The 53,033-nt window shown below is 66.9% G+C and carries 55 protein-coding genes; 32 read left to right on the top strand and 23 right to left on the bottom strand.

Annotated features, from left to right (window positions below):
• Positions 1-136 precede the first annotated feature (136 nt).
• The 3 genes from IT540_RS02440 to IT540_RS02430 form a co-directional block, all read right to left on the bottom strand.
• A complete protein-coding gene (locus tag IT540_RS02440) occupies positions 137-817 on the bottom strand; it encodes a hypothetical protein (protein ID WP_291172756.1) in 681 nt (226 codons plus the stop codon).
• Between the two features lie 278 nt (positions 818-1,095).
• On the bottom strand, positions 1,096-1,311 hold the full coding sequence (locus IT540_RS02435; RefSeq protein ID WP_291172755.1) for a hypothetical protein: 216 nt from the start codon (positions 1,309-1,311) through the stop codon (positions 1,096-1,098).
• 154 nt (positions 1,312-1,465) lie between these two features.
• Positions 1,466-2,149, bottom strand: coding sequence for a protein-L-isoaspartate(D-aspartate) O-methyltransferase (locus IT540_RS02430; protein WP_291172753.1), 684 nt, complete (start codon positions 2,147-2,149; stop codon positions 1,466-1,468).
• 173 nt (positions 2,150-2,322) lie between these two features.
• Between IT540_RS02430 and IT540_RS02425 the strand changes: the two genes are divergently transcribed.
• The 5 genes from IT540_RS02425 (at position 2,323) to IT540_RS02405 (ending at position 5,937) form a co-directional block, all read left to right on the top strand.
• Positions 2,323-2,871 (top strand): polymer-forming cytoskeletal protein, encoded by a 549-nt coding sequence (locus IT540_RS02425; RefSeq protein ID WP_291172751.1) that lies wholly within the window; start codon positions 2,323-2,325, stop codon positions 2,869-2,871.
• A gap of 101 nt (positions 2,872-2,972) precedes the next feature.
• Complete coding sequence (gene rlmJ / locus IT540_RS02420; RefSeq protein WP_291172748.1) at positions 2,973-3,839, top strand: 23S rRNA (adenine(2030)-N(6))-methyltransferase RlmJ; 867 nt, start codon at positions 2,973-2,975, stop codon at positions 3,837-3,839.
• Between the two features lie 285 nt (positions 3,840-4,124).
• Complete coding sequence (locus IT540_RS02415) at positions 4,125-4,340, top strand: cold-shock protein (protein WP_291172745.1); 216 nt, start codon at positions 4,125-4,127, stop codon at positions 4,338-4,340.
• Between the two features lie 147 nt (positions 4,341-4,487).
• Positions 4,488-4,814, top strand: a complete 327-nt coding sequence (locus IT540_RS02410) for a hypothetical protein (RefSeq protein WP_291172743.1) — start codon at positions 4,488-4,490, stop codon at positions 4,812-4,814.
• Positions 4,815-5,070: 256 nt separating this feature from the next.
• A complete protein-coding gene (locus tag IT540_RS02405; RefSeq protein ID WP_291172741.1) occupies positions 5,071-5,937 on the top strand; it encodes a hypothetical protein in 867 nt (288 codons plus the stop codon).
• 86 nt (positions 5,938-6,023) lie between these two features.
• On the opposite strand, the gene fetB is transcribed toward IT540_RS02405, so the two are convergent.
• From fetB to chpT, 4 genes are all read right to left on the bottom strand, one after another.
• On the bottom strand, positions 6,024-6,821 hold the full coding sequence (fetB, locus tag IT540_RS02400; RefSeq protein WP_291172739.1) for an iron export ABC transporter permease subunit FetB: 798 nt from the start codon (positions 6,819-6,821) through the stop codon (positions 6,024-6,026).
• Positions 6,818-7,444: an ABC transporter ATP-binding protein gene (locus tag IT540_RS02395; protein WP_291172736.1), complete on the bottom strand. Its 627-nt coding sequence runs from the start codon at positions 7,442-7,444 to the stop codon at positions 6,818-6,820. Before IT540_RS02395 ends, fetB begins: the two co-directional genes overlap by 4 nt.
• Before the next feature lie 122 nt (positions 7,445-7,566).
• Positions 7,567-7,938: a response regulator gene (locus IT540_RS02390; RefSeq protein ID WP_291172734.1), complete on the bottom strand. Its 372-nt coding sequence runs from the start codon at positions 7,936-7,938 to the stop codon at positions 7,567-7,569.
• A 263-nt stretch (positions 7,939-8,201) separates the two neighbouring features.
• Entirely contained in the window at positions 8,202-8,849 is a 648-nt protein-coding gene (gene chpT / locus IT540_RS02385; protein ID WP_291172731.1) for a histidine phosphotransferase ChpT, read from the bottom strand.
• Positions 8,850-9,372: 523 nt separating this feature from the next.
• Here chpT and IT540_RS02380 point away from each other — a divergent pair.
• The 5 genes from IT540_RS02380 (at position 9,373) to IT540_RS02360 (ending at position 15,397) form a co-directional block, all read left to right on the top strand.
• The gene (locus tag IT540_RS02380; RefSeq protein ID WP_291172728.1) at positions 9,373-10,377 is read left to right on the top strand and encodes a DUF1134 domain-containing protein; all 1,005 of its coding nucleotides are present in this window, start codon (positions 9,373-9,375) and stop codon (positions 10,375-10,377) included.
• Positions 10,378-10,534: 157 nt separating this feature from the next.
• A complete protein-coding gene (locus IT540_RS02375; RefSeq protein ID WP_291172726.1) occupies positions 10,535-12,067 on the top strand; it encodes a hypothetical protein in 1,533 nt (510 codons plus the stop codon).
• 209 nt (positions 12,068-12,276) lie between these two features.
• Positions 12,277-13,023 (top strand): TSUP family transporter, encoded by a 747-nt coding sequence (locus IT540_RS02370; protein WP_291172724.1) that lies wholly within the window; start codon positions 12,277-12,279, stop codon positions 13,021-13,023.
• A 24-nt stretch (positions 13,024-13,047) separates the two neighbouring features.
• Positions 13,048-13,482: a sodium/substrate symporter small subunit gene (locus IT540_RS02365; protein WP_291172722.1), complete on the top strand. Its 435-nt coding sequence runs from the start codon at positions 13,048-13,050 to the stop codon at positions 13,480-13,482.
• Positions 13,475-15,397: a hypothetical protein gene (locus IT540_RS02360; RefSeq protein ID WP_291172720.1), complete on the top strand. Its 1,923-nt coding sequence runs from the start codon at positions 13,475-13,477 to the stop codon at positions 15,395-15,397. Before IT540_RS02365 ends, IT540_RS02360 begins: the two co-directional genes overlap by 8 nt.
• 56 nt (positions 15,398-15,453) lie before the next feature.
• Here the strand turns inward: IT540_RS02360 and IT540_RS02355 are convergent, their stop codons facing one another.
• Positions 15,454-16,374, bottom strand: a complete 921-nt coding sequence (locus IT540_RS02355) for an alpha/beta hydrolase (RefSeq protein WP_291172718.1) — start codon at positions 16,372-16,374, stop codon at positions 15,454-15,456.
• Between the two features lie 71 nt (positions 16,375-16,445).
• Positions 16,446-18,656 (bottom strand): transglycosylase SLT domain-containing protein, encoded by a 2,211-nt coding sequence (locus IT540_RS02350; RefSeq protein WP_291172714.1) that lies wholly within the window; start codon positions 18,654-18,656, stop codon positions 16,446-16,448.
• A 292-nt stretch (positions 18,657-18,948) separates the two neighbouring features.
• Between IT540_RS02350 and dapA the strand changes: the two genes are divergently transcribed.
• Genes dapA through IT540_RS02330 form a run of 4 tightly spaced genes read left to right on the top strand, consistent with a single transcriptional unit; the run spans position 18,949 to position 21,449 of the window.
• Positions 18,949-19,839, top strand: a complete 891-nt coding sequence (gene dapA / locus IT540_RS02345; RefSeq protein WP_291172711.1) for a 4-hydroxy-tetrahydrodipicolinate synthase — start codon at positions 18,949-18,951, stop codon at positions 19,837-19,839.
• A gap of 14 nt (positions 19,840-19,853) precedes the next feature.
• The gene (gene smpB, locus IT540_RS02340) at positions 19,854-20,333 is read left to right on the top strand and encodes an SsrA-binding protein SmpB (protein WP_291172708.1); all 480 of its coding nucleotides are present in this window, start codon (positions 19,854-19,856) and stop codon (positions 20,331-20,333) included.
• A 1-nt stretch (position 20,334) separates the two neighbouring features.
• Positions 20,335-20,910, top strand: a complete 576-nt coding sequence (locus tag IT540_RS02335; RefSeq protein WP_291172705.1) for a peroxiredoxin — start codon at positions 20,335-20,337, stop codon at positions 20,908-20,910.
• Entirely contained in the window at positions 20,907-21,449 is a 543-nt protein-coding gene (locus IT540_RS02330; protein WP_291172703.1) for a peroxiredoxin, read from the top strand. Before IT540_RS02335 ends, IT540_RS02330 begins: the two co-directional genes overlap by 4 nt.
• 32 nt (positions 21,450-21,481) lie before the next feature.
• Here the strand turns inward: IT540_RS02330 and IT540_RS02325 are convergent, their stop codons facing one another.
• The 3 genes from IT540_RS02325 to IT540_RS02315 form a co-directional block, all read right to left on the bottom strand.
• On the bottom strand, positions 21,482-21,901 hold the full coding sequence (locus IT540_RS02325) for a DUF3775 domain-containing protein (RefSeq protein WP_291172701.1): 420 nt from the start codon (positions 21,899-21,901) through the stop codon (positions 21,482-21,484).
• A 228-nt stretch (positions 21,902-22,129) separates the two neighbouring features.
• Positions 22,130-22,810: a uracil-DNA glycosylase gene (locus tag IT540_RS02320; RefSeq protein ID WP_291172698.1), complete on the bottom strand. Its 681-nt coding sequence runs from the start codon at positions 22,808-22,810 to the stop codon at positions 22,130-22,132.
• A 188-nt stretch (positions 22,811-22,998) separates the two neighbouring features.
• Positions 22,999-23,610, bottom strand: coding sequence for an NYN domain-containing protein (locus IT540_RS02315; protein WP_291172695.1), 612 nt, complete (start codon positions 23,608-23,610; stop codon positions 22,999-23,001).
• A 432-nt stretch (positions 23,611-24,042) separates the two neighbouring features.
• Between IT540_RS02315 and rpoZ the strand changes: the two genes are divergently transcribed.
• The 9 genes from rpoZ (at position 24,043) to recO (ending at position 33,324) form a co-directional block, all read left to right on the top strand.
• On the top strand, positions 24,043-24,471 hold the full coding sequence (gene rpoZ, locus IT540_RS02310; protein WP_291172693.1) for a DNA-directed RNA polymerase subunit omega: 429 nt from the start codon (positions 24,043-24,045) through the stop codon (positions 24,469-24,471).
• Positions 24,472-24,607: 136 nt separating this feature from the next.
• On the top strand, positions 24,608-26,866 hold the full coding sequence (locus IT540_RS02305) for a bifunctional (p)ppGpp synthetase/guanosine-3',5'-bis(diphosphate) 3'-pyrophosphohydrolase (protein WP_291172688.1): 2,259 nt from the start codon (positions 24,608-24,610) through the stop codon (positions 26,864-26,866).
• A gap of 133 nt (positions 26,867-26,999) precedes the next feature.
• Positions 27,000-27,776 (top strand): pyridoxine 5'-phosphate synthase, encoded by a 777-nt coding sequence (locus IT540_RS02300; protein WP_291172685.1) that lies wholly within the window; start codon positions 27,000-27,002, stop codon positions 27,774-27,776.
• A complete protein-coding gene (gene acpS / locus IT540_RS02295) occupies positions 27,773-28,174 on the top strand; it encodes a holo-ACP synthase (RefSeq protein ID WP_291172682.1) in 402 nt (133 codons plus the stop codon). The genes IT540_RS02300 and acpS overlap by 4 nt, the downstream gene beginning before the upstream one ends.
• Positions 28,175-28,305: 131 nt before the next feature.
• The gene (gene lepB / locus IT540_RS02290) at positions 28,306-29,088 is read left to right on the top strand and encodes a signal peptidase I (protein WP_291172679.1); all 783 of its coding nucleotides are present in this window, start codon (positions 28,306-28,308) and stop codon (positions 29,086-29,088) included.
• A 144-nt stretch (positions 29,089-29,232) separates the two neighbouring features.
• Complete coding sequence (gene rnc / locus IT540_RS02285) at positions 29,233-29,940, top strand: ribonuclease III (RefSeq protein ID WP_291172676.1); 708 nt, start codon at positions 29,233-29,235, stop codon at positions 29,938-29,940.
• A 52-nt stretch (positions 29,941-29,992) separates the two neighbouring features.
• Positions 29,993-30,877, top strand: a complete 885-nt coding sequence (gene era, locus IT540_RS02280) for a GTPase Era (RefSeq protein WP_291172758.1) — start codon at positions 29,993-29,995, stop codon at positions 30,875-30,877.
• Between the two features lie 230 nt (positions 30,878-31,107).
• Entirely contained in the window at positions 31,108-32,454 is a 1,347-nt protein-coding gene (locus IT540_RS02275) for an amidohydrolase family protein (RefSeq protein WP_291172673.1), read from the top strand.
• Positions 32,455-32,580: 126 nt separating this feature from the next.
• Positions 32,581-33,324 carry a DNA repair protein RecO gene (gene recO, locus IT540_RS02270; protein ID WP_291172670.1) on the top strand — a complete coding sequence of 248 codons (744 nt, stop codon included), beginning with the start codon at positions 32,581-32,583 and terminating at the stop codon, positions 33,322-33,324.
• Positions 33,325-33,468: 144 nt separating this feature from the next.
• On the opposite strand, the gene IT540_RS02265 is transcribed toward recO, so the two are convergent.
• Positions 33,469-34,176 carry a CAP domain-containing protein gene (locus IT540_RS02265; RefSeq protein ID WP_291172666.1) on the bottom strand — a complete coding sequence of 236 codons (708 nt, stop codon included), beginning with the start codon at positions 34,174-34,176 and terminating at the stop codon, positions 33,469-33,471.
• Between the two features lie 178 nt (positions 34,177-34,354).
• On the opposite strand from IT540_RS02265, the gene parC reads away from it, so the two are divergent.
• On the top strand, positions 34,355-36,607 hold the full coding sequence (gene parC / locus IT540_RS02260) for a DNA topoisomerase IV subunit A (protein WP_291172663.1): 2,253 nt from the start codon (positions 34,355-34,357) through the stop codon (positions 36,605-36,607).
• A gap of 105 nt (positions 36,608-36,712) precedes the next feature.
• Positions 36,713-37,222, top strand: coding sequence for a hypothetical protein (locus tag IT540_RS02255; RefSeq protein WP_291172659.1), 510 nt, complete (start codon positions 36,713-36,715; stop codon positions 37,220-37,222).
• A 154-nt stretch (positions 37,223-37,376) separates the two neighbouring features.
• Here the strand turns inward: IT540_RS02255 and IT540_RS02250 are convergent, their stop codons facing one another.
• From IT540_RS02250 to IT540_RS02235, 4 genes are all read right to left on the bottom strand, one after another.
• Positions 37,377-38,129 carry an arginyltransferase gene (locus IT540_RS02250; RefSeq protein WP_291172658.1) on the bottom strand — a complete coding sequence of 251 codons (753 nt, stop codon included), beginning with the start codon at positions 38,127-38,129 and terminating at the stop codon, positions 37,377-37,379.
• Between the two features lie 209 nt (positions 38,130-38,338).
• Complete coding sequence (gene rimK, locus IT540_RS02245; RefSeq protein WP_291172655.1) at positions 38,339-39,247, bottom strand: 30S ribosomal protein S6--L-glutamate ligase; 909 nt, start codon at positions 39,245-39,247, stop codon at positions 38,339-38,341.
• A 70-nt stretch (positions 39,248-39,317) separates the two neighbouring features.
• Positions 39,318-39,668, bottom strand: coding sequence for a hypothetical protein (locus tag IT540_RS02240; RefSeq protein ID WP_291172652.1), 351 nt, complete (start codon positions 39,666-39,668; stop codon positions 39,318-39,320).
• Between the two features lie 130 nt (positions 39,669-39,798).
• On the bottom strand, positions 39,799-40,035 hold the full coding sequence (locus IT540_RS02235) for a hypothetical protein (protein ID WP_291172649.1): 237 nt from the start codon (positions 40,033-40,035) through the stop codon (positions 39,799-39,801).
• A 192-nt stretch (positions 40,036-40,227) separates the two neighbouring features.
• Here IT540_RS02235 and IT540_RS02230 point away from each other — a divergent pair, with 192 nt between their 5' ends.
• From IT540_RS02230 to IT540_RS02220, 3 genes are all read left to right on the top strand, one after another.
• Positions 40,228-41,400, top strand: a complete 1,173-nt coding sequence (locus IT540_RS02230) for a cytochrome c peroxidase (protein WP_291172646.1) — start codon at positions 40,228-40,230, stop codon at positions 41,398-41,400.
• Between the two features lie 263 nt (positions 41,401-41,663).
• Positions 41,664-41,870: a hypothetical protein gene (locus tag IT540_RS02225; protein WP_291172644.1), complete on the top strand. Its 207-nt coding sequence runs from the start codon at positions 41,664-41,666 to the stop codon at positions 41,868-41,870.
• A 350-nt stretch (positions 41,871-42,220) separates the two neighbouring features.
• Positions 42,221-42,715, top strand: coding sequence for a hypothetical protein (locus tag IT540_RS02220; RefSeq protein WP_291172641.1), 495 nt, complete (start codon positions 42,221-42,223; stop codon positions 42,713-42,715).
• A 194-nt stretch (positions 42,716-42,909) separates the two neighbouring features.
• On the opposite strand, the gene IT540_RS02215 is transcribed toward IT540_RS02220, so the two are convergent.
• The 3 genes from IT540_RS02215 to galU form a co-directional block, all read right to left on the bottom strand.
• Positions 42,910-43,938, bottom strand: coding sequence for a peptidoglycan -binding protein (locus IT540_RS02215; protein WP_291172638.1), 1,029 nt, complete (start codon positions 43,936-43,938; stop codon positions 42,910-42,912).
• A 1-nt stretch (position 43,939) separates the two neighbouring features.
• Entirely contained in the window at positions 43,940-44,986 is a 1,047-nt protein-coding gene (locus IT540_RS02210) for a flagellar motor protein MotA (RefSeq protein WP_291172635.1), read from the bottom strand.
• Between the two features lie 188 nt (positions 44,987-45,174).
• The gene (gene galU, locus IT540_RS02205; protein ID WP_291172632.1) at positions 45,175-46,059 is read right to left on the bottom strand and encodes a UTP--glucose-1-phosphate uridylyltransferase GalU; all 885 of its coding nucleotides are present in this window, start codon (positions 46,057-46,059) and stop codon (positions 45,175-45,177) included.
• Positions 46,060-46,328: 269 nt separating this feature from the next.
• Between galU and IT540_RS02200 the strand changes: the two genes are divergently transcribed.
• Both IT540_RS02200 and IT540_RS02195 read left to right on the top strand, forming a co-directional pair.
• Positions 46,329-47,621 carry a lytic murein transglycosylase gene (locus IT540_RS02200; RefSeq protein WP_291172630.1) on the top strand — a complete coding sequence of 431 codons (1,293 nt, stop codon included), beginning with the start codon at positions 46,329-46,331 and terminating at the stop codon, positions 47,619-47,621.
• Positions 47,622-47,666: 45 nt separating this feature from the next.
• The gene (locus IT540_RS02195; RefSeq protein ID WP_291172627.1) at positions 47,667-49,049 is read left to right on the top strand and encodes a DUF459 domain-containing protein; all 1,383 of its coding nucleotides are present in this window, start codon (positions 47,667-47,669) and stop codon (positions 49,047-49,049) included.
• A 42-nt stretch (positions 49,050-49,091) separates the two neighbouring features.
• On the opposite strand, the gene IT540_RS02190 is transcribed toward IT540_RS02195, so the two are convergent.
• Complete coding sequence (locus tag IT540_RS02190) at positions 49,092-49,481, bottom strand: HPF/RaiA family ribosome-associated protein (protein WP_291172624.1); 390 nt, start codon at positions 49,479-49,481, stop codon at positions 49,092-49,094.
• Between the two features lie 254 nt (positions 49,482-49,735).
• Between IT540_RS02190 and IT540_RS02185 the strand changes: the two genes are divergently transcribed.
• A complete protein-coding gene (locus tag IT540_RS02185; RefSeq protein ID WP_291172621.1) occupies positions 49,736-49,954 on the top strand; it encodes an addiction module protein in 219 nt (72 codons plus the stop codon).
• A complete protein-coding gene (locus tag IT540_RS02180) occupies positions 49,951-50,250 on the top strand; it encodes a type II toxin-antitoxin system RelE/ParE family toxin (protein ID WP_291172618.1) in 300 nt (99 codons plus the stop codon). Before IT540_RS02185 ends, IT540_RS02180 begins: the two co-directional genes overlap by 4 nt.
• A 3-nt stretch (positions 50,251-50,253) precedes the next feature.
• On the opposite strand, the gene IT540_RS02175 is transcribed toward IT540_RS02180, so the two are convergent.
• Together IT540_RS02175 and IT540_RS02170 are read right to left on the bottom strand one after the other, a co-directional pair.
• Entirely contained in the window at positions 50,254-51,693 is a 1,440-nt protein-coding gene (locus IT540_RS02175) for a glutamate synthase subunit beta (RefSeq protein ID WP_291172615.1), read from the bottom strand.
• A 20-nt stretch (positions 51,694-51,713) separates the two neighbouring features.
• A partial coding sequence (locus tag IT540_RS02170) for a glutamate synthase-related protein (protein ID WP_291172612.1) occupies positions 51,714-53,033 on the bottom strand: 1,320 nt, incomplete at its 5' end.

Here is a 53,033-nt window from a genome sequence, read left to right as displayed (position 1 = left end):
TTCCGCTTCGCTCCACTTCGGCCGGGATGACAGATGGTGCATTTTGCCACTTGTGTCATCCCGGAAAGGCGAAGGCTCTAGCCGGAGCCTTATCCGGGACCCAGGGGCGTAATGCGCCCGCTGAGCGTACGTCGCGCTACTCCGCCGCATCGAGATCGTACACGCCCGGCGCGAGCTCGGCGTTCTCGACGAACACCTGCATCGCGCCGAGCATCTGCCAATGCAACCGCTGCAGGTGCGCGGCCAACGCGGGCTCCGGCTCGAACACCGCCGGCCCATCTCCATCCGGCGCAGGCGGCAGGCAGCCGAGGATGCGCGCCATGTCGACCTCGATATACGTGTAGTCGCCATACGGCCGCTTGGGATCGGCAGCCGCCGCCGGATAGACGCCGGCGTCGACGCGCTCCTCGCATTCGGACGAGGACGGCCAGCGGATCTCGATGTTGCGCAGGAGCTTCAGATGCTCGTCGGTGACCGTGACGGCGCCGTCGGCATCGAGGCCCAGATCCGCATCGCTCACGCCGTCTGCGCCGCCATAACCGCGCATCGCGTCGCGCACATCGCCCGCGCTGATATTGCCAAGCCGGTAGCGTCCGGGCGCGAGCACGCCATGCTTCAACGCTCGCGCCAGAACGAAGAGCATCTCCACATGCCGACGCGCCAGCGCGTCCGCATCGTCGGTCACGAACACGTCCGCGAGCTGCGCCAGGACGTCCGCACGGGTCGAGCATCGGCGCGCCGCGCTCAGCGCCGTCCCACGAAAACCGCATCTGCCGCAATAGCGCGAGATGGGATGGTGTGATCTCGAAGCGGCCATGGCCGAACCATGCGCCGTCGGGCACCTCCAGCGCCGCCTCGGGATCGGTCCAAAGCTCCGCCACATGGGCCGCTAGCACCAGCGGACCTGGAGCGGGGCCTGAAGCATCCAGCCCCAGCCGCGCGTCGATCATGTGTCGGGCGGCGGCCAGCTTGGCGTCGTCTGCGCTCGCGCCTGCCTTGCGCGCCCGGCGGTAGGCGCCGACAAAGCCCAGCATGAACTTCAGACGGTCGAGCATGGCCGCGCCGTCGCCGCCGAATGCGATAGGGAGAAAACGCTCACTTGACCGTGACGCGCGTCACAAAATGACAAGGCCGGTACTTGCGCGTATCGATGGTGACGCGGGCTCCGGCCGGCACCGGCTGCTGCCCCCGCGTATCGAGAAAAACGACGAGACCGCTGTCGGTCACGACCTCGGCCGTGCTCGCGGCCCAGACGCGCACGGTTCCGCTGAACGTATGTTGTCCCGGCTCGAACCGGTCGAGATCGTCCATTCCCTCGTCTCCTGCTCCACCCCACGCGGCAGAGCCGCGAGCATATGAAACCCAGACCATGACCGACGCCGGTGGCTTGCGTCCGAGGCGTCGTCGTTGATCCCATCAAAAAGCCCGGAGCCCGATCGGGATTCAAACGAAAACCGATCAAACTTTAGTCTTTAGGGGTCCCCTGCCGTGTCATCGGAACAAAGCATACCGGGATGATCTCCCTCAAGACGGTCGATTGATCGCTCCGCTTTTCGACAAGAATGAGTTGCTGCGCCGTGCCGCCGACCGACATGAGCAGACGCCTGCCCGGTGCGAGCTGTTGGATCAGAGCCTCCGGAACCTCGGCTGCGGCAGCCGCGACCAGGATGGCGTCGAACGGTGCCGCCTCCGGCCAGCCCAGATGCCCGTCGCCGATGCGTGTGTGGATGTTGCCAAGCCCGAGCGCCTTGAACGTCCTTGCCGCACGTTCGGCGAGCGGCGCGCAGAGCTCGATCGTGTGCACGATGTCCACGAGCTGGGCCAGCACCGCCGCCTGATAGCCCGAGCCGGTGCCGACATCGAGCACCTTGTCGCCGGGCTTGAGGTCCAGGATGTCGGTCATCAGCGCGACGATCATGGGCTGCGAGATGGTCTGTCCGTAGCCGATCGGTACCGGCCGGTTGCGGTACGCATCCGAGATATGCTCCGGCGGAACGAACAGGTCCCGCGGCACGGCACGCAGCGCTGCGAGCACGCGCGGCGAGAGCGCGCCACGGCCAAGCTCGCTGGTGAGGCTTGCCGCGGACTGCTCGACCTCGCGCACCATCGCCTCGCGCTGGGCTCTCATTTCCTCGTCGATCGCGCTCATCGTCCATTCAATGCCCGAGCGTCGAGCCGAGTTCGGACCCGATGCATCCCGCCATGATCGCAAGCAGCAACGTCGTCGCGGGTGTCGCCGCTCCGGCCAATGACATCGTTTCGACCAACTCAGGCCTCACACATGGCGTGTGCGGATTGCCAGTAGCGTCAGGGAGAGTGAGCATGGTTTTCAGTCGCAAGCCCGAGCCGGTTCCGGCCGAGGCTCCCGCACCGCAATTGCGTCGGGGTAACGGGGTGGAGAAGCAGCATCTGCACGCAGTCGCGTCCGCCGGCGCAGCCGCCACCCAGTCCGTGATCGGCAACGATCTCTCCATCGAGGGAGAGACGATCACCATTCGCTGCAAGGGGTCGTTGAAGGTTCTCGGCAACATCCAGGCCGATCTGCACAGCCGTCAGCTCGAGGTCGGCAAGGAAGCCGTGATCCAGGGCGCGATCGCCGCCGAGACGGTGGACGTGTTCGGCCGCGTCAACGGCGCCATCATGGGCACCCATGTCGTCCTGCACGCGACCGCCGAGGTCGAGGGCGACATCCACAGCCACCTGCTCTCGATCGAGCAGGGCGCCGCCTTCGACGGCCGCTCGCGCCGCGTGAACGACCCCTCGCAGATCGCCCCGCAGCTCGAGCGCCCGGGTGGCCTTGCCGCGTCCGCGTCGACGGGCCCGGCCGTTCCGCCCGCCGTGCCGACCTACAGCTATTCGACGAACGGTTGACGGCGGCGGGCGCCCGACAAACAGGCCCTCGCGTGTGCTAGAAAGCTTCGGGAGACGGCACCGGCGCCCAGCCGGTCCGTCTCCTGCAGCATCGGGCACCCATGAACTATCGCCACATCTATCACGCCGGAAACTTCGCGGACGTCTTGAAGCACGCCGTGCTCGCCCTCGTCATCGAGCACATGAAGCTGAAGGAAGGTCCGTTCCGCGTCATCGACACTCACGCCGGCACCGGTCTCTACGACCTCACGAGCGGTGAGTCCGAGAAGACGGGGGAATGGCAGGACGGTATCGGCAGCCTTCTCCCGGCCGCGCCTCCGGCCGAAATCGCGGCCATGCTGGCGCCTTATCTGGACGTGGTCCGCGCGGAGAACGACGGCGGTGATCGCATCGTCCGCTATCCCGGTAGCCCGCAAATCGCGCGCCGCCTCATGCGCCCGGTCGATCGCCTGGTCGTCAATGAGGCGCATCCCGAGGATGCCGACCGCCTCGCGGCGCTGTTCGCGAAGGATCGTCAAACCAAGGTGCTGGCGCTCGACGGTTGGACGGCGCTCAAGGCGTTGCTGCCGCCGAAGGAGCGGCGCGGCGTCGTCCTCATCGATCCGCCGTTCGAGGAGCCCGGCGAGTTCAAGCGTCTGCTGGAGGGGCTTACGGCCGCCCACCGCCGCTTCGCGACGGGCACGGTGATCCTCTGGTATCCGATCAAGAACGAGCGTGCCGCTGCCGCGTTCTCGCGCGATGCCGCGGCGCTTGGCATTCCGAAGTTGCTCTCGGCCGAGCTTTTCATCGACACGCCGCGCGACGAGGGACCGCTCGTGGCCACGGGCCTCTTGATCCTCAACCCGCCCTTCACCTTGGGATCCAAGCTTGCCGTTTTATTGCCGTATCTGACGGCACTTTTCGCGCGCGGCAAGGGCGCCGAAAACCGCCTCGCATGGCTCGCCGGCGAGCGCGTAACATCCTCGTGAGGCCAGAAATTTCGGTGCTGTCATAAGCCACCAAGGGTTGCACGCGGAGCGGCTTTTCGGAATACTTCGGACGCTGCGCGTGCGGGAGGACGCACGCGTAGCGAATGCCGGTGTGACCGCCGAGCGGGACGGGTCCGAGGTTCGATTGGGATTGCCGTGCGCAGGATCGTGCTCTTGAAGACTCCGAAGTGTCTCACGCGTCGAAGGTGATGGCGGCCCGCCGGCTGGAGCATCGCCCGCGCTCCTGCCGGTTCCCTGAGTGACGCGGGCACGTGGAGAGTTGCGATGCGCCAGGTTGGAACGGTCAAGTTTTACAACGATCAGAAGGGATACGGCTTCATCACGCCGGACGACGGGGGCAAGGACGTCTTCGTCCACGTGACCGCCATCGAGCGCTCGGGCGTCGGGCCACTGGCGGAGGGCACGCGCATCTCCTTCGACACGGAGCCGGACAAGCGCGGAAAAGGCCCAAAAGCGGTCAACCTCCAGCAGGCCAACTGAGCAAGTTGTCCGGAGGCAACGAGCAACGGAAAATCGCAACGCAGCGTCCGTTTTCCTGTGAAACAGCGATGGGCAGGGCACCGTAAGTCGGGCAGAGTCCCCGCCGTTGTGCCATGCGCACGAAGTATTTCCAGGGAGATAAGAGCGATGCTCAAAGCTGTGCGTTTGACGACGGCGCTCGCGGCCATTGCGGGCCTTGCGGCCATGACCGCCTCGGCCGAAGCAAAATCCTGCGTCAAGAAAGGCGCGATCGGCGAGGCCGGAAGCCAGCAGGACGCCAAGCTGCAGGTGGACGAGGCCCTTCTCCAGGCCGTCGACTGGGGCGCCTGGGCCGCGTGGATGGGCTCGAGCAACAAGGTCGGCGCGGCAGCGAATGTGGGCGGCTACTCGTTCGGGCCGCGCAACTATAGCTGCAAGCAGGGCGGCTCCTGGGGCTGGACCTGCCGCGGTTCTGCCACGATCTGCAAGCTCTGATTGAGACCTCCACAAGGGGAGGACAACACCGCGCCCTCCTCGGAGAGCGCGGGGTTGTTTTGAGCGCCGGACGGCAGGCATTGCAGGGGGGCGGCCGGCTGACCTGCGTCTGCCCTGGGGTGTGACCCCGAGGGGACGGGACCTTTGCCGTTGGTAAACCTGCGCATAATGTTGCCAAGCGGTCTAGGCATGCTGCCCGGACACGGCTATAGCAGCAGGAAGATGAAATGATCTTCGGCCGTTACGGAGAGGCTTGATGGGGTTCGTGTCCAGGTTCGCTCTTGCCGCCGCGCTGACAGGTGCGCTCGCCTTCGCGCATCCGGCGCTCGCCGGTTGCAAGCGCATGGGCTTCACGGTCAACGACTATGGCAAGGAAGGTCCCACCCGCGACGCCAAGGATCTGCTCGACAAGCACATCGCGACCTGGGCCGCTGAGCAGGGCATCGAGAAGTATACCGTCGGCAAGAAGGACGTGAGCTGCGAGCTCTTTCTGAACCTCATCATCGTCGACGAGCACACGTGCACTGCCTCCGCCACTGTCTGCTGGGGCCCCGACATCAACAAGCCGAAGCTGCAGGACGCGAAGACGACGCCGGAGAAGAAGAAGGACGCGCCCGCCAAGAGCGAGAGCAAGTCCGCCGGATCCTCGGAGACTGCCAAGCCCAAGGAGAAGTCGGCGGAGAAGTCCGACGCCAAGCCAGAGCAGACAGCCGCGGACTCCAAGCCGGAGGAGCCCAAGCAGGACGAGACCAAGGCCGCCGACGCCACCACGCCGGAGGCAACGCCGTCCTCGGAGCCTGAGGTCGAGACGGGCGCAATTCCCGTTCCGCCGACTGCGGCAGGGGCCGCAGCAGCTGTGTCGCCGACCGCTGTCGAGCCGGCGGCGAGTGCCGATAGCGAGGCCAGCAAGGCAGCGGCCGCCGCTGCCGAATCGGCCGCCGCTGCAGCCGAGCGTGCCGCCGCCGCCGCTGAGCGGGCTGCGGAAGCCGCGGAGCGTGCCGCGAAGGCCATGGCCGAGCAGCAGCAATTGCAGCAGCAGTCGGCAACGCCGCCTGCCGAAAGCGCCCCGTCGACGTCCGCGTCGTCCTCGGTTCCCGTCGCGCCCGTCTCACCGACGCCTTAGACCGTCATCGCTTTCGGATCCTGTCAGTCCGAAGCGTGCACCCATAGGCGCCTTTTCCGAGCGCGAGCGAGCGTGCCTGCACACGCTCATGTTTGCCTGAGCCGGTCGAGGCGCAGGCGGTGGCGCTCGTCGGTCAGCAGCAGCACGGATCCAAGCCCCGCGGCAACGACTGCGATGCTCGTCGATCCGGCGATCAGGAACATGATCATCACCTGATACTTGGCTGCCGAGACGGGATCGATGCCGGCCAGGATCTGTCCCGTCATCATGCCGGGCAAGGCCACCACGCCGGTCGTGGCCATGGCGGTCACGATCGGCATCAGCCCCGTCGTCAGCGCGCGCCGCAAGATGCCGTCGAGGGCCTCGAAGCGACCCGCGCCGAGCGCGAGCCGCGCCTCGATCGCCGAGCGCTCGCGCACCGCGGCCGAGGTCATGGCGTCGAGCACGAGGCTGGTGCCCGACAGCGCGTTGCCGAGCATCATGCCGAAGATGGGCAGCACGTAGCGCGGCGCGTACCAGGGCTCTGGCCCGATCACCAGCGTGGTCGCGAACATCGTCGCGACCAGACCTGCGAAGAACGGCGCACCGGCCCCGAGCGCGGTCGCAGCCGCGCCCCCGATGCGCCGCTCCTGCCGCGAGACGACCTCGTAGGCGGCGGCGGTCGTCATGAAAAGCGCGAACAGTGCCGTCCACAGCGGTGAATCGAGCGCGAAGATGTATTTGAGCGCCAGCGCCACCACGGCGAGCTGCACCACCATGCGCAAGGCCGAGATGGCGAGCGAGCGCTCGAGCCCCAGCCGGAACGCGAACGAGACGGCGCCGTTGGCGATCAGGAGCAGCGCGGCGAGCGCAAGGTCGGAGATCTCGAGCGGAACGTAGGTCATGGCGGCGACATCCGGGCTGCTTTCGGCGCCCTGTCCTGCGGCGGCGCGAGCTGGAGGCGCGCATGGGCGAGGCGCGCGATCAGCCCCGCATCATGGCTGGCGATGAGCACGCTGCGCCCGGCGAGGAGCTGGAATCGGATCAGCTCCTCAACGAGCGCCGTTGCCCCGACATCGAGCGCGCCCGTCGGCTCGTCGAGCAGCAGCACTTTGGGCTCGTCGGCCAGCGCCCGCACCAGCGCGATCCGCTGCCGCTCGCCCGTGGAGAGCAGGGTCACCGGACGATCGAGCACATCCTCCACCAGTCCGAGGGCCGAGACGAGACGGTCGATGCGCGGGCGCGATGCCGGCGTGGCGGGAAGGGTGCCGCGCGGTGTGTCGGTCCACCACCCGGGCTCCGCCGCCGCATAGCGGACGGCACGCCGCCACGCCTGAGGCGGCATCTCGCGACGCTCCGCGCCGTCCAGGAAGAGCTGCCCCTCGACGGGGTCGAGATCGGCGATCGCGCGCAGAATCCGTGTCTTGCCGGACCCCGACGGGCCTTCGATGGCCAGGCATTCGCCGCTCGATACCGCGAAGGAGAGCGGCGGCAGCGATCCGATCCGGAGGTGTTCGACGCGCAGCACGTGAGGTCCCTATCATCGATATGAGGATAGCGACGCTTACCAAGTGCGGGAGGCGGAGACCAGACGGGGCGGGACCTTGTCCCAGACCTTGTCGGGGAGCCCGCGAGCGAACACCCTCCAGGTCAGGCCGCGAGCCCCGCGCTGCTGAGCGTGCCCATGAATGCGGCCTGATCGAACGGCTTCAGCATGTAGGTGTCCGCGCCGGCGGAAAACGCGCGCGAGATGTCGGCCGGATCGTTCTCCGACGTGGCGTAGATGACGAGCGGCCGGCGCGTGTTCTCGCCCGAGAAGCGCAGCGCGGTCATGAACTCCACCGGGGTCTTCCCCGGCAGGCGCCAGTCGAGAAGGATGACGTCGATGTTGTTGTTACGGCAGAACTCAAGCGCCTCGTCGGCGCAATCCGCTTCGACCACATCGTACGACAGTTGCTCGAGATAATGGCGCGCGACCTTGCGGATGATCTCGGACTGATCTGCGATCAGGCATCGCTTCATTGGCTACGAAACTCCAACCTGTCGATTGATGCGACCATGGGCAACAGCACGTCGCGACGCCAGCGGTCGATACACAACTGGTGTATCGGCCGGTAAGTCCTCAGTGATATGTCCTTTGTGATATAAAGGAATTAACGAGAGGTTGAGGGGTGGCTCAGAACGAGCGCCCCAGCGGCCTTAAACCCGGATGCGATCGGGATGAAACCGCCGCTCGCGAATTTCGCCGCGCAAGCGAAAGTATAAAGGACCGTCGGTGGAGCGCGTTATTCGAAGGCCGAGAGCAGCACGTCCTGGCCGTCCTTGACGATGGACAGCGTCATCCCCGCGGCCTGCGCCAGGCGCCACGTGTAGTAGGCCTGGATGGTGAGTGCGTCGAGCGGTGGTATGCCTTCCCCGGAGATGAACTCGCCGAGGTGCTGCGGCGCCCGAGCGCCGGTTCCCCGGCAGCGCAGGACAAAGCTCGGTGCCTCCGTCGTGCCCTGCATCACGACCTCGATGTCGCCCCCGCGCGGGAGTGCAGAGACGGCCATCGCGACCAGGTTGAGCAGGAGCTTGACCTTGTCCTTGGTCATATACCCGCTGAGGCCCTGCCAGATGAGCTTGTGCTTGCCCTGGCCGATGAAGCCGCGCGAGATCTGCTCGGCCGTGCCGAGGTCGATGAGTGCGCCTTGCGAGCCGGCGGCTCCGAACGCGAAGCGCGCGAACTGCAGCCGTGCCGACGCCTGCTCCGTGACGTTGCGGATCACGGACAGCGCATACGACTGGGCTTCCGCGTCGTCGTCCTCGTTGAGGATCTCGAGGCCGTTGTAGATGGCGCCCACCGGGCCGATGACGTCATGGCAGATCTTGCTTGAGATCAGCGCGGCGAGTTCGAGATCCGTGGGATGCACGCGCTGCGTCGTCTCAGTCATGGAATTGCCCCCTCGCGAACGATGCGCCGAACAGGGTGACCGTCTCCCGCGGCCCACGGGCTCGAGACCCGGGCTGCCGGATGAAGCCACGCGCCGATCCCCCTCGAACGGTCCGCGTGTGCCACGCATGTGTCACGAACACCCTGTCTGCTCTGATACACGCGCCCTCCCGATCTGCAAAGGCTGGGTGCGCGAGACACGGGATAAGCCGGGTTTTTTGGGAGCCAATGAGTCTCCGTGGTCACGCGCGTGCGGTGCGCAAGACCGAAAACGAATCATTGTGCGCAGGGCATGGGCGCGCGGAGTGCGCGGCGCGATCAATCGCTGAGCAAAAAACGAATCGGAGATTCGCGAATCGAATTGAGAGCTTGCGCAGTTTCGCCAACATCCGCCGCGCTTTGAGCCACGGCCCAGCCACACTTTGGTAATACTTTGAAGCAAGGATCATCGCGGGTTCGGTTCATTTCTGCGCGGCCATCGCGACGTCGCGCTTGTCCGCGGCACCCAAGGATTTCGCATACCCATGACCATGAGTCTTCGCCCGCGCCATCGCTTCGCGCTCGCCGGAGCGGCACTGCTTCTTTTCACCGGTTCGGTGATCGCCCAGAACAGCGAGCCATGGAGCCCTGACAGCTACCGCAGCGGCGGCTCGTCCTATGCCCCGCGCAATGAGGGCTACCCGCCGGCCAACGACGGCTATTCGTCCGGCAGCGGCTATCGCGGCGGCGGCGAGGCCTACGCGCCACGCAGCGCCTATTCCGGTAACGGCGGTGATGCCTACTCCCAGGGCGGCGGAGGAGGATACGGCGGCGGCAACGACGCCTATTCGCCGAGCCGTGGCGGCGGCTATGGCGCCGACGACGCCTACTCTCCGGGCCGCGACGGCTACGCTGCGGGCTCCGACGCCTATTCACCTCGGGGCGGGCGCAACGACAGCTACAGTGATCCGGGTCAGCCGGTCGACAACGGGGGAGGCTATGGCGAGCCCTATGCGCCCCCGGGCCAGGAAGCCTATCGTGAAGGCCCCCCGCCATCCGATGACCGCCGCACTTACAATCAGAACGAGATCGTCGCCGCGGGCCACGGCTTTTTCGGCGCCGTGAGCCAGGGCCTTGGCAAGGCGGTGGAATATGCTTTCCAGAGCCAGGGCCGTCCGAACGGCTACATCCTGGGCGAGGACGCTGGCGGCGCGTTCCTGCTCGGCCTGCGCTACGGCGAAGGCATGCTGTACACGAAGGATGCCGGCGATCACAAAGTCTTCTGGCAAGGCCCGTCGGTCGGCTACGACGCCGGCGCCGAAGGATCGAAGGCCATGGTGCTCGTCTACAACCTCCACGATCCTTCGGAGATCTATAACAGATTTGGCGGAGTGCAGGGCGCGGCCTATCTGGTCGGCGGCCTCAGCGTCCAGTTCCAGACCTACGGCCATGTCACGCTCGCGGTCATCCGCTCGGGGGTAGGTTTGCGCCTGGGCGCGAACATCGGCTACCTGAAGTATACCCGCGCACCGACTTGGAATCCGTTATAAACAGACGGCGAATCCGTCCCGAGCGACACACTTGCGCCTGACGCCAGGGGCAGATTAAGTCGCCTCGTCGGTGCGAGTAGGCTCCCGCTCACGTTCCGGAGCGAAGCCGAAGGCCCGCGGCGGCGGAAATGAGAGGAGTGACCCCGGGGATGCGCCGGTGATCACCATCCAGTCGGCCATGCTGGTCGCGCTCGGGTTTTTCACGGCAGGCCTGATCGGCTTCCTGCTGGCGCCGTTCTATGGCCGCCGCTCCGCGCGCATTGCCACCGACGAGCTGCGCGCAACCATGCCGCTCTCCTCCGCCGAGATTGCCGCCGACAAGGACCGGCTGCGCGCAACCTACGCGCTGACCATCCATAAGCTGGAACAGAAGGTCGAGAAGGCTGGCAACTCCGTCGCCCGCCAGCGTGTGGAGCTCAACCGCCGCGATGCCGCCATCAGCGAGCTGGAGGGCGAGGTGGAGCGCCAGAGGGCCTTGCTTGAGGAGCATGAGAACGCCCGCCGCGTGCTCGAGCAGACCATCGCCGAGCGCATGCCGAAGGTGGAGTTCCGCCTGGGCGAGACCAAGAAGCTGCTCGTGCACCGGGACCGCGAGATCACCGACCTCACACAGTCCTCGCAGCGGCAGATGCAGGCCCTGGAAGAGGCGACGCAGATCAACGCCCAGCAGCGCGACGAGATTCACCGGCTCAACGCCACGCTGGCGGCGCGGGCCGCCCGCAACCGCGAGACGCTGGCCGACCCCCGCTTCGACGGCGAGGTGGCGCTGCGGGCCGAGATCGAGGCGCTGCGCGCCAAGACGCGCGACCAGTCGGCCGTCATTACGCGCCTGCAAGGCGTTCTGTCCAACGCGGGCGCGCGCCCGGACCAGATCGCCGGCGCCGACACCGCGCCGTCGTCCGCGACACGTGCGGAGGAAAAGCCGTCGGCCACGGCCGCGCCCGGCATCGACCTCACGGCCGAGATCAACCGCCTGCGCAAGGACCTGCTCGACGCCGAGAACGCCCTGCGCTCCGTGCGCAGCATGGCGGAGGCGGGCCACGCAGGCCAGGCCGCCCTCGAGGCGGAGATCCGCGCCTTGAAGACGGTCAACGAGGATCGGGCCGCGGAGGTGGCGCGCCTCAAGGCGGCGCTCGCCACCTACGAGGCAGAGGATGCGGACGACCGCGCGCTGAAGGAGAGCAAGGTCGCCATGCGCGCGCGCCTGAGCGCGCTTCAGGCCCAGGCCGACGAGCAGACCAATACCATCCAGCGGCTGCGCGCCGAGATCGCCGCCGCCAACGAGAAGCTCGCCCGTCAGGCGGCTCACTTCATGGACGAGATGCGCCGCCTGGGCGCCGGAACCGTACCCACATCAGGCGCCCGCCGCGACGCGACGGCCAAGCCCAAGCAGCCGCTGGTCGAGCGCATCAGCGCTCCGCGTCCGTCACGCCCTCCGGCACCGTCCAAAGTCGGCACCGGTACGGCCGCGGCGCCCCCCCGGGAGGGTGGCGATTCAGCCCGCGTGAGCGGGTTCCTGCGTGCGCTTGACGGCGCCGCTGGCTCCACCGCCCGGGAAACGCCGAAGGCGGCGGAGCAGAACGGCGCCACCACCCCGACACCGGCCAATGGTGAAGCGCTGCCCAAGAAGGCCGACCGCCGCGCCAGCCTCATCGAAAGGATTACCCGGGCAGAAAAGCCCGTTGCTTGACCTCAGGTTCTTGACAGCCGGAGACGGTGCACTCATTGTCGCACCCGCCGGGTGAGGGGGCCGATCTACACCGGCGAACCATAGAAATCAGGGCCCAAGTCTAGGGAGAAGATGTTCGGGGTGGAACCGCTTGGTCCCGCCCCGAATTTTTTCGCGCGTGTCGTCGAGGCGCCGGCCCTGGGCGATGCCGTACGCCGCAGGGGGCACGTGTGGAGCTCGAGATCATTGGGCTGCTCGTCGCGGTGGCCGTTTGCGCCGGATTCGTCGATGCCATCGCCGGCGGAGGCGGTCTGCTGACCCTCCCGGCCCTGATGATGGCGGGCGTGCCGCCCGTTCAGGCCATCGCCACCAACAAGCTGCAAGGTACGTTCGGCGTCGCCGCGTCGAGCTTTGCCTTCTGGCGCGCCGGACACATCGACGTGCCGAGCCTGGTGCCGGCGGTGGTGGCTGCCGCGCTTGGCGCCGGTCTCGGAAGCTTGGCCGTTCAGGCGGTCGACCCGCAAGGGCTTCGGCAGGTGGTGCCGGCAGTGCTTCTTCTGGTGGCTGCCTATTTCGCGCTCGCCCCGTATATCCGCGACACGGCCCGCAGTGTTCGCCTCGGGCCGCGGTCGTTCGCGCTGGCCGTCGCGGCGCCGATCGGCGCCTACGACGGTTTTCTAGGTCCCGGCGCGGGCTCGATGTATTTGATCGGCTTCGTTGCCCTCTTCGGCTCCGATCTCGTCAAGGGGGTCGCCGGCACCAAGCTCTTGAATCTGACCTCGAATGTCGTGGCGCTTGCCGTCTTTGCAGCGGCCGGCCACGTCGATTATGCCATTGGGCTGGCGATGGCCGTCGGGCAGATCGTGGGTGCACGCGCGGGCGCACGGGCTGCGATAGCGCGGGGCGCGCCGCTGATCCGCCCGCTCGTCATCATCGTCTCGATAGCGATTGCGGCGAGCCTGCTTCTGCGCGGATAGTCGACGGACCCACGGGGGAAGGGAATGATCGAGGTCGGATTCGGGCTTCTGCTCATCGCCGCTGCGGTCGCGATCCTCTCCGGCGTCGGCGGCCTGCTGCCCGGTGCGTCGGGCGTTGACCTCCTGCCGCTGCTCGGCTATGGCGGCATCGGCTTCCTGCTCGCGACGGGCGTGCTCCTGGTCGCCGCGGGCCTCGCGCGGCGCGCCATCGGCCGCCAACCCGAGCGACGGCACGCGTTGCGCACGGCCCGGCTGACGACCGTCGCCCTCCTCGTCGCGGCGCTTCTTGCGATCGGTCTGCCGTTGGCCGTCGGCCCGTTCAATCTCGTCCGCATCGGTGGCCTGCCGTTCGGCTACTATCTTGCGGCCCAGGGCGCCCTGATCGGCCTCGTCGTGCTGGCGTTCGCCTGGGCAGCGCGGCAGGGCCGCATCGACGCCGAGGGGGCGCGCCATGAGTGAGGCGACTGCTTCCGCTGCGCGCCGGTCCTGGATCAGCGCCGAGCCGCTGGCCGGCCTTGCGGCGGCCGGACAGGCGGTTCCCGTCGCACTGCTTGCGTCTTTGCCGGGGCTCGTCTTCGTGGCGGGGTTCGACCACCTCGCCTACGGCCTTGGGCTGCTTGCGGGCGTTGTGCTGGCCGGCCTCCTGATCGCACCGCATGTGGCCCGCACCGGCGCGGCGACGATTACGGACGCGCTCCGCCACAGATTCGGACGGGCGACCGCGATCATCGGTGCGATCGTCATTGTGCTCGTGGTGCTGCCGCTGCTTGCGGCCGAGCTCACCTTTGTCGGCGTTCTGGCGGAGGCCGGCCTCGGAGTACCCTATCTCGTGGCGATCTTCGTCACGCTGGCAGCAAGCGTCGCGGCCACGCTGTGGCTCGGCGAGCGCGCATTCGCCTGGCTGGCCGTCGCAGCCTACGGACTTCTCGCCGCGAGCCTTTTCTTCCTGCTCGGCCTGCTGGCCTTCAAGGCCCACGGGATCGTCCTCCCGCACATCGCCTTCGGCCAGGCGCTCACAGCCATCTCGGGCCACGAGGGAACGCTTCTCGAGAACGGTCTCGTCGATTTCGACACCTTCACCGTGCACGTCGCGCCGTTCCTTCGGCTCTCCGGCCGCGACTTTCTTGCGCTCGTCATCTCGGTGGCGTTGGGCACGGCCGTGCTGCCGCCGCTCGTGTCGGCGCTGGCTGCCGGACGGCATCCGCACATCAGCCGGATGACCGGCGCCTGGGCCGCGCTCTTCGTCATGCTGGTGCTGGTCTCGGTGCCGGCGCTCGCCGCCTACGTCAAGCTCGCGATTTACGGCGCACTAGCCGGCGACACGCCACTTGCCGCCCTTCCATCATGGCTCGCGCCGCCGCTCAAGGCCGACCTCGCGCACGTCCATGGCATCTCGCTCGCAATGCTTTCTCGGGCGGCGGACGCCGTGGGCGCAGGAGCCGCGGATCCCGCCGCCATCGCTGACCATCTCGCCCGGCACGCCCTCGCGGCGGAGCAGCGCTGGCTTGCTCTCGACGAGCAGGTTCGCGCCGCCATCGTCGCGGCCGCGCGCACGATCTCGGCCGACGCCTCAGGAGACGCGTTGTGGCAGGCCTACGTCGGTCAGGTGCTGCCCGTTGCAGCTACGGCCGCCGGCAACGAGGCCGCGATGCTCACCCAGGCCGCCCTGGTGATCGAGCCGCTGGGCCTCCTGCTCGCGCTTCCCGCGCTCTCCGGCGCGCCGGGTTGGATCGCGCCCCTGATCGTCATTGCCATACTTGCGGCCGCGCTCGTCATGGCGACGGCTCTCATCCGCAGCCTGCGCGCGCTTGTCGTCGACGAGCCGGCAGCGAGCCGGTCATGGCGCGCGCCAGCGGTCACGCTCGCCACGGCTGCCGTCGCCGCGGGCTTCGCGACACTGAGGCCCGACGAGCTCGTCACCATCGTTGTCTCCGCGCTCTCCCTCGGCGCGGCTGGATTGTTCCCCGTGCTCGCTCTCGGCCTCGCCTGGAGGCACGCCACCGCCGCCGGCGCCATCGCGGCCATCCTCGCCGGCGGCGGCGTCACGCTCTACTACGACGTCGGCATTCAGGTTTTCCCCGCGGCGTTCTACAGGACATGGGCGCCGATCTCGAACGCGGCCGATTTCGCGATCGAGGAGTTCGCGACGCTGGAGACGGACGCACGCGAGGCCGAGAGCGAGGAGGAGAGGGCCGCCGCCGCGGCGGCGCTCGAGACGCTGGCGCGGGGCACGGCGACGCGCCACGGCCTCGCCAACTGGTTCGGCATCGACAGCGCCTCCGGCGCTATCTTCGGCGTGCCTGTGGGCTTGCTTGCGCTCGTGCTGGTCAGCCTTCTTTCGCGCTTCCGCCCGAGTCGCGACAAAGAACCATAGCGCCGTCGATTGGCCGGGACCCAGGTGCCTCCGCGCGATCCCACTCGCCGGCCACCTCACCCATATGCGAGCCGCGGATGCCGCTCGGCGGATTCGGTGGCGGCGAGGAAGCGCGCCACCACATCGATCGTCTCCGTATCCCGGAGCAGCGGCGCGTGACCCTGTCCGGGAACCACGAACGACGACAGCGCCGGATGCCGCCGCCGCATCTCCTCGACCGTCTCGTCGGAGAGGATGTCGGACAGGGCACCGCGCAGCACCAGCACCGGCACGCGCTTCAGCGCCTCGAACTGCGGCCAGAGCTCGGGAATGGGGCCATCGAGCACCGAGAGCGCATTGGAGAGCGCGGGATCGTAGCCGGGTGCCGGCCGGCCCTTGTACTCGTTGAACCACTGCCGGGCGACGTCCTCCCACTCCTCCGCGGAGATGCCTGGGAAAGCGCGCCGACCCATGTCATGCACGAGCGTGCCGGCCTCCTTCCACGACCTCGGCAGCGGGATGCGCCCGACGTAGGCCGAGATGCGCCCGAGTCCCTTCTGCTCGATGACGGGCCCGATGTCGTTGAGCACCACCGGCCCCAGGGAGCGCGGTTGCAGCGCCGCCATTACCATGGCGATGAGCCCGCCGCGCGAGGTGCCGATGACCGCCGCGCCCGTCGTTCCGGTGACGGTCATGAAGTCGAGCACGTCCGTCGTCTCGAAGGGCACGGTGTAATTACGCCAGTCGGGATCGTTCTCGGAAAGCCCGCGCCCGCGTGCATCGAGCGTGTAGACGTCGCGTGGCGCTTCGGCGTGCTGCGACAGCGCCTCCGCGATGACGTGGAAATCGCGTCCGTTGCGCGTGAGCCCGGCGAGGCAGAGCACGGGACGGCGCTCGGTGCCGTCGTGGAACGCTGCCGGATAATGCCGGCCGTACAGCCTCAGCCCGTCACGGGCCGTGAAATAAATATCTCGATACGCCTGATACATACGCGTCATGCCACCACCCCGCTGTTGGCTCCGGCCGAAACCGCCCCGTCTCGGCCGGAACGTGAACTCGATGCGACGCCCTAACCGTCGGACGCTCCCTTCCGTTGGCCCGCCGCCACGCGTGCTCTGTTGAGATCTTCCTCGAGACGCAGCGCCGCCTGCTCCTCGCCGAGCCGCGCCCGGTAGATCTGGATGTTGGCGAGCACCTTGCCCACGTACTCGCGCGTCTCCTGGATCGGGATACGCTCGATCCAGTCGATGGGGTCGACCTTCGGGTTGCGCGGATCGCCGAACTCCCGGATCCACTGCCTCGCTCGCCCCGGCCCCGCATTGTAGCCGGCGAGCGTCAGGATGTAGGAGCCGGAGAACTCGTCCATGCGGTCGCCAACATAGGCCGATGCCAGCATCGTATTGTAGGACGGGTCGGACACCAGTCTGTCGATGTCGCACTTGATCTTGTAGTCCCGGCAGACGTGCTTGGCGGTGACCGTCATCACCTGCAGCAGCCCCTTGGCGCCGGCCCCCGACACGATGAGCGTGTTGAACTCGGTCTCCTGCCGGGCGAGCCCCAGGAGAAACGCCGTCTCCGGCGGCTTGCGCAGCGGCTTGTAGGCCGGGAACGGATGCACCGGATATGCATAGTAGTAGAGGTTGTGGCCCCGTGCGATGGCTGCCTTCGCCACCCGCACCGCCGACTGCGTATCGCCGACCGCCTCCGCGAGATGCGCCACCATCGCCATCCCCGCCTCGCTCTTGAGGTGGTGCATCCTGAGCTGCACCAGGAAGCTGCGCATGACGCTGGCGTCGAGCCCGGCGCTCTTGGCGATCACCACCGCCTTGGCCGCGTCGAGCGAGATGAAGCTGCGGACCTCCTCAGCGGTCGGCGCCTTGGGCGGCGAGGTGGTGATCGCGAGCCGCCCCGGCTCGAGCTTCTGACGCGCCAGCAGCGCGTGGAACGTGTCGGGGTCCGATAGCGCCTGCCGGTAGTATTCGTCCGCGGCCGCCTTGTTGCCCTGGGTCTCTGCCGTGCGTCCGAGCCAGTAGCGGGCCTTGGCGCGGCTGAGGGGGCCATCGGCCGCCTTGTTCATGACCTGGAAGTGCCGCTCGGCGCTCTTCGCGTCCTTGAGGTAGCGCAGCGCCAGCCACCCGGCCATGAACGACTGGTCTTTGAGCGGGTTGGCGCTGAGCGGCCCCGCCTCGCGCACGAGCGCATAGGCGAGCTTCGGGTTGCCGTCCTTGAGCGCCGCATAGGCGTTGGCGCGCCGCTCGGTCCACCATTCGTCGGGGGCGACGATAAGGGCTTCCTCGGTGGGCGCGCCGAGCAGCACCTTCGCGGCTTCCTCGGTCTTGCCTGCGCGCCTGAGCGCCTGCACGCGATGGAACACGAGGCCCCAATCCGGCACCCGCTCGGCGGGCAGCGCCTCGATGCCCTTGAGCGCCGTCTTGGAGCCGAGGAACACCGTAAGCCGCGCCTGGGCCTTCTTCTGCTCGGCGGCCGGCAGCAGCGCGATCACGCGGCGCGCCACGGCCGCGCGCTGATTCTTCTCTCCCTGCCAGCGGATGTCCTCGATCAGCAGCCGGTCGAGCCGCCATTTGTGATCGGCGGCAGAGAGCAGCGAGCCGAACCGCGCCAGGAATCCGGGCTCGAGCCCGGCCGGCAGGATGGTCTCGCGCCACGCCTTCACGGCCAAGCGGCGCGCCCCGTCCGTATCTCCCTCGGCGAGATGGGCCGAGGCGAGTGCCGCGAGGCCTTGCCCCGTCTGGGGCTCGCGGCCGGAGAAGTAGGATTTGATCGCGCCCGAGCTGCCGCCTTGCGTGAACAGCGTCTCCTCGAACTTCTGCGTCAGCGTGGTGCGGTCGCCCCAGGCCGGATTGGCATCGAGGAAAGCGCGGTACTCGGCGGCCTCGCCGAAGCCCTTGCGCAGGCGGAACCAGTCCACCAGCTTGCGCGCGGTCTCGTCTTCGATCTGCTGCTTGATGGCGTTCGCCTGCTCGACGTCCACCTTGGCCCCCGAAAGCGCCTTGATCGCGTCGCGCAGCCGCTGGGCGTCGCCGGCGCTCAGCGTGAAGGTGCTGAGCGGCGCGATCGCCTTGTCGAGCCGTGCCGTGTGTTCGCGCTCGCTGGGCGAGGGCTTGGCGGGCTTCGGCATCTCGCTTTGCGCGCCGTCGGCCCCCCCTGCGGCCATGGCCGCAAGGGCGAACGCCAGGAGGCCGACGAGCCCCGATCCGTTCCTCCGGGCGGCACGCCTGAGCGCGCTGCCGGCCGTCAATGTCGAGGTCTGTCCCGTCACGCTTATCCTCGCCGCGGCGCCGCAAACGCCCGTTTCATCCAAGAGTGAGAGGCCGCCGCCCCGGAGGGCGGTCTTTACGTCATGAAAATCGTGGTACGCGACACTAGCCGCCACGTCGGCTTGCAGGCTTCCGCCCGAGCGCATAATGTCCACCATCCCAGCCGCATTTGAGGCCGTGGCCGAGACGGGCGAACGGGGCGAGGGTACAAACTCGCGTGCGCGCGTTCAAGCTGTCCCGCCCGCCCCTGGGGGAGGTGGCGGCATGGCGATGCCGGCAGCATAAGGACAACCAATGTTCAAAGGCTCCATCACGGCGCTCATCACGCCGTTCAAGAACGGCCTTCTAGACGAGGACGCGCTGCGCCGCCTTGTCGAGTGGCAGATCGCCGAGGGCACGCACGGGCTGGTTCCCACCGGCACCACCGGCGAGAGCCCGACTTTGAATTTCGACGAGCATAAGCGGGTGATTGACATCACGGTCGAGGTCGCGCGCGGACGCGTGCCGGTGATCGCCGGCACGGGGTCCAACGCCACCGACGAGGCCATCGAGCTCTCCACCCACGCCGAGCGGTCGGGCGCCGACGGCATCCTGATCGTGAACCCCTACTACAACCAGCCGACCCAGGAAGGGCTCTACCAGCACTTCAAGGCCATCAACGACAAGGTCGGCATTCCGATCGTCATCTACAACATCCCGAGCCGCACCAACGTTGACATGGCGGTCGACACCATGGCGCGCATCTTCGAGCTGAAGAACGTCGTCGGCGTCAAGGACGCGACGGCCAACCTGGCGCGCGTCTCCCAGCAGCGCGCCGCCCTGGGGCCGGAGTTCGTCCAGCTCTCGGGCGAGGACGCGACCGCCCTCGGCTTCGCGGCCCACGGTGGCCACGGCTGCATCTCGGTGGCCTCGAACGTCGCCCCGCGCCTCTGCTCCGAGTTCCAGAACGCGCTGATGAAGGGTGATTTCCCGGCGGCGCTCAAACTGCAGGACCGGCTGCTGCCACTGTTCGACGCGCTCTTCGTCGAGACCAATCCCGGCCCCGTGAAGTATGCCGCCTCGCGTCTCGGCCTCTGCTCTGCGGAGATGCGCCTGCCGCTGGTGCCGATAACCGACGCGGCCAGGAAGGTCGTGGACGCGGCGCTCGCCAAGGTCGGCGTGCTGCAGGCCGCCGCCGCCGAATAGAAAGCAAGAGAGTCATGTCGGCCAAGAAGGACGACGGCCGCCGGCTCGTTGCCGAGAACCGGAAGGCGCGCCACGAGTATTTCATCACGGATTCCTACGAGGCCGGCATCGAGCTCAAGGGCACCGAGGTGAAGAGCCTGCGCGCCGGCCAGGCCAACATCGGCGAGAGCTACGCCTCCTTCGAGGACGACGGCAGCTTCTGCCTGATCAACGCCTACATCCCCGAATACCAGCAGGCCGGCCGCTTCTTCCAGCACGAGCCGCGCCGCAAGCGCCGGCTGCTGCTGCACAAGAGCGAGCTGGCCAAGCTCTTCCAGGCCGTCGAGCGCAAGGGCATGACCATCGTGCCGCTGGAGCTTTATTTCAACGCCAAGGGCCGCGCCAAGCTGAAGCTCGCGCTCGCCGAGGGCAAGAAGCTGCACGACAAGCGCGAGACCGCCGCCAAGCGCGACTGGAACCGCCAGAAGGCACGCATCATGCGCGAGAAGGGCTGACATGGCCGACAACGCGAGCTTTCTCGATGTCGACTGGTCGAAGCTGCCGGTGCCCGAGGACGACGGCGCCGCCCGCCACTTGGCCGGCACCCGTTTGCCCGACGTTGCACTGCCCGCCAGCGACGGTACGTCGGTCGACCTCGGCAAGCTCGCCGGGCGCACGGTCGTGTTCGCCTACCCCATGACGGGAACGCCCGGCGTCGCGCTGCCGGACGGATGGGACCTGATCCCCGGTGCGCGCGGATGCACGCCGCACACCTGCGCCTTCCGCGATTTGCACGCTGAGCTGAAGGCGGCCGGAGCATCCGCCGTGTTCGGCCTCTCGACGCAGACGCTGGCGGAGCAGACGGCAACTGCGGCGCGGCTGCATCTGCCGTTTCTGCTGCTGTCGGATGCGGCGCTCGGTCTGGCACGGGCCATGGCGCTGCCGACCATGGAGGTCGCTGGCCGGACCATGATCAGGCGCCTTGCGCTGATCATCGACGATGGAGCCGTGACGCACGTGTTCTATCCGGTCTTTCCGCCCGACCGGAACGCCGGCGACGTGCTCGCCTGGCTGCAGGCGAACCCGCGATGACCGACCAGTGGCCCTATCCGCCGCCCCAGGACGACGGCAGCGCGCGCCACCTCGTGCCGGGCCTTGCGCTTCCCGCAACGCCGCTGCCCGCCACCGACGGCCACAGCCTCTCGCTCGCGCGCCTTGCCGGCCGCTGGATCGTCTTCGTCTACCCGTGGACCGGCCGCCCCGGTCTTCCCAATCCCCCGGGCTGGGACGACATACCGGGTGCCCACGGCTCGACGCCCGAGGCCGAGGGCTTCCGCGACGTCTATGATGCCTTCCGCGCCGCAGGCTTCGACGTGCTCGGCGTGAGCGGGCAGTCGACCCCGGACCAGCAGGAGTTCGCGGCGCGCGTGCGTCTGCCGTTTCCGCTGCTCTCTGATGCGGCCGGCGCGTTGCGTGCGGTGCTCGGCCTGCCCGCCTTCGAGACCAGCGGCGTACCCTATTTCAAGCGCCTGACGCTCGTGCTCCGCGACGGCACGATCGAGCGCGTGGTGTACCCCGTGCATCCCCCGCACACGCACGCCCGCGACCTTCTCGCCACGCTCGCGCGGTGATGACACGGTACGCCCGTGGGGGCCTCGCGCCGCTAAAGCACGTCGCTCTCGATGTCGTTGGCGGAATAGCCGAGCTTCTCGAGCCCTTCCTCGAGGTAGTCGGCGAGCAGCGGCAGGCCCAGAAGATAGCTCGCCGTCGAGCTGGTCTGCTCGTTGCGGGCCATCTCCACCGCCTCGTCGAACTCCTCGGGCTCGAACGTGCCGCGGCCGACCCACGCCAATGCCACCAGGTTCACCTGCTCGTCGTCGTTGAGCGCGTCGATGAAACCCGCGATCTCCGCCGCCGTCGGATCGTTGGCGAAATCCTCGAGGATGGCGTTCGGATCCTCCTCCGCGTCTCCCTCCTCGGCCGACGCGTTCCACGCGCCGACCTTGGCGTCGTACTCGCGCGCTTTGATGATCACGTGCGCCACCTTCTCGGGCGCGATTTCGAGTGCGGGCTTGGCGGCCATCAACATCCTCCGCTGGACCACGATCGCTTCGGACCCTATCCATCCGAAGCGTGAATCATAGGTCTCATCAAAACCTGGAGCGCGATACCGTTTCAATCAAATCGATCGCGCTCTGGGTCTGCAGAGACGGTCGGCCGGGACTGGCGCGAGTCTGCTGCAGACGGATGATAGGCGGCCGGCCGGCAACCTTGAAGGGGGACGCGCGGGATTTTGTCGGTACCACGACGACTATTTTTTAGCCGGAAGCTCGTCCAGGAATGCGCGCACGTCGCGGAAAACGTCGTGGAACATCTCGGTCGTGAGCCGGCCCGTGTTGGTGTTGAGCCGCGAGCAGTGCAGACTGTCGAACAGCGTGAGCGGGCCGGCCACGTGGCGCGCGCCGTGGCGGAAGGGGAACTGCGATTTCTTGAGGGCGAGCGTCGCCAGCGTCTGCTCGTGCGCGACCCGCCCGAGGACCACTAGCGCGCGGAGCCTCGGCAGCGCGGCGAGCCGTGCGGAGAAGAACCCGCGGCAGGTGGCGACCTCGGAGGGCAGCGGCTTGTTCTCGGGCGGCACGCACCGCACCGCGTTCGTGATCATGCAGTCGACGAGCATGAGCCCGTCGGCCGGATCCGCCCGGTAGGTGCCGCGCGCAAACCCGAAGGCGAGCAGCGTGGAATAGAGGAGCTCACCCGCATAGTCGCCCGTGAACGGGCGCCCCGTGCGATTGGCGCCGCGCAGTCCCGGCGCCAACCCGACGATCAGGAGCCGCGCGTCACTGGTTCCGAACGACGGTACGGCACCGTTGAACCACGTGGGCTCGGCCCGCGCCGCCTCCTCGCGAAACGCCACCAGGCGTGGGCACCGCGGACAGTCGCGAGGTGCTTCGGGCGGGAAGGACGATAGCGAAGGGGAGGGCGCGGGGACCATGCGCGAAGGAAGCACACAACGGCCGGCAAGCAAAGCTCCCTGCCGGACGAGAGCCTGATCGTTTGTGGTGGGCGCGGACACGCGCGCACCGAGAACGTGGATCGGACTCTAGATCAAAGAGATCGAGCGCATTCTCACCCGAGAATCCGATTCGACCTGGAGCGAACGCGCTCTGGTGCGCCTCGGACCTACACCTCTTCCCGCGAAACGTCGTCGGGGTAGGTGGTGTCGCGATGGCCGCGGCCGCCGGACGAGCGCCCGCCGCGTGCGGAAGCGTCGCGCCCGATCAACTGCTCGAGGTCGGCAAGGTCGATGAACTGATCTGCCTGCCGGCGCAGCTCGTCCGCCACCATGGCCGGCTGGGTCTGCAGCGTCGAGACCACGCTGACGCGCCGCCCCTTTTGCTGCAGCGCTGCGACCAGCCCGCGGAAGTCGCCGTCGCCCGAGAACAGCACGATGTGGTCGAGCGTATCGGCAAGGCGCATGGCATCGACGGCGAGCTCGATGTCCATGTTGCCCTTGACCTTGCGCCGGCCCGAGGCGTCGGTGAACTCCTTGGTCGGCTTGGTGACCATGGTAAAGCCGTTGTAGTCGAGCCAGTCGATCAGCGGCCGGATGGAGGAATACTCCTGGTCTTCCGAAAGAGCTGTGTAGTAGAGCGCCCGCACGAGATGGGCCTTCTGACGAAAAAGGGCCAGCAAACGCTTGTAATCAACGTCGAATCCTAAAGCCTTCGAGGTGGCATACAGATTGGCGCCGTCGATGAACAGGGCCACGCGTTCGCCTTGGTAGAAGTGCATTTTTTTGTTCCTTGAGTGAAACTGTGCGGCTCCACGCGCCGGAAAAATGGCTGCGCTCGCCGGCCGTATAACGATATGCGGTTCGCTTCAGATCAAGATTAAGCGCAATCCTGCACGAAAGAAATCGTTGGAGGGTGAAAAAACGTCTCACCCCCCACGGCTTAAAGTTGTACCAGGTATGAGCAAACCGCCAACCCTATGGCTGTAGTGTAGGTGAGAGATGGGATCTTCCCGGGAATTTGCAACTGATTAATACGATTTGCCCATCCTGGCCCCTGGGCAGGGGTTCGCTTCCGCCGCCCCCGACTTGCCGAAAAGCCCGTTTCATGCCACTTAGACGCACTTGAGCGGCATGTCGGGCTCGGTGAGGGGCCGCGGCAGCGATAGATTCTACTCCGCATCATCTGCGAGACGAGAGAGGGGTGCTAGCGAATGGCACGCGTCACAGTCGAGGATTGCGTCGACAAGGTCCCCAACCGCTTCGAGCTTGTGCTCCTGGCGGCGCATCGGGCCCGGTCGATTGCCAACGGCAGCGCAATCACCATCGACCCGGACAACGACAAGAACCCGGTGGTTGCGCTCCGCGAGATCGCCGAGCGCACGATTCCGCCGGAGGACATGCGCGAATCGTTGATTCACTCGATCCAGAAGAACGTCGAGGTCGACGAGCCTGAGGCGGCGGCCGCCCCCGTGCTCCCGCAGGAGCGGCGCGGTCCCATCCTTGGCCGCGACGACCAAGCGTCCGACACCCAGGTGGACGTGCTCACCGAGGAGCAGCTTCTGCGCGGCCTCGAGAGCATGACCCCGTCCGAGCCGTCCTCCAACGGCGGCAGCGGCGGCCCGCGCGAGCGCGGGCGCTGATTTCCCGCGGCTGACGCGCCGGGCATCTGTATGGTTTTGAGCGACGCTTGTCCCCGGTGGCGCGCGAACGGCGCCGTGTGCGGCGGGCAGGCGGAGACTGTGCGGTGCTGGGCGGCGCCGGGAGTGTGTGCGGGCCATGATGCGTCAGTACGAGCTCGTCGAGCGAGTACAGAAATACGATCCGACTGCGGACGAGGCGCTGCTTAACCGCGCGTACGTTTACGCGATGCGCGCCCACGGCAACCAGAAGCGCGCCTCCGGTGCGCCGTACTTCTCGCACCCGCTCGAGGTGGCGGCGATCCTGACCGACCTCAAGCTGGACGACGCGACCATTGTCACGGCGCTGCTGCATGACGTCATCGAGGACACCGACACCACCCGCGCCGAGATCGACCAGCTTTTTGGGCCCGAGATCGGCGCCCTCGTCGACGGCCTGACCAAGATCAAGCGCCTCGATCTGGTGACGAAGAGGGCCGAGCAGGCGGAGAACTTCCGTAAGCTTCTGATCGCCATCTCGAGCGACATCCGTGTGCTGCTCGTCAAGCTCGCGGACCGTCTGCACAACATGCGCACCCTCGAGCACATGAAGCCCGAGGCGAGGAAGCGCGTGTCCGAGGAAACGCTCGAGATCTACGCGCCGCTCGCCGGACGCATGGGCATGCAGGCGCTGCGCGACGAGCTCGAGGAGCACGCCTTCCGCTGGCTCAATCCCGAAGCCTACGAGACCGTCACGCAGAAGCTCGAGGAGCTGCGCGACCGCAATGAGGGGCTGGTCGAGGAGATCGAGACGGCGCTGCACAAGATGCTGGCCGACGTCGACATGAAGGCCGAGGTCTCCGGGCGCGAGAAGAAGCCGTACTCCGTCTGGAGCAAGATGGCCAACAAGCAGATCAGCATGGAGCAGCTCTCGGACATCTACGCCTTCCGCGTCATCGTCGATACCATCGACGACTGCTATCGCGTGCTCGGCGTCGCGCACCAGACCTGGCGCACCGTGCCCGGCCGCTTCAAGGACTACATCTCGACGCCGAAGCAGAACAACTACCAGTCGATCCACACCACGGTCGTCGGCCCGCGCCATCAGCGCGTGGAACTGCAGATCCGCACCCGCGACATGCACGAGGTTGCCGAGTACGGCGTCGCGGCCCACGCGTTCTACAAGGACATGCAGAAGATGAACGGCAATGGGGCGGCGCACGGCGTCACCTCGAAGAGCCTCGTCTTCACCGATAAGGAGAGCGGGCCCTACCAGTGGCTGCGCCGCCTGGTCGAGACGCTGCTCGAAGGCTCGAACCCCGAGGAGTTCCTGGAGCACACCAAGCTCGAGCTGTTCCAGGACCAGGTGTTCTGCTTCACCCCCAAGGGCCGGCTTATCGCGCTACCGCGCGGGGCCACCCCGCTCGATTTCGCCTATGCCGTCCACACCGACGTCGGCAATGCGGCGGTCTCGGCCTACGTCAACGGCCGCCACGTGCCGATCGACACCCGCCTCCGCAACGGCGACGAGGTCGAGATCAAGACCTCGAAGACACACACGCCGCCGGCCGCCTGGGAGAGCCTGGCCGTCACCGGCCGCGCCCGCTCCGCCATCCGCCGCGCCGCCCGCGACGCCATCCGCCGCCAGTATGCCGAGCTCGGCCGCCGCCTTCTCATCTCGGCCTTCGAGCGCATCGGCGAGAGCTACTCGGACGAGCGCGTCAAGAAGGTGCTGCCGCGTCTCTCGCACAAGAGCCTCGACGACCTCCTCGCAGCGGTCGCCCGCAACGAGGTGAAGACCGAGGATGTGCTGCGCGCCGTCGCACCGGAGCTCGCGGCCACCGCTCGCTCTGCTGCTGCGCGCCCCGAGGAGCCGGGGAAGGCCAAGGGCTGGCTGCGGCTCACGCGCAAGCTGCGCCTCGGGGCATCCTCGGATGCGGAGGGCCAGCCCGGCACGGCGCCGGCCGGCCGCGTCCGCGGCGTGCCCATCCGCGGCGTCAAGAACGACATGCCCGTACTGTTCGAGGCCGGCGGCGCCGTGCCGGGCGATCGCATCGTCGGCGTGCTGGCGCCCGGCGAAGGCATCCGCGTGTTCCAGATCCACTCGCCGCGCCTCAAGGAGTACGAGCACGAGCGCTGGATCGACGTCGCCTGGGACATCGACCCCGAGAACCCGGAGCGCTTTCCGGCGCTGATCAGCGTCACCGCCCCGAACCGGCCCGGCACGCTGGCGGAGATCGCCGACGTCATCGGCCAGTCCGGCGGCAACATCGACAACCTGAAGATGCTGCGCCGCGCTTCCGACTTTACCGAGCTGCGCATCGGCCTCGAGGTCTGGGATCTGGCCCACTTGAACCAGATCATTAACGGCCTCAAGGCGAAAGCCGTGGTCAGCAAGGTCGAGCGTGTGTTTGAATAACGGCGTGATATCTTCCATATCCGGAGTTTTCGACGGGGGCACCTCTGCGCCTTGCCCCCCTCCCCCTTGCGGGGAGGGTGAAAAGGTGGAGGACGAACCGGTTCAACTGCGATGAGCGACGGATGAAAGGACGATGACGAGCAGCCTCAACTCCCTCCGCCTCGGCGTGAACATCGATCACGTCGCCACCATTCGCAACGCGCGGGGCGGGCGCCATCCCGATCCGTTGCGTGCGGCTCACCTCGCTGTCGAGGCCGGCGCCGACGGCATCACGGCGCACCTGCGCGAGGACCGGCGCCACATCTCGGATTCGGATATCGCGCGCCTGAAGTCGGAGCTGACGCGCCCGTTGAACCTGGAGATGGCGGCGACGCCCGAGATGCTCGCCATCGCGCTCCGCCATGTGCCGAACGCCTGCTGCCTTGTGCCCGAGCGGCGCGAGGAGCGCACGACCGAGGGCGGCCTCGACGTCGTGGGCCAGCGCCGGTCGCTGGCGCCTGTGGTGGCGGACCTCAAGGCTGCCGGTATCCGCGTCTCGCTGTTCATCGAGCCGGACCTCGCCGCCATCGAGGCCGCGGCCGGGCTCAATGCCGATATCGTCGAGCTGCATACCGGTGCTTACTGCGAGTATGCCGCGGCCGACGACGCCACGGGCACCGCCGCCGAACTCGGGCGGCTGGCCAGGGCCGCGTCCGAAGCTGCCGCCCGCGGACTCGAGGTGCACGCCGGCCACGGCCTCACCTTCAACACCGTCGCCGCGCTCGCGCGCATGCCCGAGGTCGTCGAGCTCAACATCGGGCATTTCCTCATCGGCGAGGCCATCTTCGGCGGCCTGCACGCAGCGGTCCGGCGCATGCGGGCCTTGATGGACGAGGCGCGGTTCAAGGCCTCCGGCCGGGTCATCGCGTGATCATCGGCATCGGCAACGACATCGTCGACATCCGTCGCATCGAGGCCACTCTTGCCCGTTTCGGCGAGCGCTTCGTTGACCGTGTCTTCACCGATATCGAGCGCGCGAAATCCGAGCCCCGCGCCGCGCGCGCGGCGTCCTACGCCAAGCGCTTCGCGGCCAAGGAGGCGTGTGCCAAAGCCTTGGGCACGGGGCTGCGCCACGGGGTTCACTGGCGCGACATGGGTGTCATCAATCTGCCGTCAGGGCGTCCCACGCTCTCCCTCACGGGGGGCGCGGCGCTGCAGTTGGCCCGTATAACCCCGTCGGGGTGTACCGCGCGCATCGACCTTGCTTTGACGGATGATTTTCCGCTTGCTGAGGCATTCGTCATCATTTCCGCCGTGCCGGACGACTGACCGGCGGCCGCACCGCAACACGGCAGCGGCTCCACGCCGCACCCCGGTTTGCACGGCGCGCGCTGAGCCGCTATAGGCAGCAGGGTCTTAAGTACGCCCCCGGCCCACCCGGCGGGTCAAGGAGCAGGAGAATGAGCCTGGACACGAACTCCAAGGCCAAGGCGGGATCCGGTTGGGGTGAGACCGCGAAGATCATCGTGCAGGCGCTTGCCATCGCCATGGTCGTGCGCGTGTTCTTCTTTCAGCCTTTCAACATCCCCTCCGGCTCGATGAAGTCGACGCTTCTGATCGGCGACTACCTGTTCGTCTCGAAGCTCGCCTACGGCTACAGCCGCTTCTCGTTCCCCTTCAGCCCGAACCTGTTTTCGGGTCGCATCTTCGGAGGCGAGCCGAAGCGCGGCGACGTGGCCGTCTTCCGCCTGCCGCAGGACGAGTCGCTCGACTATATCAAGCGCGTGGTTGGGCTGCCGGGCGACCAGGTGCAGATGCGCGAGGGCGTGCTCTACATCAACGGCCAGGCGGTGCCGAAGGTGTACAAGGACGAGTTCGCCAACATCGAGTGCGACCCCTATTTCCGCCACTGCCGCCGCGTGGTCTACAAGCGCTACGAGGAGACGCTGCCGGACGGCGGGCCCACCTACACGGTGCTCGACCTCGAGCCCGAGGGCGAGTTCGACACCACCGAGGTGTTCACGGTTCCGGCTGGCCAGTACTTCATGATGGGCGACAACCGCGACAACTCGTCGGACAGCCGGGCTTCCGTGGGCTTCGTGCCCTTCGAGAACCTGATCGGGCGCGCCGAGATCATCTTCTTCTCGGCCGCCATCGACGAGCCGGACGCGATGCGGTGGTTCTCGCCCTGGACATGGCCCTTTGACATTCGCTGGAGCCGGTTCTTCAATCTCGTTCGCTAGACCATGATCGCTTCGGACCCTATCAGTCCGAAGCGTGAATCATCGGTCTCATCAAAAGGCTAGAGCGCGATCCCGATTCAATCGAAGCTAATCGCGCTCTAGGGGTGGGGAGAGGCGCGGCTCGCACGGAGCGCGGAACCGGCCATGTTCAAGGCCCGCAAGTACAAGGAGCTCGAGAAGAGGCTCGGCTACCGCTTCAAGAACGAGGCGCTGCTGACCCGCGCTTTGACGCATGCGAGCCTGCGCGGATCGAAGAAGGTGCGCGAGGACAACGAGCGCCTGGAGTTCGTTGGCGACCGCGTGCTCGGCCTCGCCGTCGTCGAGCTCCTGGAGGAGACCTATCCGGTCGCGACCGAGGGCGAGCTGGCACGTCATCTCAACCGCCTCGTGCGCGGCGAGACCTGCGCCAAGGTCGGCCGCACGCTCGGCCTCGGCGATTTCCTCATGCTGTCCGAGAGCGAGGCGGGCAGCGGCGGCCGCCTCAAGACCACCATCCTGGCCGACGCCGTCGAGGCCGTGCTCGGCGCGGTTTTTCTCGAGGCGGGCTACAACACGGCGCGCGACGTCGTGCGCCGGCTCTGGGGCAACGAGGAGGTCACGTTCGGCCATGCCGCCGCCGACCCCAAGTCGGCGCTGCAGGAATGGGCGCAGGGTCAGGGGCTCGCGCTGCCGAGCTACGTCGAGGTGGAGCGTACCGGACCGGATCATGCTCCGCGCTTCACCTCCGAGGTGCGCATTCGCGGCAAGGCGCCGGCGCGCGGGCAGGGGGCCTCGAAGCGCGCCGCCGAGCAGGCGGCGGCCACTGTGATGCTCGAGCGGGAAGGTGTGATGGAGAAGCGCCCGGTTGGCTGACGCACCCAAAGCCGCGGCAGAGGGCGATGCCGCCGGTCCGCGCCGCTGCGGCGTGATCGCCATCATCGGCGCGCCGAACGCCGGCAAGTCGACGCTGGTCAACGCAATGGTCGGCGCCAAGGTCACGATCATCTCGCGCAAGGTGCAGACCACGCGCATCCAGATCCGCGGCATCGCCATGGAGGGTGCAAGCCAGCTCGTGCTGATCGACACGCCGGGAATCTTCGCCCCCAAGCGTCGGCTCGACAAGGCGATGGTCGCCAGCGCCTGGGCGGGCGCCGCCGACGCCGACCAGGTTCTGGTGCTGGTCGACGCCGCCAAGGGCCTCGACGAGGACGTCGACCAGCTTCTGGTGAAGCTTGCCGAGCAGCGGGGAAAGAAGCCGATTCTGGTGCTGAACAAGGTCGATCGCGTTGAGGACAAGGCGCGCCTGCTCGCGCTCATCGAGGAGCTGTCGTCACGTCTCCCCGTCGAGGACGTGTTCATGATCGCGGCCCTGACCGGCGACGGCGTTGCGGAGCTGAAGCGCTACCTCGCGGCGCGCGTGCCGGAAGGCCCGTGGCTCTATCCCGAGGACGAGCTGTCCGACATTCCTTTGCGCCGGCTTGCGGCCGAGGTGACGCGCGAGAAGATCTACGACAACCTCCACGACGAGCTGCCCTATCAGATCACGGTCGAGACCGAGTCCTGGAAGACGCTGCGTGACAAGTCGGTGCGCGTCGAGCAGGTGATCTACGTCGCGCGCGACAGCCAGAAGAGCATCGTGCTCGGCAAGGGCGGCCAGACCATCAAGCGCATCTCGCAGGCCTCCCGCACGGAGCTGAGCGAGATCGTAGGCGCGCCCGTGCACCTGTTCCTGTTCGTCAAGGTGCGCGAGGATTGGGATCGCGACCCCGCGCGCTACCGCGAGATGGGCCTCGACTTCCCGGAGGAGTGACGACACTCCCGAAGTCCGCACTGAGGCGGTCGCAGGCGCCTCGGGGCCTTCCTCCTCGCCAGAGCCGGACTCGCGAGCTGCGCGAAAACCGTATTGGATTTGAGCACCTTTGATCCAAAGCGCTTCGGCTGGTTAACCCCATTCGACGTGAGGAAAGGCGTTCAACTGGTCACGACGGCGGCGAAGGTTTAGTTGTTTTTGAGGTCGCTGGGGGGCAAAGGAGGATTCCGATGCTTGGCCGGACATTCGTTGCTTCCCTACTGTGCCTCGTCCACACGGCGGTCTCGGCTGAAGAGCGAGCCGCCGATCAGTCCGCTCTCACACTGTTCGACAACGTACGCATCTTCGACGGCAAGAGCGACACGCTCAGCGCCGCAATGAACGTGCTCATCCGCGGCAACATCATTGAGAAGATCTCCGCAGACCCCGTTCCAGTCGATCGCCGCGCCTCGACCACGATCATTGCCGGAGACGGACGGACGCTGATGCCCGGCCTGATCGACGCGCACTGGCATGCGATGCTGATACGGCCTGACCCTGCGCAGGCGATTGGCGGCGATATCGGGTACAACAATCTTGTGGCGGCTGCCGAAGCCCACGCTACGCTCCTGCGTGGCTTCACGACGGTTCGCGATGTCGGCGGGGCGGTGTTCGGTCTCAAGCGTGCCATAGACGAGGGCGTCGTCGATGGACCGCGCATCTATCCGTCCGGCGCCATAATCACGGTCACGAGCGGACACGGGGATTTCCGCCAACTGTCCGACCTGCCGCGGAGGATCGGCGGCTCGCTCACCCGCATGGAGCAGATTGGCGGCAGCATGGTTGCCGACAGCCCGGACGAGGTGCGCGTGCGCGTCAGGGAGCAGCTGATGCAGGGCGCCTCCCAGATAAAGCTCACGGCCGGCGGTGGCGTGTCGTCGCCGTTCAGTCCGATAGATGTCACGACGTTCACCGAGGCGGAGCTTCGCGCTGCCGTCGAAGCGGCCGAAAACTGGGGCACCTACGTCAGCACGCACGCGTTCACATCGGCGGCGATCCAACGCTCCGTTTCCGCTGGCGTGAAGTGCATCGAGCACGGATTTATGATGGACGAAGCAGACGCCAGACTGATCGCCGAGAAGGGAGTTTGGTTGAGCCTGCAGCCACTGCCGGAAGAGCTGCGTCAAGGCTTTCCGGTTGGCTCGATCCAGAGGATCAAGGCGGATCAGGTCTGGCCCGGCATTAGCCGAACCTACGAGCTGGCGAAGAAATACAAGATCAGGACGGCATGGGGCACCGACGTCCTGTTCTCCAGCGCACTGGCAAAGCGCCAGGGGGCGATCCTGGCCTCGCTCACCCGCTGGTACACGCCCGCCGAAGCGCTGATCATGGCGACGAGTGCCAACGCCGAGTTGCTGACGCTGTCGGGCGAGCGCAATCCTTATCCCGGAAAGCTCGGCATCGTAGAGCAGGGCGCGCTTGCGGACCTGCTGTTGGTCGATGGAAATCCGCTGGAGACGATCGATCTCATCGCGGATCCAGGAAAGAATTTCGTGGTGATCATGAAGGACGGAAGAATAGTCAAGAACGCGTTGTAGGCGGCTCGAAGCTGCGTGCTATGGCCGTTTGCGGAGCCGCCACAAGAGCTGCTATTGCTGCCGGGCCGGTTGCCCCTGCATTTGCCTGCCCCTTTCCGCGAGCCTTGCTTCCGCTAAGCTCCCCCCATGAACTGGTCCGACGAAGGTGTGATTCTCTCCGTGCGCCCGCACGGCGAGACGGCGGCGGTGGTCGAGATCCTGACGCGCTCGCACGGCCGCCACCTCGGCCTCGTGCACGGCGGGCGCTCGCGCAAGGCCCGCCCCGTGCTGCAGATCGGCAACCACGTCGACGTCACGTGGAAGGCGCGCCTCGCCGATCACCTCGGCCACATGTCGGTCGAGCTGATCCGTGGCTATGCCGCCTCCGCCATGGACGAGCCGGCGGCGCTGGCTGCGCTCACCTCGCTCGCGGCGCTCGCCCACCTGCTGCCGGAGCGCGATCCGCATCCGAACCTCTACGAGGTGACGCTGTTCGTGCTCGCCTATCTCGACGACGCGAGCGTCTGGCCTGCTCTGCTCGCGCGCTGGGAGATGGCGCTGCTCGACGAGCTGGGCTTCGGCCTGGACCTCTCCCAGTGTGCGGCCACCGGCGCCAACGACGATCTGATCTACGTCTCCCCCAAGACGGGCCGCGCCGTCTCGGCTTCGGCCGGCGAGCCCTATCGCGACCGGCTGCTTCCTCTGCCGCCGTTCCTGCTGCCGGGCCGCAAGGCGGCGCTTGCGCCGGGCGACATCGCGCGCGCCTTCGAGCTCACCGGCCATTTCCTGGAGACCCGCGTCTTCCGCCCGCGCGGCGAGGAGATGCCGGACGCCCGCGCCCGCCTCCTTACGCTTCTGAAACGCCTCGACGAGGCCGGCCACGCGCCGTGACGTCCCTCGACTGTCCCGCAAACCTGATACGTATCTGGACCCCGGCCTCCGCCGGCGTGACGGTGTCTATTGGCCGGCCGGCTGCTCACACTCTGCCGTCATGCCGGCGCAGGCCGGCATCCAGATACGTGTGGATTTAGCCGCTTACCTGACCCGCTCGATCGGCGTCACGGCGACGCGCACGCCGCCGTCTGCGTCCGGCTCGAGCCTGTAGAGCAGCCCGTCGCGCGCCTCGTAGCGCATGGAGAGCTTCGTCGGCCATAGCCCGCCGCCGAAGCTATCGAAGCTGATCTCGCCCGGGCTGCACGACGAATGCGTCACCGCGTAGCGCGGCTTGATCTCGTGCGCCTCGCCGCCGAACGAGTAGGCGACGCTGTCCCGCGTCGTATTCGAGATCTGAAACTCGTAGGAGAGCGACTGCGGCCGCGCGAAAAGCTGCACCGAGATGAACTTCGGATCCTTGTCCGGCGCGCGGGCCACGCCGACGCCGATCTCAGTCATGTGCGGCGCCACCAGGTTGGCGCGGTGCGGCGGCGAGTTGATCCACCCTTCCACCGACTTCTCGGCCAGCGCCCGCGCTTCGAAGCCGCGGCTGTCGAGGTGCATGGCGAGGTTCTCGCCGATCTGGCACCACGCATAGCCCGCCGACGTGATGCGGTCGCCCGCCTCGCGCCCGTCGGCGGTGTGGGAGAAAAGGCCGCTCTTGGCAAGAAAAGCCGCATAGGTGCGCGCGGCCTTCGTCAGGTTGGGATTTGCCGTCAGCGTCCCGAGATTCTGGCGCCCGCGGTAGGCGTTGGTGAATTCGATGATCTGGGCTTCGACAGCGGGCGTGTCGGGAAGAACGGCGGGCATGGTGTCCGGAGCTTGTTGCGTTCGCGGTCAGGAAAGACGCCGACCGCGGCAAAGACAAGGCGCCGTCGCGTCTTGCGCGGAGGCCGCTTGAGGGCATAAACAGCAAGCAATTGTGGATGCTGCAACTTGTGGCGCGCCTGCACTTGAGCGCCGCCCGGCAGGGAAGTAACCAACGCCTATGACAGACAAACCGATTCTGCCTGGCCCCGGCCCCATCGAGCCCGTCCTGCTCAAGGACGCGCTCGAGACACGCTACCTGGCCTATGCCCTCTCGACCATCATGCACCGTGCGCTGCCCGACGTGCGCGATGGGCTCAAGCCCGTGCACCGGCGCATCCTCTACGCCATGCGCGAGCTTGGCCTCGACCCGGACAAGGGCTATCGCAAGTGCGCCAAGATCGTCGGCGAGACGATGGGCAACTACCATCCGCACGGCAACCAGGCGATCTACGACGCGCTGGCGCGCTTGGCCCAGGATTTCGCCGTCCGTTATCCGCTGGTGGATGGCCAGGGCAATTTCGGCAACATCGACGGCGACAACCCGGCTGCCGACCGCTACACCGAGGCCCGCCTCACCACCGTTGCCGCCGAGTTGCTCGACGGCATCGACGAGGACACGGTCGACTTCCGCCCCAACTACGACGGCCGCGAGCAGGAGCCGTCCGTGATGCCGGCCGCGTTCCCGAACCTGCTCGCCAACGGCGCCGCCGGCATCGCCGTCGGCATGGCGACCAACATCCCTCCGCACAACGTCGACGAGCTGTGTGCGGCGCTCCTGCATCTGATCAAGCATCCGAACGCGACCATCGAGAAGCTGGTCGAGATGATCCCGGGCCCCGACTTCCCGACCGGCGGCGTGCTGGTCGAGCCGCGCGACTCCATTCTCGAGGCCTACAAGACCGGCCGCGGCGGCTTCCGCCTGCGCGCCAAGTGGGAGAAGGAAGACACCGGCCGCGGCGGCTATCAGATCGTCGTCGCCGAGATCCCCTACCAGGTCCAGAAGGCCAAGCTGGTCGAGAAGATCGCCGAGCTTCTGACCGAGAAGAAACTGCCGCTCCTGGGCGATGTGCGCGATGAGTCCGCCGAGGCGGTGCGCCTGATCCTGGAGCCCAAGAGCCGCGCGGTCGATCCCGTGCTGCTGATGGAAAGCCTGTTCCGGCTGACCGAGCTCGAGGTCCGCTTCGGTCTCAACATGAACGTGTTGTCGGCCGGCCAGATCCCGAACGTGCTGTCGCTGCGCGACGTGCTCAAGCAATGGCTGGAGCATCGCATCGAGGTGCTGATCCGCCGCTCCGAGTATCGGTTGAAGAAGATCGAGCATCGCCTGGAGGTGCTCGACGGCTACCTGATCGCCTACCTCAACATCGACGAGGTGATCCGCATCGTCCGCTTCGAGGACGATCCCAAGGCCAAGCTGATCGCCCGCTTCAAGCTCACCGAGGTGCAGGCCGACGCCATCCTGAACCTGCGCTTGAAAAGCCTTTCGAAGCTGGAAGAGGTCGAGATCAAGTCTGAGCACGACAAGCTCTCGAAGGAGCGCCGCGAGCTGAAGCAGCTCTTGAAGTCCGAAGAGCTGCAGTGGGAGCGCATCTCCGAGGAGGTGCGCGAGACGCGCGAGCGCTATTCGAAGAAGACCGAGCTCGGCCGCCGCCGCACGAGCTTTGCCGACGCACCCGAGATCGACGTCGATCTCGAGGCCGCCCTCGTCGAGAAGGAGCCGATCACCGTCATCCTGTCCGACAAGGGCTGGATCCGTGCGCTGAAAGGCCACCAGGACGACCTCTCGAAGCTCGACTTCAAGCAGGGCGATAGCCTGAAGCGGGCCGTCAAGGCGCAGACCACCGAAAAGCTCGTCCTCTTCGCCACCAACGGCAAGTTCTTCACGCTGGAGGCGAGCCAGCTCCCGGGCGGCCGCGGCCACGGCGAGCCCGTGCGCCTGATCGTCGATCTCGAGGAGAACCAGGACTTCGCAGAGCTGTTCGTCTACGAGCCTGGCCGCAAGCTGCTCGTCGCCTCCACCGGCGGCTACGGCTTCGTCGTTCCCGAGGACGAGGTGATCGCCTCGACCCGCAAGGGCAAGCAGATCCTGAATGTGGCGGCCGACGAGGAGGCCCGCGTCTGCGTGCCGGTGGACGGCGACCACGTCGCGACCATCGGCGAGAACCGCAAGATGCTGATCTTCCCGCTCGCCGACGTCAACGAGATGACCCGCGGCAAGGGAACAATTCTGCAGCGCTTCAAGGACGGCGCGCTGGCCGACGTGAGCGTCTTCCACAAGAAGGAGGGCCTCTCGTGGCTGGATGCGGCGGGCCGCAGCTTTACCCTCGAATGGGGAGAGCTTCGCGATTGGATCGGCACCCGCGCCCAGGCCGGCCGCCTCGCCCCCAAGGGTTTCCCGCGCTCCAACAAGTTCGGGCCCCCCTTCCGCTGAAAGTCACGCCTGTCCTGAAAAGAGCGGCGGCGGGCGATCGGGAAGCCGGGTGCGTCTTGCCTCGGCCCTGGCGCCCCGGTAGGAAACGGGACGGGGCGGAAGAACATGAGACCTAAGGTCGTGGCAGCGGCGAAGTTCCTGGGCGTGATACTGGCCGCTACACTCGGCGCCGCGCTCGGCGCGTTCCCGCCGGCACAGGCACAGGACACGCCGGAGGCGCCCGCCGCCCCGCCGGAGCCGGCAACCTGCACCAAGGTCGAGTTCGAGAGCGCGGTTGATCACGCGGCCGAATCCCTGCGCGACCTCAACAACAAGAACCGCCCCGAGTTCCAGGCCAAGCTGCGCCAGTTGAAGGAGAAGCGCGGCTGGAACGACAACCAGTTCCTGAAGGAGGCCGCGCCCTTCGTGAAGGACAACGAGATCACGGTCTACGACACCAAGACCAACGAGCTGCTGGCATCGATCTCGTCCATGGGCCAGGAGGGCGCCAGCGCCGCCGAGCCGAACTGCTCCATGCTCGCCGAGTTGCGCGGGCTTATGCAGGTGCTGATCGACACCCAGGCATCGAAGTGGAGCTATATGTTCAAGAAGCTCGACACCGAACTCACGAAATAAGGTCCGTCGGGTGGAGAACACTCCAACCCGTCATGGCCGGGCTTGACCCGGTCATCCAGGACCAAGCGTGCCGACCTCGAGCAGGCTCTGCCCCCTGGATGGCCGCCTCGGAGGGCGGCCATGACGTTGCTTCTGACGGCGTGCGCCGATTGCTCTACTTCGCGGTCACGCGCGCCCAGCCGTCGGGGCCGAGGTGCTCCTGCGGCTGATAGCGCGTCTTGTAGCTCATCTTGCGCGAGCCCTCGATCCAGTATCCGAGGTAGAGGTACGGCAGCCCGAGCCGGCGCGCATAGTCGATGTGCTCGAGGATCATGTAGGTGCCGAGGCTGCGATCCTCCTCGAGCGGCTCGTAGAAGCTGTAGACCATCGAGATGCCGTCCGAGAGCCGGTCGCAGAGCGCGACGCCCGCGAGCGGCCACGTCTCCACATGCTCCTCGAGCGGGTTCTCTGGCCGCGCCCTGTACTCGGTGAGGAACGTGCGCACCACGCTGTCCTCGACCATCATCGCATAGTCGAGCACGCTCATGTCGGCCATGCCGCCGTCCGAATGGCGGGCGTCGATGTAGCTGCGGAACAGCCCGTACTGCTCGGAGGTGGGAATGGCGGAGACGCGCCGCGCGGCGAGGTCGGTGTTGCGCGCCAGCGTCCGGCGCATCGTGCGCCCGGGCTCGAACTCGTCGACCAGGATGCGCACCGAGACGCAGGCGTGGCAGCCCTCGCAGTAGGGCATGTAGGCGATGTTCTGGCTGCGCCGGAAGCCGCCTTTCAGGAGGTTGTCGATCAGCGCCAGCGGCTTGTCGTGCGTGAGATGGGTGAACAGCTTGCGCTCGAGTTTGCCCGGGAGGTAAGGGCAAGGCTGCGCCGTCGTGACATAGAATTCCGGAAAGTGCTTTTGCTGTTCCGTCATCCCTGAACCATCCTCGCCGACCTCGAGCGTTCGGGGTGCGCGCGAACCTCGATCTGGATCGCGTCACGCCACCGTGCGAACGCGAACCGGACGGACAGGGTAACCCCCTGCCGGCCAACGAGGATAAGCGAGGCCGCCGCGCGCGATCAAGCGTCGGGCCGGAGTGCCCACTGCAACTTGAGCGCTGGCCCGGCTTTTCCCATCCTCGTTCACCCTTTGGCGCCCTTGGTGGCCGTGCGCCCATGGGCCGCGGCCGCCTCGATGAAGGTGATGATGGCGCCCGCCACGTCCGCGTTCGTAGCCCGCTCGATGCCCTTGAGGCCCGGCGACGAGTTGACCTCGACCACCATCGGTCCTCGGTTGGAGCGCAAGAGGTCGACGCCCGCCACGTTGAGGCCCAGCACCGCCGCCGCCCGGACCGCCGTGGCGCGTTCCTCGTCGCTGACCGGCGTTTTCTCCGCGAGCCCGCCGCGGTGCAGGTTGGAGCGGAACTCGCCCGTCCGGCTGAGGCGGCGCATGGCGGCCACGACCTCGCCGCCGACCACCAGCGCGCGCACGTCGCTGCCCTCGGCCTCGGCGATGTACTGCTGCACGAGAATGTTGATGTTGGCCGCGCTGAAGGCTTCGATGATCGACTTCGCCGAGGCTTCCGTCTCGGCGAGGATGACGCCCATGCCCTGAGTTCCCTCGAGCAGCTTGATCACGACCGGTGCCCCGCCGACCTCCTTGATGACGTCCTCGGCCTTGCGCGGCCCGTGCGCGAACGCGGTCACGGGCAGGCCCACGCCGGCGCGCGCGAGGAGCTGCAGCGCCCTGAGCTTGTCGCGCGAGCGGCCGATGGCGACGCTCTCGTTCAGGGGAAACACGCCCTGCATCTCGAACTGCCTGAGCACCGCGAGGCCGTAGTCGGTGATCGACGCGCCGATGCGCGGGATGACCGCGTCGTAGAGCGGCAGCGACTTGCCGCCGTAGCGCAGCACCGGCTTGTTCGACGTGATGTTCATGTGCACGTGCAGCGTGTTGATCACGTCGAGCGTGTGCCCGCGTGCCACCGCGGCCTCGACGAGGCGCTTGTGCGAGTAGAGGCCCGGATTTCGGGCCAGCATGGCGAGGCGCATGGGAGAGGGCCTGTGAGGGATCGCACCCGTGGAAACGCAGCGAGCGGCAGGCTGGCCGCTCAATTGGGATTTATTTTTGTCCCTTGCCGGACTTTTCCGTCTCGCCCGTGCCCATGAGGCCAGCCGCCGCAGGAGGCGGCTTGGTCGAGCGCCGCGGCGGCGTCCGCCCGGACGGCGCCCCGCCCCACGTCCCGTCCTCGTTTCCGGCCGAGGCCGGTGGCGGCGAGCCTCTCGGCCGCGACGGTACGGACGTCGCCTCGGAGTAGGGCCCGTCAACGCGGGGCCCGGGCAGCGGCTGTGCCTCACCGTACGGGCGCGCTCTGCCTTGCTCGGCGAGCGCCTTGAAGCGGCCGACCTGATAGCCGGCGTAGAACGCGCCGCCGGCGACGAGAATGAGAAGAACGAGATCGTAGGCAGACATCCGCGCGACCCTCAGAGCAGCGGTCTCGCAAGGACCACGATCGCTTCGAGGCTCATCGGCTCGAAAGCGGGCATCTGCGGGACGGCACCTGAATGCTAGTCAGGGACCGCGCCGCGCGCAACGCCCGCGATCAGAGATCGACCGGTGTCAGGCGCGCAGGAACCTCGCGGACAGCCTTCGCGGCCTTCGGCGCGAGCTCACCGTCTCCGTCGGGGTCGATGGAGGCATAGGTCAGCCAGGCAAGGCCGCCCATCGCGACCATCAGGATGGCGATGCCGATCAGCGAGCGCTTGAGGAACCATGCAGCGGTCACGGGTCGCACAAGCGTCCCCTGCACCGACGGTGCATCCTCGAGTCCAATGGCCATGAATTCCCTCAAAGCGGCCGGAAGAACGTCGTTTTAACAACGTCTTAGGAGCCGCTCACGCTCCCTGGGTCGCGGCCCGCAGAATGTCGCAGCCGCATGTTGTTAAGATTGATCCACTATGGGATGGAAGAGGTTGGGGTCGGGGTCAAGTGACGTTTGGCACGCTCCCACGTTCCGCCGCCAGAGCGTGCCATGGCGGCCACGGTGTGCCGCTTGTTTCGGCATTTGACGGTGCATCGCAGTGCCCCGAGCGGCGATAGAGTACGCGCAATGAAACGTTCGATAAGCTGCCGGCCGGGCTGCGGGACTGCCGTCCTTGTCTTGGTCCTGGCGTCATGGAGCTTCACGCCGGCCGGCCAAGGACGAGCCGGCCACGCAGAGCTGCCGGTGCGCGAGGTCGCGGCCCGCGAGCCCGCGCGTGACGCCATGTGGCGCGCCATCTTCGCTCGCCCCGGCAAGATCCCCGATGCGGGCCAGCCCGACGCGATGAAAGCAGCGCTCGGCTACGATCTCTTCCGCGACGTCCGATTGTCCGGGTCCGGCCGCGCCTCCTGCGCGAGCTGCCACGATCCCGCGCGCGCTTTCACCGATGGACGCAAGACCGCGATCGGGCCGGGCGGGGCGGTGCTTGCCCGCAACGCGCCGGCGCTCTACGACCTCGCCTGGGCTACATCCTTCTTCTGGGACGGGCGGGCCGCGAGCCTCGCCGAGCAGGCGAAGGTGCCGATCCTCGCTCCCGACGAACTGGCCGGCGACTTCGCGACCATTACGCGCCGGCTCGCCGAGGACGCTGCGATGAGCGCACGCTTCGCGGCGGCCTTCCCTGGCGCCTCGGGCGTGAGCGAGGCCGCCGTTATCGAGGCGCTCGCCGCCTACGAGCGCTCCCTGGTTTCGCCCCGGACCCGCTTCGACCGCTGGGTCGAAGGCGAGGACACCGCGTTGACGGAGACGGAGTTGAAGGGGTTCGGCATCTTCGTCGGCAAGGGCGGGTGCGTCTCCTGCCACGGCGGATGGCGCCTGACCGACGATGCGTTTCACGACGTCGGCCTGCCGGGCAGCGACCTCGGCCGGGGCGCCCTGGCGCCGGGCTCGCCGGGCCTGCCGGAGTTCAAGACGCCGTCCCTGCGCGAGGTCGCACACACCGCGCCCTACATGCACAACGGATCGCTCGCGACGCTTGACGACGTGGTGGAGCACTACGCCGGCGACCTGATCGTACGGCCCTCGCTGGCACCCACCGTGGTCAGAGACCTGTCGCTGACGAATGACGAAAAAGCGGCATTGATTGCCTTCTTGCTAACCTTATCGAGCGAACAAAAAAGCCACAGTCAGGATGGGACAACTCGCCCCATGCTCAAAAAATGAGCTGACGAAATTGGCTATTGCGCCGAGCTGCACGTATGAAATTCGTTGTTTTTCAGCGCGATTTATTCGCCGGGGCGATCCGCGGCATTGATGCCGAAACGCCGCAGCTCATGATATTGGCAATGCTTTGCACATGAATGCTTCTTGTGCAGTTTGCGATTCGCCGCCAACCTTAAGGTCAAGAAGAAAAGCAAAAAGGGACGACGCGCCCCGAAGGGTTCGGACCGCAAAAAAGCGGACAACTCGAAGACTGGGGATTTGCAATGCTGGAGCTGGTCGTCTCTGTTTGCCTCCTGGAAGATCATTCGCGGTGCAAGGAAGTCTCTTTGACATACATGGGCGAGAGCACCACCCCCATGATGTGCATGATGATGAGCCCGGCCGAGATCGCGAAGTGGAATGAAAGCAATCCGAAATGGTTTGCGAAGAAGTGGTCCTGCCGTCCAGCCGGTCGCTTCGCGAAAATCTGACCGAGATTAGCGCGGCGCGAAAACGCCGTCGGCCGTTTTCTCGGCTCATCGAGTTTTCTCTGTTATAAAGTTGCAGAAAACATGGATCGGACAAACGAGCGTCCGGTTCTTGCGAAATGCAATTCTTTCGAGGTCCCGGATTGGATCAAACGGCGGCGCCGCCGTTCTTCCCGCTGATCCGGCCATTGCTGCACAAGGTCATCGCCCAAGCCCTGTCCTTAGGCACGCTGGGCTTACGCCGAGCCGTCTCCGTGCAGCGTCGCCGCACATGAATTCCGACGCTCGGGTCGACGGTTGCCGCGAACGCGGGCAAAGTGCCGTCGTCGCAAACGGACGTTGCGGATGGCTGCATGCGCGTTGTGCACTTGCTTCTGTTGCTCTGCCTGTCGATTTCCGACCTGGCGATCGACGGGGCGGCAGCCGGCGATATCTACAGCCCGCCCAAGGGCACACCGCTGCGGGCGCAACTGCTCGATGCGGCCCGTCCCACGTTCGAGAGGGAGGTCGGTGCGCCGGTCGAGTTCGTGGTCGAGACACTGAACGTCATGGACGGGTGGGCCTACGACAACGTCAAGCTGCAGCGGCCCGGCGGTGTTCCGATCGACTGGCGCAGCACGAAGTTTGCCGAGGATTTTGCGCAGGGCATGCGCGAGACGGAGAGCAACCTCTTCCTGCTGCAGCAGGGCGGTGACGGCTGGACTCTGGTGGAGTACGCGATCGGTCCGACCGACGTCGCTTGGGACTGGTGGCGCCAGCAACGCAATTTGCCTTACGAGCTGTTTGGAGCCACCGCCGAGGACTTCGGTGCCCCACCCGCGAGCGTCAAGCCGCGTTCCGGCGGCTGACGTCGACCAGGCTCTGCTGCGCCACGATCCGCGAACGGTGATGCTGAACACGCTCCGGCTAAGGGGCGTCGCATGCGTGGCACACGCCTGCCGCCCTCTACGTCATCCCGGCGAAGGATGGGACCCACGCCAGTGTCCACAAACGCCGCGCCTGCAGGATCCTCGTGCGACGGCGCAACGCGGATCGGGGGGACCTACCGGTTCGTGAGCTTCAGCTCGATACGCCGGTTCCGACGCAGGCTCTCCTCGTCGGAACCGGTCTCGAGCGGCTGGAACTCGCCGTGCCCGGCCGCAACCAGATGCTCAGCCGGCACGCCCCGCGACGCGAGATACTTCACAACCGACACCGCGCGCGCCGTCGAAAGCTCCCAGTTCGAGGGGAACTGGGAACTCGCGATCGGCCGGATGTCGGTATGTCCGTCCACCTGCAGCGCCCATCCGATCTCCGGCGGGATGGTCTTCACCAGGTCCGTGATGGCGACGGCGAGCTGATCCATGGCAGAGAATCCTTCGGGCGCCAGCGTCGCCGATCCGGACGGGAACAGCACCTCGGACTCGAACACGAAGCGGTCGCCCACCACGCGGATGTCCTTGCGGTCCTTGAGCAGCTCGCGCAGCCGCCCGAAGAAGTCGGAGCGGTAGCGCTGCAGCTCCTGCACCTGCCGCGCCAGCGCCGCGTTGAGCCGCGCCCCGAGATCCTTGATGCGGTCCTGGCTGTCCTTGTCCTTCCTCTCGGAGGCTTCGAGCGCCTCGTTGAGCGCCGCAAGCTGGCGCCTGAGCGCCAGCATCTGCTGGTTGAGCAGATCGACCTTGGCCAGCGCCTCGTTGGAGATCTTCTTCTGCGCGTCGAGATCCGTCTCGAGGGTCTGGATGCGCCCCTCGGCCGCCTTCGCCTTCTCGTCGCCGCTGAGCGCGAAGCCCGAGAGCTTGTCTTTCTCCTGCTTGAGGTCGGCGAGCGTCGCCTGCAGCGAGGCAAGCTCGTCCTCGGCCGAACGCGACTTTCCCTTCTCGAGGGACAGGAGGTTGGTCAGCTCCGCGATCTGCCGGTTCAGGCGGGCGAGTGCCGTGTCCTTGCCGCTCGCCTCCTGCGTCGCGAAGTACTGCGAGATCATGAAGATCGACATCAGGAAGGTGACGACGAGCAGCAGCGTGCTGAGCACGTCCACGTAGGCAGGCCAGAACTCTCCGTACTCGCCGCTGCGCCGCGAGCGCCCGCGCGCCATTTTAGCCGCCTCTCTTGAGCATGTTCTGCGCGAGGTCGCGCAGCACGTTCGTTACCTCGGTCTGCTGCGTGGCCTGCTCGTCCACCCATTCGCGCACCACCTTCTGCTCGGCGCGCATCTGGCTGACGAGCTGGTTCACGCCGCGGGCAAGGTCGCGCACGTGATCGTCGGCACCGCCGCCGGCCGGCGAGCCGAACGTGCCGCCGTCGCCGCCCTTGAGGCGCGTCGAGAGATCTTCGACGGCGCGCTGCATCTCGTAGACGGCGGAGAGGAGCTGGCGGCTCGCCTGCTCCGTAGCGCTCGATGAGCCGGGCGTCAGCTCGGTGATGCCCGACAGCCATTCCTCGAGTTCGTTGTAGAAGCGGTTGTGGGCGTGCGTCGCCTGTAGCTCGAGGAAGCCGACGATCAGCGAGCCCGAGAGGCCGAGCAGCGAGGACGAGAAGGCCGTGCCCATGCCCTTCAAGGGCGCCGCGAGGCCGGCTTTGAGCTCGTCGAAGACGGCGACCGTCTCGCCCGACGTGTCGAGCGCGCTGATGGCGCCGCCGACGGACTGGATCGTCTCCAGGAGGCCCCAGAAGGTACCGAGCAGGCCGAGGAAGACGAGCAGCCCCACCATGTAGCGGCCGGTGTCGCGCGCTTCGTCGAGGCGCGAGGAGATGCTGTCCATGATCGTCCGCATCGAGACCGTGGAGAGCGAGAGCGTTCCCGTCCGATCACGGAGCATCGTCGCCATGGGCGCGAGCAGCACCGGCTGGTGGGAGCTCGCGAGCCCGGGGTCCGAGATGCGGAACGCGTTGACGAAGCGGATCTCGGGATAGAGGCGGACCACCTGCCGGAAGGCATAGAGGATGCCGAAGGCCAGCACGCCGATGATGAGGCCGTTGAGGCCCGGATTGGTCATGACCGCAAGCTGGAGCTGCTCGTGCAGGATGGCGGCAAGAAAGGCAACCAGCGTCAGGAAGACGAGCATCCGCACCAGGAACAGGCCGGGCGGCGTCAGCGATTTGTGCATCGTGGCCGAGGTCACATCGGGTCGCTTGCGTGCCATTCCTAAAGTCTCCGGCCGTGCGCTGGGGTTCGTGAAGGCGTGAGGGATCGTAGGTCGACGATGCGCCCGACCATAACCGAACCCCATGACACCCGAAACGGGCAACATCGTGCCTGAGACGCCGGAATAGGGCTATTTTTTGGCTGCGGTAAACGTCCTGGCGGACGAGTGGCAGATGCGAACCGAGCCTAGAGAAGGTCCTTGAGGGCGGCCCTGAGCTGCGGAGCCAGATCCGCGCGCTCGAGGCCGTAGGCGACGTTCGCGGTGAGGAAGCCGATCTTCGAGCCGCAGTCGTAGATCGTGCCGTCGAAGCGCACCGCATAGAAGGGATGCGCCTCGTCGCGGCTCAAGGTGATCATGGCATCCGTGAGCTGGATTTCTCCGCCCGCGCCGGCCTCCTGCTTGGCAAGCAGCGGGAAGATGTCCGGCTCGAGCACATAGCGCCCGGTGATATGCAGGTTCGAGGGCGCCGTGCCCTTGGGCGGCTTCTCGACCATGGAGGTGATGCGGCTCACCTTGGCCTTCGCGTCCTCGACGCCGACGATGCCGTACTGGTGCGTCTGGTCCTCTGGCACGGGCGACACCGCAACCAGGTTGCCGCCGCCCGTCTGCCCGTAGGCTTCGATCATCTCGGCAAGGCACGGCGTGCTGCCGTGATGGAGCATGTCCGGAAGCAGAAGCGCGAACGGCTCGTCGCCGATGACGTCGCGCGCGCACCACACCGCATGCCCGAGCCCGCGCGGCGCCTGCTGTCGCGTGAAGCTCGTGCGACCCGCCTCGGGAAGCTCGGCGAGCAGCTCCTCGAGCTCCCGCGTCTTCTTTTTGGACGAAAGCGTCGCCTCGAGCTCGAACTGATGATCGAAATGGTCCTCGATGACGGCCTTGCCGCGCCCCGTGACGAACACGAAATGCTCGACCCCTGCCGCCTGCGCCTCGTTGACCACGTGCTGGATCACCGGCCGGTCGACGACCGTCAGCATTTCCTTCGGCACCGCCTTGGTCGCGGGCAGGAAGCGGGTTCCGAGCCCGGCCACGGGAAATACGGCTTTGCGAACGCGCTTGGTCTTCGTCATCAGGCACCAGCAATGAGGAGAGAGGGTTGAGCGGAGGGAACAGCCGCAAGGACGCGAGACTTTATCCGACGGCGCAGGGGTCGGCAGCAAGTCCCCCGGATGCGCCGATCCGTTCGGGTGAATGTTGGGACGGCCAAAGGGTTCCCGGAAAAGCAGGCCCGTGGGCCGTAAAAAAGCCCCGAATGGGGGACACGGGGGAGGGAACGATGGAGTCCGTTCCACGTGGTAAAGCAGACGGCAACCATCGCGGCGGTTGAGGATCTTTAGAGTTGCGCATAAACCATCGGCCAGCCACGTCTCCGCGCCGCAGCTCTCCCACGCTCGGCTGCATTCTGGTTGCGGGTCTGGCCCTGCTGTCCGCTTTCACCATGATACCGGCGCCTGCCGCCGCCGACGCCAAGCTCGACGCCTGGATAGAGGGCCTGTGGCCGGAGGCCCAGGCGGTTGGCGTCTCCCGCGCGACCTTCGACAAGGCCCTGCGCGGTTTCGCGCCGGACCTCAAGCTGCCGGATCTCGACCTTCCCGGCCGGCCGTCCAACGACGCCCGCGGCCAGGCCGAGTTCACACGCGCGCCTGCCGACTACCTCGACCGTGCCTATCTGATGCGTCTCGCCGCAACCGGCCGCGAGCTCCTCGCCAAGCACAAGACGACGCTGGAGCGTATCGAGCGCGAGCTCGGCGTCGATCGCTATTCCGTACTCGCCATCTGGGGCCGCGAGACGGCTTTCGGCCATCACAAGCTGCCGCACGACGCCATCACCGTGGTGGCCACGCAGGCCTACCTCGGCCGCCGCAAGGAGTTGTTCCGCGCCGAGTTGATCGCCGCGCTGCGCATGCTGGAGGCGGGCATCCCGCGCGCGAGGATGCGCTCGTCGTGGGCCGGCGCGATGGGCCTCACGCAGTTCATGCCGAGCGAGTACTTCACGCACGCCCACGATCTCGACGGCGACGGGCACGCGGACATCTGGACCTCGGTCGCCGACGCGCTCGCCTCCGCGGCGAGCCAGCTCAAGGGCAAGGGCTGGGTCGCGGGCCAGACCTGGGGCTACGAGGTGAAGCTCACGCGCGAGGCCGATTGCGGCTACGAGGGCCCGACCCAGGAGCGTCCGATCTCCGAGTGGGCCAAGCTCGGCCTGAAGCGCGCCAACGGCCGCCCGTGGACCGAGGCCCAGCTTGCGCTCAGCGCTTATATGATGAGCCCGGCCGGCGGCTACGGCCCGTCATTCCTCGTGCTCGAGAACTACAAGGTGATCCGCCGCTACAACATGTCGGACCTTTATGCCGTTTTTGTCGGCAACCTCGCCGATCGCATTGCCGGCGGCGGCGACTTCGTCACCCCCTGGGGCGGCACCGGCCCGCAGAAGACGCGCAACATCGAGGAAATCCAAGGGCGTCTTCAGGCGCTTGGCTACGAGGTCGAGAAGATCGACGGCAAGGTCGGCTCCAATACCCGCAAGGTCATCGGCCTTTATGAGCGCAACAACAACTTGAAGGTTGACTGCTGGCCCTCGGATGCCGTTCTTGATCACGTGCGAAAGACAGCCTCGCGCGAGTCGCGGTAGAAGCGCACAAAGGCGTTTGCATACGAACCAAAGAGCCGGGAAGGCATGCACGCGCGTCTCATGAGTCCGCTCGCAGTTCTGCTCGCAGCCCTTCTGGCTGTGGCGAGCCCGGCTGCGGCGCAGGACGACCCGGCCGGCACCAGCTTCATCACCCCGTTCCCGCCGAACGACACCTACAATCTGGTGATGATCGGCGACGACCTCTCCGAGGGGCTGCTGGCTGGTGCGCGCGAGATCTTCCAGAAGGACCCGCGCCTCGTGATCCGTAACACCCCGCTGTCGATCAACGGCCTCATGCGGCGGGAATTCGATCAGAAGCTCGTCGCGCTCGAGGAGGACCTGAAGGCGCAGCCGATCCAGATCGCCATTCTGATGCTGGGCGCCTGGGATCGCGTGTCCGTGCGCGATCCCGCCACCGGCAAGCGTCTGATGGTCGGCACCGACGGCTGGCGCCGCGAGTACGCCGCCCGCAGCGACCGTCTTCTGAAGATGCTGAGGCGGCAGAACATCGCGGTCTACTGGGTGGGTCTGCCCGGCGTGCGGCGCTACGACGCCAACGAGGACGTGCAGATGATGAACAACATCCTGCGCGAGCGCGTCTACCTGAACGGCGCCAAGTACATCGACACCTATGCCGGATTCGCCGACGAGAACGGCGCCTACAGCCAGTATGGTCCCGACGTCACCGGCAAGATCCGCCTGCTGCGCGCCGGCGATGGCGTCTATTTCACCTGGGAGGGCAACCGGAAGCTCGCCTATTTCGTCGACCGCGAGCTGCGCCGCGACCTGACGCAGGCGAGGGCCGATCGCGCCATTCCCCTCGACGGCAGCGAGGCCGAGCAGGCCAAGATCAATCCGGATAGCGTGAAGCAGGAGCCCGCCACTGGCCCGGGCGGGGCGGCCGCGCGTGGTCCCGAGGCAAGCGCCTCCAGGATCCGCCAGGCCGAGGCCAGCGGCGCCGGCGACCAGAAGGCCGATAACGGCCGCATCAATCTGCGCATCGTGAGCGAGGGCGGACGCGAGGAGGTGGTGGCGCTCGACATCGTGCGCCCGGCGATCCCTGCTTCCGTCGTGGCGCTGGTGACGCGGCGCGAGAGCCCCGACCGGCCGTCTCAGCTCGGCGAGTCTGTCGTCGATCAGATTCCGGGTGGCCTCACGGTCATGAGCACGGTTGCGCTGGCAACGGCAACCGGACAGGTCGGCGGTCGCCGCCGGCTTTCGCCGTCGCAATCGCCCTATTTCCGGGTGCTGTTCAAGGGCGAGCGCTTGCCGCCGAAGCCGGGCCGCGCCGACGACGCCTCATGGCCGCGTCCGGCTCCGCCGCCCGAAGCGGCATATTTCCCGGAGGCCGATCCCCTCGAGACCGGCACGACCGAGGCCGCCGACGCCGCGCCCGCAAAGGAGAAGCGCCGCAAGCCGCGGGATTGAGCGCTTCGCCTCTCCGGCACCTTCGCCGGCATCGGACGCCGCTCAGTCGCTGTCGCCCTCTGCAACCTTGCTCGGACGGCGGCGCCCACGCTCGGCACGCGCGGCCCCGTTCTTCTTGTCGACGATCTCGTCGAGCCGCCGGTCCGCGGCATCGAACGCATCTCGGAGCGCGATCTTCAGGTCCTCCTGCGCCTGCCCGACTGCGGACTCGTGCGTGACGATCAGCGGCGCGGCGCCGGGAATGCCGATATCGATCTTGATCTCGTAGGTCTTGCCCTTGTGGGAATGCTTGTGGGGTGCAGCCACCACGACGCGGCAATGCGTCATGCGGTCGAAATGTTTTTCGAGCTTGGCCGCCCGCTCCGCGATCTTGGCTTCGATGACGGCGCTCTTGTCGAGCCCTTTGAAGGAGATTTCGAGCGGAGTGTTCATGTGCGCTCCCTGTTGGTTGGTCGATGAGCCCCTTAGCTCACCTGGGCATGCCGGCGCCCCGGATCAAGAGTAGCCACGGGCCGCGAGACGGACCTGATCGCGGTCAAAGGGGCATCGATCCTAGCACGGCCCGCGGCCGGCGCCGGCCGGAATGGTGGGCAGCCGGTGATCAAAGAAACGCCGGCATGGAGAAACCCCAAGGAGGCTGACTGAGCCGACAAATTCGAATAAGCTGATTGGTGGAGGCTGCAATCATGAACGCTCGACTTAGGTCGATCTTTGAAGAGGCGCAAAAACTCAGCGCCGGAGAGCGGGAAGAGCTCGCGGAGCTTCTCCTGGCCACCGTCGATCCCGATCCGGGTCTTGGGAAAGCGTGGGCCGACGAGGTCGCGGACAGAATAGCCGCGCACGAGCACGGCGATATGCCGACGCGCTCCGCACAGAGCGTGCTCGAAAAGTATCTCGGGAAATGAGAATCGAGTTCGCGGCTGCCGCGGAGCGCGAACTCGATGAAGTCGTCTCTTACTTTGAAGCACGCCGCCCGGGGCTCGGTCTTGCGTTTGCGGCCGAGGTCGCATCGGCGGTCGCCAGGATCGAGCAGTATCCGAACGCACGGCAAAGTCTGTCCGGAGGAACGCGCCGGTGCCTCCTGCGCAAGTTCGAGTATGGATTGGTCTACCAGGTTCGCGGAGACGTTGCGACCGTCTACGCCGTTATGCACCTGAGGCGGCGGCCGACATACTGGCGCAGCCGGCTGGACACGAAATAGCCCCTACCGCGGCAGCGTGGTCTTGCCCATCAGGAACTTGTCGATGGCGCTTGCGGCTTGCCGCCCTTCGCGGATCGCCCACACGACGAGCGACTGCCCGCGCCGCACGTCGCCGGCCGCGAACAGCTTGCCGCCGCCGGGCAGCTTGTAGTCGCGCTCGTTGGCGTCGAGGCCCTTGAAGCGGCCACGCGCCACCGGCTCGAGTCCGAGCCCCGAGAGCACGCCGCCGTCGGTCGGCCCCGAGAAGCCCATCGCGAACAGCACGAGCTCCGCGTCCAGCGTCGCATCCGAGCCGGGGACCGGCTGCAGCTTCGAATCGACGTGCACATAGTGCAGCCTCTTCACCTTCCCGCCTTCGCCCGAAAAGCCCGTCGTCGAGACCGAGTACTCGACCTGTGCGCCTTCCGCCTGCGAGGTCGAGATCCTGAGCTTGAGCGGCCAGTTCGGCCACGACAGCGCCTTGTCCTCCTTCACCGGCGGCTTGGGCATGATCTCGAGCTGCGTCACAGACTTCGCGCCCTGCCGGAACGACGTGCCGATGCAGTCCGAGCCCGTGTCGCCGCCGCCGATGACGACCACGTGCTTGCCCTTGGCCGAGATCTCCTTGGTGCCGGGAAGCTGCGGCTCGCCCGCCACGCGCCGGTTCTGCTGCGTTAGGAAATCCATCGCATAGTGGAGGCCGTCGAGGTCGCGCCCGGGAGACGTGGCGAAGAAGTCGAACGGCGTCTCGGAGCCCATGGCGAGCAGCACGGCGTCATGCTGCGCCTCGAGGTCCTCGGCGGCGATGTCGGTCCCGACCTTCACGTTGCAATGGAAGACGACGCCCTCCGCTTCCATCTGTGCCTGCCGGCGCGCAATGATGTGCTTCTCCATCTTGAAGTCGGGGATGCCGTAGGTGAGCAACCCGCCCGGCCGCGCGTTCTTCTCATAGACGTGCACCTCGTGGCCCGCGCGCGCGAGCTGCTGGGCAGCGGCGAGGCCCGCGGGGCCGGAGCCGACGACGGCAACCGTCTTGCCGGTCTTGGTCTCGGGGGGCTGCGGTGTGATCCAGCCGGAGTCGAAGGCGCGGTCGGCGATCGTGCATTCGATGGTCTTGATGGTCACTGGCACGTCGTCGATGTTGAGCGTGCAGGACGCCTCGCACGGCGCCGGGCAGATGCGCCCCGTCACCTCGGGAAAGTTGTTGGTCGAGTGCAGGTTCTGCGCCGCCGTCTTCCAGTCGCCGTGGTAGACGAGATCGTTCCAGTCCGGGATCTGATTGTTGACCGGGCATCCATTGTGACAATAGGGGATGCCGCAGTCCATGCAGCGCGCGGCCTGCGTCTTCACTTCGGGCTCGGGAAGCGGCACCACGAACTCGTGCCAGTGCTTCACACGAGATTCGACCGGCTCGTACTTGCGATCCGTGCGCTCGAACTCAAGAAATCCGGTCGGCTTTCCCATCGTCGTTTCTTCTTTCGATCTTAGGCCTGCACGCGCTCGGCGGCGGCGGCAGCTTTGGCCTTCGCGAGTTCCGTGAGCGCACGCCGGTACTCGAACGGCATGACCTTTTTGAACTTGGGCACGGTGCTCGCCCAGTCGGCAAGAATAGCCTGTGCCTTGGTCGAGTTCGTGTAGTGAGCATGCCGCACGATCAGCGTATGCAGGCGCTCCAGATCCTGCTCGCGCATGTCGAGCATCACCTCGGCGAGCTGCCGCGTGGCCTCGCCGTTGCCCTTGGCGAGCTTTTCGATCAGCGCCACATCGATCGCCAGCGTCTCGATCTCCACCATCTCCTTGTTGAGCCGGGTCTCGAGATCGCCGGCCTCGTCAAGCACGTAGGCGACGCCTCCCGACATGCCGGCCGCGAAGTTGCGTCCCGTCGGCCCGAGCACGACCACGCACCCGCCCGTCATGTACTCGCAGCCGTGGTCGCCCGTGCCCTCGACGACGGCGTAGGCGCCCGAGTTGCGCACGGCGAAGCGCTCGCCGGCCACGCCCCGGAAATAGCATTCACCTGTGATGGCGCCGTACATCACCGTGTTGCCGACGATGATGCTCTCCTCGGGCACGATGCCGGACTTGGGATCCGGCCGCACGATGATCTTGCCGCCGGAGAGTCCCTTGCCGACGTAGTCGTTGCCTTCGCCTACGAGGTCGAGTGTAAGCCCACGCGCGGCCCAGGCGCCGAAGCTCTGGCCCGCCGTGCCCTTGAACGTGAGCCAGATCGTGTCCTCCGGCAGGCCGATATGACCGTAGCGCTTGGCGATGCGGCCCGAGAGCATGGTGCCGGCCGTGCGGTCGGTGTTCTTGATCGCGAACTCCGCCTTGATCGGCTTCTTCGCGTCCAGCGCCGGCTTGGCGGCCTCGATCAGCTTGTTGTCGAGCACCTTGTCGAGCCCGTGGTCCTGTGCCTCGCAATGACGGATGGCGACGCCCTTGGGCGCGTGCGGCTTGTGCAGCAGCTTCGTGAAGTCGAGGCCGCGCGCCTTCCAGTGGTCGATGGCGCGGTCCTTGTTGAGCCAGTCGCTCTGCCCGACCATCTCCTGGAACTTCCGATAGCCCATGGCGGCCATCATCTCGCGCACCTCTTCGGCGACGAAGAAGAAGAAGTTGACCACGTGCTCCGGCGTGCCCGTGAAGCGCGCGCGCAGCACCGGATCCTGCGTGGCGACGCCCACCGGGCATGTGTTGAGATGGCACTTGCGCAGCATGATGCAGCCGGCCGCGATCAAGGGCGCGGTTGCGAAGCCGAACTCGTCGGCACCGAGCAGCGCGCCGACGATCACGTCGCGCCCGGTCCG

The sequence above is a fragment of the Hyphomicrobium sp. genome, assembly GCF_020852195.1.
In the GTDB taxonomy this organism is placed as follows: Bacteria; Pseudomonadota; Alphaproteobacteria; order Rhizobiales; family Hyphomicrobiaceae; genus Hyphomicrobium_C.
The sequence above is the reverse complement of the archived record's forward strand: the minus strand, read 5'-3'. Positions and strand labels throughout refer to the sequence as shown.

Bases quoted from the DNA above. Each gene is read 5' to 3' on its own strand.
- IT540_RS02250 (WP_291172658.1), bottom strand. From the start codon at position 38,129: ATGACGGAACAGCAAAAGCACTTTCCGGAATTCTATGTCACGACGGCG.
- IT540_RS02360 (WP_291172720.1), top strand. From the start codon at position 13,475: ATGAGTGAGGCGACTGCTTCCGCTGCGCGCCGGTCCTGGATCAGCGCC.
- IT540_RS02275 (WP_291172673.1), top strand. From the start codon at position 31,108: ATGCTTGGCCGGACATTCGTTGCTTCCCTACTGTGCCTCGTCCACACG.
- rpoZ (WP_291172693.1), top strand. From the start codon at position 24,043: ATGGCACGCGTCACAGTCGAGGATTGCGTCGACAAGGTCCCCAACCGC.
- IT540_RS02330 (WP_291172703.1), top strand. From the start codon at position 20,907: ATGACCGACCAGTGGCCCTATCCGCCGCCCCAGGACGACGGCAGCGCG.
- parC (WP_291172663.1), top strand. From the start codon at position 34,355: ATGACAGACAAACCGATTCTGCCTGGCCCCGGCCCCATCGAGCCCGTC.
- IT540_RS02380 (WP_291172728.1), top strand. From the start codon at position 9,373: ATGACCATGAGTCTTCGCCCGCGCCATCGCTTCGCGCTCGCCGGAGCG.
- IT540_RS02215 (WP_291172638.1), bottom strand. From the start codon at position 43,938: ATGGCGCGCGGGCGCTCGCGGCGCAGCGGCGAGTACGGAGAGTTCTGG.
- IT540_RS02305 (WP_291172688.1), top strand. From the start codon at position 24,608: ATGATGCGTCAGTACGAGCTCGTCGAGCGAGTACAGAAATACGATCCG.
- IT540_RS02355 (WP_291172718.1), bottom strand. From the start codon at position 16,374: ATGACGCGTATGTATCAGGCGTATCGAGATATTTATTTCACGGCCCGT.
- IT540_RS02325 (WP_291172701.1), bottom strand. From the start codon at position 21,901: ATGGCCGCCAAGCCCGCACTCGAAATCGCGCCCGAGAAGGTGGCGCAC.
- IT540_RS02300 (WP_291172685.1), top strand. From the start codon at position 27,000: ATGACGAGCAGCCTCAACTCCCTCCGCCTCGGCGTGAACATCGATCAC.
- IT540_RS02405 (WP_291172741.1), top strand. From the start codon at position 5,071: ATGGGGTTCGTGTCCAGGTTCGCTCTTGCCGCCGCGCTGACAGGTGCG.
- IT540_RS02335 (WP_291172705.1), top strand. From the start codon at position 20,335: ATGGCCGACAACGCGAGCTTTCTCGATGTCGACTGGTCGAAGCTGCCG.
- IT540_RS02440 (WP_291172756.1), bottom strand. From the start codon at position 817: ATGGCCGCTTCGAGATCACACCATCCCATCTCGCGCTATTGCGGCAGA.
- IT540_RS02425 (WP_291172751.1), top strand. From the start codon at position 2,323: ATGGTTTTCAGTCGCAAGCCCGAGCCGGTTCCGGCCGAGGCTCCCGCA.
- IT540_RS02190 (WP_291172624.1), bottom strand. From the start codon at position 49,481: ATGAACACTCCGCTCGAAATCTCCTTCAAAGGGCTCGACAAGAGCGCC.
- fetB (WP_291172739.1), bottom strand. From the start codon at position 6,821: ATGACCTACGTTCCGCTCGAGATCTCCGACCTTGCGCTCGCCGCGCTG.
- IT540_RS02210 (WP_291172635.1), bottom strand. From the start codon at position 44,986: ATGGCACGCAAGCGACCCGATGTGACCTCGGCCACGATGCACAAATCG.
- smpB (WP_291172708.1), top strand. From the start codon at position 19,854: ATGTCGGCCAAGAAGGACGACGGCCGCCGGCTCGTTGCCGAGAACCGG.
- chpT (WP_291172731.1), bottom strand. From the start codon at position 8,849: ATGACTGAGACGACGCAGCGCGTGCATCCCACGGATCTCGAACTCGCC.
- IT540_RS02235 (WP_291172649.1), bottom strand. From the start codon at position 40,035: ATGGCCATTGGACTCGAGGATGCACCGTCGGTGCAGGGGACGCTTGTG.
- IT540_RS02430 (WP_291172753.1), bottom strand. From the start codon at position 2,149: ATGAGCGCGATCGACGAGGAAATGAGAGCCCAGCGCGAGGCGATGGTG.
- galU (WP_291172632.1), bottom strand. From the start codon at position 46,059: ATGACGAAGACCAAGCGCGTTCGCAAAGCCGTATTTCCCGTGGCCGGG.
- IT540_RS02185 (WP_291172621.1), top strand. From the start codon at position 49,736: ATGAACGCTCGACTTAGGTCGATCTTTGAAGAGGCGCAAAAACTCAGC.
- IT540_RS02195 (WP_291172627.1), top strand. From the start codon at position 47,667: ATGCACGCGCGTCTCATGAGTCCGCTCGCAGTTCTGCTCGCAGCCCTT.
- lepB (WP_291172679.1), top strand. From the start codon at position 28,306: ATGAGCCTGGACACGAACTCCAAGGCCAAGGCGGGATCCGGTTGGGGT.
- IT540_RS02180 (WP_291172618.1), top strand. From the start codon at position 49,951: ATGAGAATCGAGTTCGCGGCTGCCGCGGAGCGCGAACTCGATGAAGTC.
- IT540_RS02320 (WP_291172698.1), bottom strand. From the start codon at position 22,810: ATGGTCCCCGCGCCCTCCCCTTCGCTATCGTCCTTCCCGCCCGAAGCA.
- IT540_RS02435 (WP_291172755.1), bottom strand. From the start codon at position 1,311: ATGGACGATCTCGACCGGTTCGAGCCGGGACAACATACGTTCAGCGGA.
- IT540_RS02390 (WP_291172734.1), bottom strand. From the start codon at position 7,938: ATGAAGCGATGCCTGATCGCAGATCAGTCCGAGATCATCCGCAAGGTC.
- IT540_RS02240 (WP_291172652.1), bottom strand. From the start codon at position 39,668: ATGTCTGCCTACGATCTCGTTCTTCTCATTCTCGTCGCCGGCGGCGCG.
- IT540_RS02225 (WP_291172644.1), top strand. From the start codon at position 41,664: ATGCTGGAGCTGGTCGTCTCTGTTTGCCTCCTGGAAGATCATTCGCGG.
- IT540_RS02230 (WP_291172646.1), top strand. From the start codon at position 40,228: ATGGCGGCCACGGTGTGCCGCTTGTTTCGGCATTTGACGGTGCATCGC.
- rnc (WP_291172676.1), top strand. From the start codon at position 29,233: ATGTTCAAGGCCCGCAAGTACAAGGAGCTCGAGAAGAGGCTCGGCTAC.
- IT540_RS02265 (WP_291172666.1), bottom strand. From the start codon at position 34,176: ATGCCCGCCGTTCTTCCCGACACGCCCGCTGTCGAAGCCCAGATCATC.
- IT540_RS02410 (WP_291172743.1), top strand. From the start codon at position 4,488: ATGCTCAAAGCTGTGCGTTTGACGACGGCGCTCGCGGCCATTGCGGGC.
- rimK (WP_291172655.1), bottom strand. From the start codon at position 39,247: ATGCGCCTCGCCATGCTGGCCCGAAATCCGGGCCTCTACTCGCACAAG.
- rlmJ (WP_291172748.1), top strand. From the start codon at position 2,973: ATGAACTATCGCCACATCTATCACGCCGGAAACTTCGCGGACGTCTTG.
- IT540_RS02255 (WP_291172659.1), top strand. From the start codon at position 36,713: ATGAGACCTAAGGTCGTGGCAGCGGCGAAGTTCCTGGGCGTGATACTG.
- recO (WP_291172670.1), top strand. From the start codon at position 32,581: ATGAACTGGTCCGACGAAGGTGTGATTCTCTCCGTGCGCCCGCACGGC.
- IT540_RS02365 (WP_291172722.1), top strand. From the start codon at position 13,048: ATGATCGAGGTCGGATTCGGGCTTCTGCTCATCGCCGCTGCGGTCGCG.
- dapA (WP_291172711.1), top strand. From the start codon at position 18,949: ATGTTCAAAGGCTCCATCACGGCGCTCATCACGCCGTTCAAGAACGGC.
- IT540_RS02220 (WP_291172641.1), top strand. From the start codon at position 42,221: ATGCGCGTTGTGCACTTGCTTCTGTTGCTCTGCCTGTCGATTTCCGAC.
- IT540_RS02415 (WP_291172745.1), top strand. From the start codon at position 4,125: ATGCGCCAGGTTGGAACGGTCAAGTTTTACAACGATCAGAAGGGATAC.
- IT540_RS02315 (WP_291172695.1), bottom strand. From the start codon at position 23,610: ATGCACTTCTACCAAGGCGAACGCGTGGCCCTGTTCATCGACGGCGCC.
- IT540_RS02175 (WP_291172615.1), bottom strand. From the start codon at position 51,693: ATGGGAAAGCCGACCGGATTTCTTGAGTTCGAGCGCACGGATCGCAAG.